Source organism: Streptomyces sp. NRRL S-378 (assembly GCF_000720645.1).
Classification (GTDB): Bacteria; Actinomycetota; Actinomycetes; order Streptomycetales; family Streptomycetaceae; genus Streptomyces.
Genome location: NZ_JOBX01000082.1, coordinates 1 through 42104 on the forward strand (window position 1 = coordinate 1; position 42104 = coordinate 42104).

At 68.4% G+C, this 42104-nt stretch carries 42 protein-coding genes and 5 pseudogenes; 35 read left to right on the plus strand and 12 right to left on the minus strand.

Translation table 11 applies throughout. The features are described 5' to 3' along the window. Positions 1-278 precede the first annotated feature (278 nt). Entirely contained in the window at positions 279-1595 is a 1317-nt protein-coding gene (locus IH80_RS0134360; protein ID WP_158943735.1) for a hypothetical protein, read from the minus strand. A gap of 682 nt (positions 1596-2277) precedes the next feature. On the opposite strand from IH80_RS0134360, the gene IH80_RS0134370 reads away from it, so the two are divergent. The 12 genes from IH80_RS0134370 (at position 2278) to IH80_RS0134425 (ending at position 12744) form a co-directional block, all read left to right on the plus strand. Continuing rightward, positions 2278-3516, plus strand: coding sequence for a TfuA-like protein (locus IH80_RS0134370; RefSeq protein ID WP_158943737.1), 1239 nt, complete (start codon positions 2278-2280; stop codon positions 3514-3516). Next, positions 3509-4645 (plus strand): YcaO-like family protein, encoded by a 1137-nt coding sequence (locus tag IH80_RS0134375; protein ID WP_037881970.1) that lies wholly within the window; start codon positions 3509-3511, stop codon positions 4643-4645. Before IH80_RS0134370 ends, IH80_RS0134375 begins: the two co-directional genes overlap by 8 nt. 114 nt (positions 4646-4759) lie before the next feature. Next, positions 4760-5470, plus strand: a complete 711-nt coding sequence (locus tag IH80_RS0134380; RefSeq protein ID WP_158943741.1) for a hypothetical protein — start codon at positions 4760-4762, stop codon at positions 5468-5470. Continuing rightward, positions 5467-5775 carry a hypothetical protein gene (locus IH80_RS0134385; protein WP_051810246.1) on the plus strand — a complete coding sequence of 103 codons (309 nt, stop codon included), beginning with the start codon at positions 5467-5469 and terminating at the stop codon, positions 5773-5775. Before IH80_RS0134380 ends, IH80_RS0134385 begins: the two co-directional genes overlap by 4 nt. Positions 5776-5809: 34 nt before the next feature. Further along, complete coding sequence (locus IH80_RS0134390; protein ID WP_158943743.1) at positions 5810-6217, plus strand: hypothetical protein; 408 nt, start codon at positions 5810-5812, stop codon at positions 6215-6217. 50 nt (positions 6218-6267) lie between these two features. Next, positions 6268-7335, plus strand: coding sequence for an acyl-CoA dehydrogenase family protein (locus IH80_RS0134395; RefSeq protein WP_267883538.1), 1068 nt, complete (start codon positions 6268-6270; stop codon positions 7333-7335). 26 nt (positions 7336-7361) lie between these two features. Continuing rightward, positions 7362-7580 carry a phosphopantetheine-binding protein gene (locus tag IH80_RS0134400; protein ID WP_158943748.1) on the plus strand — a complete coding sequence of 73 codons (219 nt, stop codon included), beginning with the start codon at positions 7362-7364 and terminating at the stop codon, positions 7578-7580. Further along, on the plus strand, positions 7577-9136 hold the full coding sequence (locus tag IH80_RS0134405; protein WP_051810248.1) for an amino acid adenylation domain-containing protein: 1560 nt from the start codon (positions 7577-7579) through the stop codon (positions 9134-9136). The genes IH80_RS0134400 and IH80_RS0134405 overlap by 4 nt, the downstream gene beginning before the upstream one ends. A 13-nt stretch (positions 9137-9149) precedes the next feature. Next, positions 9150-10433, plus strand: coding sequence for an MFS transporter (locus IH80_RS0134410; protein ID WP_030965694.1), 1284 nt, complete (start codon positions 9150-9152; stop codon positions 10431-10433). 70 nt (positions 10434-10503) lie between these two features. Continuing rightward, positions 10504-11259 carry a class I SAM-dependent methyltransferase gene (locus IH80_RS0134415; protein WP_030965695.1) on the plus strand — a complete coding sequence of 252 codons (756 nt, stop codon included), beginning with the start codon at positions 10504-10506 and terminating at the stop codon, positions 11257-11259. Between the two features lie 2 nt (positions 11260-11261). After that, entirely contained in the window at positions 11262-12170 is a 909-nt protein-coding gene (locus IH80_RS0134420; protein ID WP_030965696.1) for a phytanoyl-CoA dioxygenase family protein, read from the plus strand. A 55-nt stretch (positions 12171-12225) separates the two neighbouring features. Further along, positions 12226-12744 (plus strand): hypothetical protein, encoded by a 519-nt coding sequence (locus IH80_RS0134425; RefSeq protein ID WP_158943750.1) that lies wholly within the window; start codon positions 12226-12228, stop codon positions 12742-12744. 296 nt (positions 12745-13040) lie between these two features. On the opposite strand, the gene IH80_RS0134435 is transcribed toward IH80_RS0134425, so the two are convergent. Both IH80_RS0134435 and IH80_RS45500 read right to left on the minus strand, forming a co-directional pair. Beyond that, positions 13041-13790 (minus strand): IS5/IS1182 family transposase, encoded by a 750-nt coding sequence (locus tag IH80_RS0134435; RefSeq protein WP_030965698.1) that lies wholly within the window; start codon positions 13788-13790, stop codon positions 13041-13043. Between the two features lie 42 nt (positions 13791-13832). Further along, complete coding sequence (locus IH80_RS45500) at positions 13833-14063, minus strand: hypothetical protein (RefSeq protein WP_199819349.1); 231 nt, start codon at positions 14061-14063, stop codon at positions 13833-13835. A gap of 544 nt (positions 14064-14607) precedes the next feature. Here IH80_RS45500 and IH80_RS43060 point away from each other — a divergent pair. From IH80_RS43060 to IH80_RS0134460, 4 genes are all read left to right on the plus strand, one after another. Beyond that, a complete protein-coding gene (locus IH80_RS43060) occupies positions 14608-15216 on the plus strand; it encodes an RNA polymerase sigma factor (RefSeq protein ID WP_051810249.1) in 609 nt (202 codons plus the stop codon). Between the two features lie 5 nt (positions 15217-15221). Then, complete coding sequence (locus IH80_RS41220) at positions 15222-16895, plus strand: IclR family transcriptional regulator domain-containing protein (protein WP_158943752.1); 1674 nt, start codon at positions 15222-15224, stop codon at positions 16893-16895. A 394-nt stretch (positions 16896-17289) separates the two neighbouring features. Beyond that, positions 17290-17460, plus strand: a complete 171-nt coding sequence (locus IH80_RS45080) for a hypothetical protein (RefSeq protein WP_158943754.1) — start codon at positions 17290-17292, stop codon at positions 17458-17460. A gap of 386 nt (positions 17461-17846) precedes the next feature. Continuing rightward, positions 17847-18230: a hypothetical protein gene (locus tag IH80_RS0134460; protein ID WP_158943756.1), complete on the plus strand. Its 384-nt coding sequence runs from the start codon at positions 17847-17849 to the stop codon at positions 18228-18230. Positions 18231-18598: 368 nt separating this feature from the next. On the opposite strand, the gene IH80_RS0134475 is transcribed toward IH80_RS0134460, so the two are convergent. Continuing rightward, entirely contained in the window at positions 18599-19636 is a 1038-nt protein-coding gene (locus tag IH80_RS0134475; RefSeq protein ID WP_030965705.1) for a hypothetical protein, read from the minus strand. A gap of 201 nt (positions 19637-19837) precedes the next feature. Here IH80_RS0134475 and IH80_RS0134480 point away from each other — a divergent pair, with 201 nt between their 5' ends. From IH80_RS0134480 to hemC, 4 genes are all read left to right on the plus strand, one after another. After that, on the plus strand, positions 19838-20068 hold the full coding sequence (locus tag IH80_RS0134480) for a hypothetical protein (protein WP_030965706.1): 231 nt from the start codon (positions 19838-19840) through the stop codon (positions 20066-20068). 564 nt (positions 20069-20632) lie between these two features. After that, complete coding sequence (locus IH80_RS0134490; RefSeq protein ID WP_051810251.1) at positions 20633-21604, plus strand: hypothetical protein; 972 nt, start codon at positions 20633-20635, stop codon at positions 21602-21604. Further along, positions 21597-22169, plus strand: a complete 573-nt coding sequence (locus tag IH80_RS0134495) for a class I SAM-dependent methyltransferase (protein ID WP_030965709.1) — start codon at positions 21597-21599, stop codon at positions 22167-22169. The genes IH80_RS0134490 and IH80_RS0134495 overlap by 8 nt, the downstream gene beginning before the upstream one ends. Positions 22170-22186: 17 nt before the next feature. Then, positions 22187-23119, plus strand: a complete 933-nt coding sequence (hemC, locus tag IH80_RS0134500; protein WP_030965710.1) for a hydroxymethylbilane synthase — start codon at positions 22187-22189, stop codon at positions 23117-23119. A 243-nt stretch (positions 23120-23362) separates the two neighbouring features. Here hemC and IH80_RS40100 read toward each other — a convergent pair. Then, positions 23363-23554: pseudogene (locus IH80_RS40100) on the minus strand (HNH endonuclease); the annotation flags it as partial. Between the two features lie 126 nt (positions 23555-23680). On the opposite strand from IH80_RS40100, the gene IH80_RS0134510 reads away from it, so the two are divergent. The 3 genes and pseudogenes from IH80_RS0134510 to IH80_RS0134515 all read left to right on the plus strand — a co-directional run. Then, entirely contained in the window at positions 23681-25876 is a 2196-nt protein-coding gene (locus tag IH80_RS0134510; RefSeq protein ID WP_037881974.1) for a HEAT repeat domain-containing protein, read from the plus strand. Positions 25877-25990: 114 nt separating this feature from the next. Next, positions 25991-26149: pseudogene (locus IH80_RS46520) on the plus strand (IS5/IS1182 family transposase); the annotation flags it as partial. A gap of 1 nt (position 26150) precedes the next feature. Next, positions 26151-26375 (plus strand): annotated as a pseudogene (locus IH80_RS0134515) (restriction endonuclease); the annotation flags it as partial. Positions 26376-26472: 97 nt separating this feature from the next. Here the strand turns inward: IH80_RS0134515 and IH80_RS0134520 are convergent. After that, on the minus strand, positions 26473-28143 hold the full coding sequence (locus tag IH80_RS0134520; RefSeq protein ID WP_037881989.1) for a trypsin-like serine peptidase: 1671 nt from the start codon (positions 28141-28143) through the stop codon (positions 26473-26475). 600 nt (positions 28144-28743) lie between these two features. On the opposite strand from IH80_RS0134520, the gene IH80_RS0134525 reads away from it, so the two are divergent. The 6 genes from IH80_RS0134525 (at position 28744) to IH80_RS45090 (ending at position 32898) form a co-directional block, all read left to right on the plus strand. Then, on the plus strand, positions 28744-29451 hold the full coding sequence (locus tag IH80_RS0134525) for a hypothetical protein (protein ID WP_158943758.1): 708 nt from the start codon (positions 28744-28746) through the stop codon (positions 29449-29451). A 405-nt stretch (positions 29452-29856) separates the two neighbouring features. Next, on the plus strand, positions 29857-30531 hold the full coding sequence (locus tag IH80_RS0134530) for a hypothetical protein (protein WP_158943760.1): 675 nt from the start codon (positions 29857-29859) through the stop codon (positions 30529-30531). Positions 30532-30902: 371 nt separating this feature from the next. After that, the gene (locus IH80_RS0134535) at positions 30903-31541 is read left to right on the plus strand and encodes a DUF2975 domain-containing protein (protein WP_051810253.1); all 639 of its coding nucleotides are present in this window, start codon (positions 30903-30905) and stop codon (positions 31539-31541) included. Then, complete coding sequence (locus tag IH80_RS0134540; protein ID WP_030965718.1) at positions 31541-31765, plus strand: helix-turn-helix domain-containing protein; 225 nt, start codon at positions 31541-31543, stop codon at positions 31763-31765. Before IH80_RS0134535 ends, IH80_RS0134540 begins: the two co-directional genes overlap by 1 nt. A 504-nt stretch (positions 31766-32269) precedes the next feature. After that, positions 32270-32569 carry a hypothetical protein gene (locus IH80_RS0134550; protein WP_051810254.1) on the plus strand — a complete coding sequence of 100 codons (300 nt, stop codon included), beginning with the start codon at positions 32270-32272 and terminating at the stop codon, positions 32567-32569. Between the two features lie 77 nt (positions 32570-32646). Beyond that, positions 32647-32898, plus strand: coding sequence for a hypothetical protein (locus tag IH80_RS45090; RefSeq protein ID WP_030965720.1), 252 nt, complete (start codon positions 32647-32649; stop codon positions 32896-32898). A gap of 205 nt (positions 32899-33103) precedes the next feature. On the opposite strand, the gene IH80_RS41225 is transcribed toward IH80_RS45090, so the two are convergent. The 4 genes from IH80_RS41225 to IH80_RS0134575 form a co-directional block, all read right to left on the minus strand. Next, positions 33104-33469 (minus strand): LppU/SCO3897 family protein, encoded by a 366-nt coding sequence (locus tag IH80_RS41225; RefSeq protein WP_051810255.1) that lies wholly within the window; start codon positions 33467-33469, stop codon positions 33104-33106. Positions 33470-33699: 230 nt separating this feature from the next. Next, entirely contained in the window at positions 33700-34005 is a 306-nt protein-coding gene (locus tag IH80_RS0134565; protein WP_030965726.1) for a hypothetical protein, read from the minus strand. Then, positions 34002-34178 (minus strand): hypothetical protein, encoded by a 177-nt coding sequence (locus tag IH80_RS45095; RefSeq protein ID WP_158943764.1) that lies wholly within the window; start codon positions 34176-34178, stop codon positions 34002-34004. The genes IH80_RS0134565 and IH80_RS45095 overlap by 4 nt, the downstream gene beginning before the upstream one ends. 318 nt (positions 34179-34496) lie before the next feature. Then, positions 34497-35408 (minus strand): Ku protein, encoded by a 912-nt coding sequence (locus IH80_RS0134575; RefSeq protein ID WP_030965727.1) that lies wholly within the window; start codon positions 35406-35408, stop codon positions 34497-34499. A 161-nt stretch (positions 35409-35569) separates the two neighbouring features. On the opposite strand from IH80_RS0134575, the gene IH80_RS0134580 reads away from it, so the two are divergent. From IH80_RS0134580 to IH80_RS0134600, 5 genes and pseudogenes are all read left to right on the plus strand, one after another. After that, complete coding sequence (locus IH80_RS0134580; RefSeq protein WP_037881975.1) at positions 35570-35935, plus strand: hypothetical protein; 366 nt, start codon at positions 35570-35572, stop codon at positions 35933-35935. Positions 35936-35939: 4 nt separating this feature from the next. Next, positions 35940-36296 (plus strand): DUF6233 domain-containing protein, encoded by a 357-nt coding sequence (locus IH80_RS0134585; protein WP_030965730.1) that lies wholly within the window; start codon positions 35940-35942, stop codon positions 36294-36296. Between the two features lie 546 nt (positions 36297-36842). Beyond that, positions 36843-37313, plus strand: coding sequence for a lamin tail domain-containing protein (locus IH80_RS0134590; protein WP_030965731.1), 471 nt, complete (start codon positions 36843-36845; stop codon positions 37311-37313). Positions 37314-37579: 266 nt separating this feature from the next. After that, a pseudogene (locus tag IH80_RS45100) lies at positions 37580-38260 on the plus strand (HNH endonuclease family protein); the annotation flags it as partial. Positions 38261-39865: 1605 nt separating this feature from the next. Then, positions 39866-40582, plus strand: a complete 717-nt coding sequence (locus IH80_RS0134600) for an HNH endonuclease family protein (RefSeq protein WP_324609449.1) — start codon at positions 39866-39868, stop codon at positions 40580-40582. Between the two features lie 335 nt (positions 40583-40917). On the opposite strand, the gene IH80_RS0134605 is transcribed toward IH80_RS0134600, so the two are convergent. Together IH80_RS0134605 and IH80_RS0134610 are read right to left on the minus strand one after the other, a co-directional pair. Beyond that, entirely contained in the window at positions 40918-41316 is a 399-nt protein-coding gene (locus IH80_RS0134605; RefSeq protein WP_030965734.1) for a hypothetical protein, read from the minus strand. After that, a complete protein-coding gene (locus tag IH80_RS0134610) occupies positions 41316-41582 on the minus strand; it encodes a hypothetical protein (protein WP_030965736.1) in 267 nt (88 codons plus the stop codon). Before IH80_RS0134610 ends, IH80_RS0134605 begins: the two co-directional genes overlap by 1 nt. Positions 41583-41758: 176 nt before the next feature. On the opposite strand from IH80_RS0134610, the pseudogene IH80_RS0134615 reads away from it, so the two are divergent. Beyond that, a pseudogene (locus tag IH80_RS0134615) lies at positions 41759-42104 on the plus strand (hypothetical protein); the annotation flags it as partial.

Consider the following 42104-nt stretch of genomic DNA (forward strand, 5'->3'; position numbering starts at 1 on the left):
AAGGTGCTGCCGCTGTTTCCCGTGAACATCCAGAGTGCCGATGATCACTAAACGCCGCCGGAACCCACGAACAAACGCTGTCGGTTGACGGTTCTGGCACACATTTCGTGAGGACGATCAGCGGGGGACTGGACGAGTCCTGGTCAGTGCTCTGGGTGCAAGGACGTGATCGTGCAGGGGTGCCGTCGTGGCAGGCGGTGAGGCTGAGGACCCACTCCAGAATGCGCACCTGGCGCCATGGGCCGGTCGGGCGGCAGGAGCGGTGCTACGCCATTTCCTCAGGCGAGGTAACGGCGATCCAGACTCTTTGGAACCACGGCCGGGTAGTCGAGGAAGCGTCGGCGAGGCGCGGGTTGCGACGGTGCGGCCGGAACAAGGGCACGGCCCTCAGAGCCGATGCGCATGACCTGAGGCGCAAACGTGACGTTGTGCCTCCTCGCCACTGCTTCCAGGTGGTATACGACACCTTCGTGCACGACGTTCTCGTCCCGCGTTGCCAGATAGACGAACACGGGATCGACCTCGCCCAGCAGTGACCTCGGTATCCGAGGGGGGAGCGTGAGTGCGTAGTAGCGAGGCCCGTCTCTCATCTGGTGGCGTTCCAGCCAGGAGCGGCCGAAGGGGCGCAGGCTGGTGAACATTGCGAAACTCCACTCGAGCTTCACGCCCGCCACCACCAGCAGGAAGTTCACACAAAACGCCACCCCGATCAGGGCGTGGACAAGAAGTCCCCCACCGACGGCAGCGGCGACTACGTCCGCAGGAGACAGCACCGCCATCGCGCACAGAACTCCGTAGGCCGCCCCTTGGTAGAAGTCCTTGAACAGCCAGCTTGCCGAGCGGTGACCGGCCGCGGTCCGCCCACCGGCCAGAGCGAGGAGGCCGACGAAGATTGCTGCGCCCAGCAGTTCCTTTGGGATACCGGTGACTGCGATCTGCCCGCTGGGCGAGAGCATGGTCACCCACAGAACCAGAGCAACGACCGAGAAGGGGAAGTTGCCCGAAACCCCGAAGGCGAGGTGCATCAGGATCGCCAGCCACAAAGCCCAGCTTTCTGACCCGGACACGCACACCAGGAGACCTGTCACGAGCTCGGCGGCGATCACCACGACGGGTACCGCCTTCTGGATCCTTGGGAAATCCGGCAGGCCGACCAGCCGGAAGTAGTGCGCGGTGACGACACGGCCAGCACTGCGTTCCGAGAACAAGTACTCGTCATTGACCTTGAACAATGCCGCCGTCAGATAGAGGCCGACGAGCAGGTCCTGTGCGACAAGGGGATGGAGGCGAGTGGGGGTGAACGCTATGGCGGCCACCGTCACCGCCCCAAGCCAACAGTGATCCGACAGCCTCATGTGCGTCGCGAGCATCCAAAAGGAGATCAACGCGACCACGATGGTGCGCCCGACGAAAGAAGGCACTGTCAGCGCAATGAGCAGGGCCAGCGGCAAGGCCAGCAACTGGCCGGCGGTCGCCGACCGGCGAGGCAGCCTGACCCCGAATACTGGGGCGTAGTGGTGGCCTACACCTGAAAATCCATACTCCCAGAGCCGATTGAGCTGATGGAAGAAGAGAGCGGCCACCATGAGCGACATGGGAGTGACCTGAAAAACCACGCGCACCCCGTCTGCTGAGACTGATCATTCGCGATTTTTGATCATGCGTTGCCCTTGCGTCGGCAGTCAACGGCCGTTTCCAGACGCCTGACGACTGAATTTGGCCAACTCTTTGGCCTGGCCGAGAGTTGCAGCGTCTGTAGCCACCCCACGTTCTGCGATTCGATGCGCTGCGAGCATCGAGATGTCTCAAGACGAGTTGCGCTGCGGCTGGAATTGACCTCCTTCGTGAAGGTACAAGTCAAAACGTGGCGAGTTTTCGCAGGCGCGCTTTCGGTCTTCCTTGTGCACGTGATATATGGGCCGGGATTCCGGAAAAAGTCCCTGGATGTTGTGATCGAAATCGATGTAGCATCCATTTGGCGCCACAGCAGGCGTTGAAAAGTTCGCTCATTCACGGATAGGGAGACAGGCATGGCTGAGGTCATTGTCGAGACGACCAGCGACGTCGAGGAGCTCACGGGGGAGGACTTCGAGGGCCTGTTCGACGACAGCCCGCTGATCATCACCGACAGCGAAGTGCGTAACTGAAGCGTCGGCATCCGGGCGTCATCGCTGACTGAACCGCCCGTGCCGGCTCGACCGTCGGCACGCTACTGAAGAACGGGGGAGGGGTATGGCGGTTCACGTGTTCGTCGGGCCGTCGTGCCCTGAACCTCTCGTGAACAAGTACCATCCGGATTTCGTCCTGCACGGCCCCGTCCGACACGGAGACCTCTTTCCACAGACGCTTTCCGCCGGAGACGTCGTCGTCATCGTGGACGGGATCTACCACCACCGCTTGGCGCTCCGACACAAAGAGATCCTCGACGCGCTCGCGCGAGGAATCACGGTCATCGGCGCCGCCAGCATCGGAGCCCTGCGAGCGGCGGAGCTCGACGAGTTCGGCATGATAGGTGTCGGTCGCGTCTACCGCTGGTACCGCGACGGGGTTTTCGAGGGGGACGACGCCGTCAGTGTGGCCCACGGCGAAGAAGGCTTGCCCGTGGGTATCAACGTCCCCCTGGTCAACCTTCACGCAGCCGTCGTGGCCGCCGACTCGGCAGGAGTCCTCACCCGCGATGCGGGCCGACGTCTGATGACGCGGCTGGAGCATGAGTACTACCCGATGCGCACCCTGGACCGCGTTCTCGCCCTGGCCCGGGAATGCGGCGAAGCCGCGTTCGCCGACTGGTATGCCGGCCAAGTCTTCGCCGAACCCGGGGTCTTCGACCAGAAGCGGTCTGACGCGCTTGAGGCATGCGCGCTCGCCGAGCGACTCGCCTTCCCTCCACGCACCGCACCGGCCTCCACCCCGACGAGCCGGCGCGACTGGCGCACGGAGTTCTACCGACGATGGCGCAACCGCTACGCCCCGCCCGACCCCTGGGTGCATCACCGGGTCGCCTATCAGCAGATATTCACCCTGGACTTCCCCGACATCTGGTGGGATTTCCTGCACCGTTCCTCGGATCTGGGGTCCTTTGGCGCCCCGGACCGTTTCCGGAACCATGTGCTCCAACACCTGGGCCCAACGGTCGCGCAGTGGCTCGACGAACCGGAGTTGCGCACCAGGATCACCGCATTGCTGTGTCCTCTGCCCGACCTCGCAGAGCCCCGCGAGGCGCAGCTTCTCCTGTGCCGGGAAACGGCGCAGGACCGGACCAAGGTGTCCCACTGGCTACACCGCATGGAACACCACATGGAGAATCATCCGGAGCGCAGCCTCAGCCAGATCACCGACGCTGTGTGCAGACGGCTGCTCAGCCGGATTTGGGATGCCCCCACCACTGAGGAACTGGCCTTGGAATGCGGTCGCCGGGGCTTCGCGTCCCTGAGCCACGCGGCCTCGGCCCTGCGGCCCTTCACCATCGGCTATCTCGCCTCCCTTCAGACAACAGAAGGAGAGCTCGATGCGTAGGGTAAGACTGCCCGGCACGCACCGAGCCGTTCCCCCGGAGACCACCTGGGAGCGGGTCGAACCCAGACTGCGCCACTACGGCATCACTCGGGTGGCCGACATCACCCGTCTGGACAACATTGGCATCCCCGTGTTCCTGGCGGTACGGCCGGCATCACAGACCCTGGCCGTGTCGCAGGGCAAGGGCGCATCCCCCCTCCTCGCCAGGCTTTCCGCGGTCATGGAGTCCATCGAGCTGTGGCATGCAGAACATCCTGCGCTCTCCACCTTCGTCGCCGAGCCCATGTGCCTCGGCCTGCCCTACGCCATGACCGATCTGAACCTCAGGGTGACCGGCAACTGGGTCTCCCAGCTCGATCTGCCGTGGGTCCAGGCCCGGTCGCTACTGGACGACCGTCACATACCGGTACCGCTTGACCTTGTCAGGCTCTCCTACAGCGGAGAACACTTCTGGCGCCCGCGCCTGTTCGAGTCGAGCAGTACGGGGCTCGCCTCCGGCAACACCTTTGCGGAGGCATGCCTGCACGGCTTGTACGAAGCGGTCGAGCGCGACGTTCTGGCGGCACACCCGTCTCGTAGGGACGCACGGCGGTTGCGGATCGCCCCGGGGAGAGTCAGGGATGAGCACCTGCGCTCGCTCATGAACCGGCTCACCGATGCCGGCGTGGAGTTCGACATCTCCTGCATTCCGAACCGCTTCGGGATACCGACGTTCGCCGCCCTGGTGTGGTCCCCCCTGTTTCCCATCGTGTGTGCCGGCTCCGGCACTCACATGGACCCCGTGGTCGCGCTCTCCCGAGCCCTGACCGAAGCCGTGCAGAGCCGACTGACCGAGATCAGCGCCACCCGCGACGACATCCCCTCGACCCAAGACACCTGGCGGGACGCCTGCGCAGATCCGGGATTCCCGGCTACCCCGGGCTTGAGTTTCGATGAAGCGCTGCACGGCCACAGTGCCGACTTTGACGACATGGAGGAAGAGCTTGCATACGTCACACGTTGCATCAGGGACGTCACCGGCCATGGCCCCATGGCGGTTCTACTCTCCGACCCGTCCGAGCCGTTCAGCGTCGTCCGGGTTGTCTGCCCAGGTCTCGCGTACTCAGAGGGCCGCACACTGACCGCCTGACAAAAGACCCAGTGAGTGCAAGCCCAGGATCAGCCATTGCGAGGTTTGGTAGTGAAAGTTCAACGGGGCCGGTTTCACCACTCGGAGGGGTACATCCTTGAGTATGAGGTCACGGTGCCCGACGTCGTCGAAAGCCCCTACCTGCACATCCTCTTCCACGGGTTCAGCCGGATAGAGAAGCACGTGCCTCCGGTCTTCGCGCGCAAGCAGTGGAAGCAGGCGCAGACGTCCGTGTGCCTGTCCTTCTCTGATCCCATCCACCTGCACACCCAGGACTCGTGCTGCGGCTGGTTTCTTCTGGGCGAGGAGGAGTTCGTACCGCACATGTACGGGCTGCGGACGTCGCTGCTCGAGGACCACGCGCTGAAGGGCACCGTATGGCACGGCCTGTCGTCAGGCGGATACGCGGCCCTCAAGCACTGCATGCGCGCCGGCGGCGACGATCTGGCGTTCGTCGTCTCACCGCACAACGACCCGACTGTTCTGCCGCAGTGGGAAAGGGAGGCGGAGCCGTTCAGCCATCTTTCCGCAATGGCCGCACCGGAGACGATGACGGACATCCTCGCCGACTGGGCAGCACCGGGATCCGGCCGGTCTCTGTACGCACTGCTCTCCGAGCAGGACTCCTATTTCGCGCTGGAACACCTGCGCCCCATCATGCGTGGTCTGAGCGGCAGCCAAGGCGTCCGTGCCGTCATGCTCCGTGACGGCAGGGGCCACGGCTTCATCAAGGACGCCGACTACGACTCCCAACTCCACGAGGCCATCCGTGGCTGGGAGGAGTACCGGGCACACATCTCCGAGACGGTGAGGACCGACAAATGACAGCGCAGGATCGAGGGGAGAACCCGGTGTCCGAGGTCGAGGTCCTCCTGTCCACGCCACTCGCCCGCTTCGCCGGAGGTGAGACCAGGTTCCAGGTGCCGGCCGGAACGTTCCGGCACATCATGGCCGGAGTGTACGAGCGTCACCCCGCTCTGCGTCGGCAGGTTGCGGACAAGGGCGGGGCCTTTCTGCCCTTCGTGAGCGTATTCCTCGGGGAGGACAACATCCGAGACCTCGACTCGATGGATGTCGTGGTGGCCCCGCGGACCACGGTGATGATCATGTCGGCGGTCGCCGGTGGCTAGGCCCATACCCCCGCGGACCATCCGCGAAGCCACGGTGCACGATGCCGAGTCCATCCGCGAGGTGTACGGAGCCGATGCCGTGGGGGACCTCGTCTCCCGTCTGGCGGACAGCCGCACCGAGGCCGGCACCACCCACTACGTTGTCGAATCCGACGCCCTGGTTGTCGCGGTCTTCTCCGTCACCGCACTTGCGCGGCTGCGGCCCGGCGGGAAGAGCCGGTTGATACTCCACGAGATCAAGTTTCGACCGAACCTTCGGGGCACGGGCATCGCCGGGGACATTTTCCAGTGGCTGGCGACCAGCCTCGCCGTGGGAACCGAGTACGAGCTGCTCGCCCTCACTGCGCCGGGACAGCATCCCGCCGTATTCGACGATTTCGGCCTGTCGGAGTCTCACCACGTCTTCAAGTGGCCTGTCCGGAGTGGCGGTGAGCGGACATGACACAGCCTTGGTCTGCGCCGGATACGGAGTTCACCGCCTGGCTGACCGGGATGAGATCCTGGGCGTCCAAGTGCCGTGATACCGCAGCCGCATGGGACGGTGCGGCCTCCCAAGGTCTCTTGTCTATGGCCGTTCCCGAGTGTGCGGGCGGTGCAGGTGGCGGATACGAAGCCGCCTGCCGTGCACTGGATGCGTTCGCCGAGGAGAGCGGACTGAGCGGTCTGTCCTTCGCGATGGCCGCACAGATGTGGGCATGCCAAGAACCCATCCTTGAGTTCGGCAGCAACGCGCAGCGCGGGCAGTACCTGGAGCCGCTCATGGCGGGCACGGCGGTCGGGGCCTTCGCGGCCACCGAGTACGACTCGGGCTCCGACCTGCTGTCCCTGCGGACCCGCGCCGAACGGAGCAGTGACGGCCGGTGGCAACTGAGCGGCGCCAAGACCTTCATCACCAATGGCCCGACTGCGGACGTCTTCCTAGTGCTCGCCCGTACCGCCGAAGGCAGTCCACTGTCCGGGCTCACGGCCTTCCTCGTCCCCAGAGGTGCCCGGGGTCTGCACATTGGGAAGGCCATCGACAAAGCCGGACTGGCGGGTGCGCAACTGGGCTCCCTCCATCTGGACGACTGTGTGGTCGGCGAGGCCGACCTGCTCGGCCCTGCCGGCGCCGGATTCGCCGTTCTCATGCATGCCATGCGCCACGAAAGGGCGTTCATCCTTGCGCCGACACTCGGGCTGATGAGCAGGGCGCTGAGCCGAGCGATCGAGCACACCCGTACACGTGACCAGTTCGGGCAACCCATCAGCTCGTACGACACGATCCGGCAGCGCCTCGTACGGATGCACCTGAGCCTGACCAGTGCACGGGAGGTGCTGTATGCCACCGCTCGAAAGGCGGACGGCAACGCCCTCGACCACGGGCTCTCGGCACTGACGAAGCTGCATGTCAGTGCAGAGTTCAACCGCTTCTGCCAGGAACTGCCTGACCTGTACGGCGGCTACGCGCTGCTGCCGGAGACGGGAGCTCTTGCGCTGATGGCCGATGCAGTGGCCAGCCGGTACTACTCGGGGACCTCAGACATGCAGATGAAGATCATCGCGGAAGGACTTGGTTTGTGATGCCGGAAGACTCCATGCTCCGGTCCGTGCTTGCGGCCGTCCAGGAGGTGGCGCCCGCGGCTGCGGTGAACGAGGACACCCAGCTCATCGCCACCCGGACCATTGATTCCCTGTCGCTGCTGAGCCTGGTGTCACTCCTCGAGAGCGAATTCTCCGTCACCATCCGCGACTCGGAGATCCTCCCGGCACACTTCGACACCCCCCTCGCGATCCGGGCGTTCCTGAAATCGAAGGGGTGCCGATGAACTCCGGCCGATCGCTGGCGGACGACTTACGGGCGACCGCTAGGCGCTACCCAGGGCGTACCGCAGTCATCGACGGAACGACCACCCTCAGCTACGCGGAACTGGACAAGATCGCGGAACGCGTCTCCCAGGCCCTGTGTGACGCGGGCGTTCGCCCCGGAGACTGCGTCGCCTGGTACGGGGCGAAGTCCTCGCTGGCCGTGGCGGCCGTCCACGGCATTCTCCGCTCAGGAGCCGGGTACGTGCCCATCGACCCGGACGGACCCATCGCCCGTGCCGAGCTGATAGTCAGCCGCAGCCTTCCCCGCGTACTGGTGTCGGACACCGCAGCCCGTGACCAGTGGCGCACAGTGGCCCCCAACCTCACCTGGCGTCCTCTGCCCACCGCATCCACGGTCGTGGCCCCGCTGTGGTATACCGTCCCGACGTCGCTCCCGCGCGCGCCGCTCCCGGATCTTGCATACGTTTTCCACACTTCCGGGAGCACCGGCCACCCCAAAGGCGTGGTCCACACCCATGCGAGCGCATCGGCATTCGTCGACTGGGCTGTGGAGGAAGTCCAGCTCACCGAGCAGGACGTCATCATCAACTCGGCGCCGCTGCACTTCGACCCCACCACGCTCCACCTCTTCGGCGCCGCGCGCGTAGGTGCCGCTGTCGCCCTGATGCCGGCGTCCGCGGCGCCGTTTCCCGCCGCCTATATCGATTTCTGCCGTCAGGTCGGCGGCACCGTCTGGTACGCGGTGACATCAACCCTCGTCTGGCTCGCTCGCCGGGGCAAGGAACTGCTACCGCATCTCGGATCGCTGCGCGCAGCCGTCACAGGCGGTGAGCCACTGCAGGCGGGAGACGTGAACGTGCTGCTCTCGGCCCTCCCCGGGATACGACTGCTCAACGTGTACGGCCCTACCGAGAGTAACGTCTGCACGTTCCACGAGATTGAAGGCCCCCAGCCCCCTGATGCGATCATCCCGATCGGCAGGGTTCTGCCCGGAGCCGAGATAGCGGTGGTGGACGAGTGGCTGGAGCCGGTGAAGCCCGGCACACCGGGCCGGCTCCTGGTCCGCGGCAGCATGCTGATGGAGGGCTACCTGGATCCTGAACAGACGGCACGCTCCTTCGTACGCACCGCTGACGGCCGGCAGTGGTACGCCAGCGGTGACGTGGTCCAGGAGAACAGGACAGGGGACCTGGAGTTCATCGGGCGCGAAGACGACCAGATCAAGTCGCGCGGCTTCCGGGTGGAACTGGGCGAGATCGAACGGCACCTCCACACCGTCGACGGCATCCACGACTGTGCAGCCGTGGCGACACCCGACCCCCTCTTCTCCAATCTGATCACGGCGTTCGTGAGCACAAGCGGCCTCGACGCAGTTAAACCACTGCCCGATCTGCTGCGGGACCGGCTGCCCCACTACATGGTGCCGCAGCGCTTCGTGCTCGTCGACGGCGAGCTGCCCCGGAACTCCAATGGCAAGGTCGACCGCAAGGCCTTGACGGAACTCGCTGCTCAGCTGGCCCTCGGTGACAACCCCGGGCTGACCAGCTTCCACTGAAATAAGGAAAACCTTGTCGATCTCCCCCAAAGCCGACATAGCCTCAGACGCATCCGTCGAAGTTCTCAAGGTTCCGGATTTCAGACGGCTGTGGGTAGCCAACGGCTTCCGATACGCAGCGGCAGAGGTCGCCTCCTTCGCGCTGCCCGTCACCGCCCTCCTCCTGCTGGACGCATCGCCCCTGGCGATGAGCCTGATCTTCGTGTGCAGCAGAATCGGATTCCTGGTGATGGGGTTGCCTGCAGGCGTGTGGATCGACCGCTGGCGCAAGAAGCCCGTGATGATCTGGGCGGACGTCGTGTACATGCTGGCCTTCGGAAGCGTACCGATCGCGTACTTCCTCGGCGTGCTCTCGATCGCCCAGCTGGTCGCGGTGGCGATCGCCGTGAGCCTGGCTGGGGTGTTTTTCGACGTGGCGCACAACAGCGTGCTGCCGTTCGTGCTGCCCCGGCGGCGAGTGTCGGACGGAAACGCCAGACTGCAGAGCTCGGAGACAGCCATCCAAGCCGTCTCTCCCAGCGTGGCCGGCGTCGTGACTCAGGGCGTGGCCGCCCCGTTCCTCTACTGCTTCGCCGCGCTCAGCCACCTCACCTCACTTCTGGTGCTACGGCGCATCCACTCCCAGGACGACATCGCGCGCGGCGCGGACGGCTCCGAACGCCGGTTCCGTCGTGAGGTCGCGGAGGGGATCCGCGTTCTGTTCAAACAGCCGCTGCTCCGCCTCCTTCTCAACCAGGCCGCACTCAACAACATCGGCGCGGGAATCATCCTGTCGATGCTTCCGGTCTTCCTGCTCAAGGAGATCGGCGTCACCACCTGGCTCTACGGCCTCCTGTCGACGCTCGGCGCTCTGGCCGGCTTCGCAACCTCCCTCCTGGCACCGAAACTGAGGCGCCGGTTCGGTGAGATCCGGATGACACTGGTCTTTTCCGCCCTGACTCCCTTCGCGGTCCTCGCGGCGCCGCTTGCCGGGGTGTTCCGCCAGGCGGCGGTGCCGCTCATCGCGCTGGCGCAGGTCCTCATCGGTGTTGCCATCGTCGGCAGGGCCGTGTCCACGGCCGGGCTGCGTGCCCGTGTGACGCCCGACAAGTACATGGGACGGGTCACGGCGGCATACAGCGTCGTCATTCAGGGCGCCACCCCGCTGGGAGCCCTCATCGGAGGAGCGGTCGCCAGCCACTGGTCCACCGGTGCGGCGCTCTGGGCAGGCGCGCTGGCCATGGCGATCCCTCTTGTTCTCTTGCTTCTGTCCCCGCTCCGCGGCTGTCGGACACTCCCCTCGGAGTGGGAAGTATGAGCCCGCTTCCCTCAGCCGGCAGCCGCCCTCCTGCGCCCCATAAGTTCCCACAGCACTTGGGAGACACACCATGAGCGTTCACGCCCCAGTCCTCGACCTCACCTCCGGCGGGGATCCCTTCGGGACTGCTGTTCTGGAAGCCTGGAAGGCAGGCCCGCGCCTCGGCCTCTTCCACGAAATCATCGAGCGGGACGACGGCCTGATCACCGTCAACGACATCCATCGGTACTTCGCCCCCTTCGAGGAATGGGGACCGCTGGAGCAACAGCTCTGCGAGCGGGCAGCGCAACGGGTGCTGGACGTGGGATGCGGTCCCGGCCGGCACGCCACGCACCTGCTGGCCCAAGGCCACGAGGTACTGGGAATCGAGCCGTCGCCCGGTGCGGCCACGGTGGCCCGTGAACGAGGCGTGGACGTACTGACCGCTTCGGTCGAGAGCCTCGAACCCGCTCTCGGGACGTTCGACACCATCCTGCTCGGAGGACAGAACCTCGGGCTCCTGGGAAGCCGGGAGAAGGCCGGCGGCGTGCTGCGCCGCCTGGCCTCACTCACCAAGCCCGGTGGGGCGCTGCTGGGCGTGAGTATCGACCCCTACACATTGACGAGCGACTGCAACCGCGCGTACCGGGACAAGAACCGTGCCCTGGGCCGTCTGCCCGGCCAACAGCGGCTGCGCATCAGGGACGGCGCTGTTTCGACGTCCTGGTTCGACTACCTCTTCGTCTCCGCGACTGAACTGGAAGAACTGCTGAGCGGTACACCGTGGCAGCTCCATGAACTGGTTCCGCACGGAAAGCAATATCTGGCGCACCTCGTAAGGAGCTGACCATGGCCACACTCGACCCGGGCGTTATGGAGAAGGTCGGCGGGGAATTGACCGATCAAGGGTTCTCCATCATCCGCAACGCAGTGCCAGCGGGCTTGCTGGAGGAAGCAAGAGCCCATGTCGACTGGCTCACCCGCAAATATCCTGATTTGCGTCCCGAGCATTTTCACCATCCTCTGATCCGCAAAGACGCCTTCTGGGTCCGCCTGGTATCGGACCCCCACCTGGTGGACATTGCCGAGTATTTCCTCGGTCCCGATCTTGCGTGCTTCACCGCGCACTACATCTGCAAGCCCCCGTACGATGGACAGCCGGTTCTGTGGCACCAGGACGGCGCCTACTGGAAACTGGCGCCGATGAAAGCGCTGTCCGTCTGGCTGGCCATCGACGAGAGCACTACAGAGAATGGCTGCCTGCGCATGATCCCCGGCAGCCACAAGCTGCCGCTCTACAGGCCGAACCGGCGGACGGACCGCCCCAACATGCTTTTCTCGGAGGCCGATGACGGACTGGTGGCTCAGTGGGCCGAGGAGCGCGGCATCGTTGACATCGAGCTCAACCCCGGCGACGTATCGATCCACCACCCCCATCTGCTGCACTGCTCGGAGCCGAACACCTCGCCCAAGCGGCGGTGTGGACTCGACATGGGGTACATCGCCACCTCCACGCGGATTGAGAGCCGTGGGGTCTACCTGGACCCGGTACTGGTGCGCGGTGAACCCGTCGAGGGTGTGAACCACTATCGGGATCTGCCGCGGTACACCCCGACCGAGACCATCCCGTTCACCGGCCACGAGACCTGGAACGCCCAACCGGGTGTCGCCCGGGAAGGCTCCGATCTTGATGAAGCCCCCATCGCGACGACCGAGCGCATGATCGAGCGACTTCGAGAGGGTAACGTTGCCGACTGAGGCGCACACGAACCAGAGGATCGTCCACCTACGGGACCGGGACGACGGCCAGCGCATGAAGGACGTCGTCTACGTGCATCCGCCGCGCTACAAGGGGGCGGATTTTCAGAACCCCGCAGGGCTGCCACGCCCCATGGTGGGTGGATTCCCCTTCCCGTGGGTCACCCCCATGGGAGACGACGGGCCTCTCTTCCGCGAGATCGAGCGGGTCAAAGCGGAGCTTTGCCGCCGCTTATGGGGCTGCCAAGTTTGCGGGGACGATCTTGGCGCCGCTGCTTGGGTGGCGCTCGAGAGGCCGGAGGAGGGAGCGGCCGTGGTTTCGTCTGCCGCCATCCACCCTGCCTGTCTGCGGATTGCGTTGGACTACTGCCCCGCCCTTGGCGACGCGGCCCGTGGTTACGCCTTCACCGAAGTGCTCGAAGACGACATCGTCCCCGTCGACGGCGGCACGCAGGGCCGTGCGCCAAAGATCCGCTGGCATCTGCGACCGCTTTCCGAGACGGCACGGCCAGAACGCGTCAGGGTATTTCTCTCCGTGGCCGATGTGAGAGAACAAGGCCTCAGAAGGGAGTAGCAATTCGATGGGGGCCCCAATGTCTTTGGTCAAGGGGGTCGGGTGGCAGTGTGACTGTCATGAGTGAGGACATGCCTGTTCGAGAGTCGGTGGTCGAAGGCATGCGGCCGTGCGACTTCTGCCGTCATCCGGTCGTGAGGCCGGCCTCGAAGCCGGCGTCGGCGGTGTCACACACGATCCCGAGTTCCTCCAGCTCGGCCGCGCGTCCGTCGGTCATGTTGAACGAGCGGTACATCGGCAGATGACTGTCCGCACGAGCTGCCACTGACCGGAGGTCGTCCCGTCAATGAGCTTCTTCAGCGTTGCAGCTCCAGGGTGAGGACGGCCTTGGCGATTGACGTCATGCGGTTGGGACTGCATCGGGACCTGCGGAAGATCCGCCAGGACTTCAGGCGGGCGACTCCACGTTCGACGGGTGCCCGTGTGGCGGCCAGGGCACGGTTGCGAGTCTTCTGGGTGGGGGTCAGTTTCTTCAGGGGCCTGCGTTTGATGCCCGTGGTCAGCCACGGACCGGCGCCCTGGGAGGCGAGATCGGCCACGATGGGAACGCCCTGGCGCTCGCAGATGCGGATGATCCGGTGGGTGCGGGCGGCGGTCAGGTCGTGGGTGCGGCCCGGCAGGGCGGGTGAGAGCCACAGCAGCCGGCCGCCGGGATCGGTGACGACCTGCACGTTCACGCCGTGGCGCCGGTGCTTGGGGGAGTAGTCGGCCCGGCCGTCGCCGACCCGGTCGCATTCAGCGAGAGTGCCGTCGAGCAGGACGAAGTCGGGATCATGCTCGCGCAGCGTCCTCAGCAGACCCGGCGCACGCGCGGCGAGCAGGTCGACGACCGCGCTGGTGTAGGCATGGGCGGTGGACTCGCTGATCCCGAACCCGGCAGCGATCTTCGCCAGAGTGATGTGCTCTCGCAGGTACACCAGTGCCACCATCGCTCGCTGGGACGGACGGAGCTTGCAGCGCCGGTCGCCCTCACGGGTGACGATCAGCATGGTGACCCACTCCACGAGTGCGTGCGGCAGGTCGAGTGCGGCAGGATGCGTGACCAACGAGGCCCCCGAGCAACGTGATCGAGACGTCAGACATCTCGATCAACAGCCCGGGGGCCTCGCTCGTTTCGCTTCACGGACCGTCACCCGATCGGTGGCCACATCGAAGAAGCTCATCCACTGCGGGCAGCCCGGGTCTCTCCTACGGCGGTCCAGGCATTCCAGGTCGCCCTTCTTCGTCTTGCCGTACAGCGACTCGCACAGCCTGCGGTCTTCAAGGTCGTCGAGGTTCAGTTCGGAGAGGTTGATCTCGCCGAGTTCCTTGTGGAACACGCGCGCGCCATACAAATGACGCTATGGACTGCCACTGACAATCAACAGAGCGCAATGTTTTGCGGGTTGGCAAATCAGGGGCACGTGCCCAGACCCGGCTACCGCAGCCCGACCGTGCTCCACGCCGAGGAGGCGTTCCGCTTCAGCCCAACTGGACTCCTGCGCCCGGTTGTCACTCTCCCGGGTGAACGCGAGGTGCCTTGGGGGAGAAGTGGGGGGTGTGCGTCGTCTGGGGGGCGAGGACGTGGGTTCGGCGTCCTCGTGTCCCACAGATCTTGGAGATCCACGAGATGACGCTGTCGGAGTCGACCGGGTACGCCCCGGCCGTCGTGAGCGCGGTGTCCGCGCTGGGCAGGGTGGTGCGTCCGTGCCGGCGAGGACCCGGTCGCCGTAAGTCCCCTGGGGCGGATGCCGCAGAGGACATGGGTGGGGAGATCGTCTCCGCCCCCACTCCGGGTGATGGCACGGCCGTGCCGGCGGCCGCAGCCACCACGGTGGTGCCGGGTACGGCTGGCGCCAGCCCGGGCGGGAAGTGAGGACCGCGGTGGGCGAGCAGGCCTCGGAGGAAGCGGCGGTCCTGGCCGCGAACGTGGCGCAGCGGGTGTTCGAGGCGTTCACGCCGTTCATGGAGACGGAGCCGGCCAGGCTGCGCAAGGAGTTCCGGACGCTGTCGTATGCGACCTGCTGCGACGTGGCGAAGGAGGCGTACCTGAGGGTGGGCGAGGCGGCTACCGAGGGGAAGCTGAAGGCGGACACGGACGTGGAGGCGTACCTGCACACGGCCGCGCGCAACCTCGCGATCGACAAGTACCGCCAGCAGAAGCGGATGCGGCGGCACACCGTCCAGATGGGCGGGGACGCCCTGGACATGCTTCCGGCGCAGCGCACGCTCTCGGCGGAGGACCGGGAGGTCCTGGAGCAGTTGGTGATTCCGCAGATCCGAGGGATGCGGGACAGCCAGCGACGGCGGGTGGTGGAGCTGCAGAGCCGCGGGCTGAGCGATGGGGAGATCGCGGTCCTGATGGGCATACCGGTGGGCCGTCTGCACAACCTGCGGAACAAGGCCGTCACGCATCTAAGGGGCAAGCTCGCTGGGCATATTCGGGACGAGCACCGGAAGACGAAGAAGGATGACGGGGAGAAGGACAGGTGACGGATGTGAGCAGGTACGAAGGCCACTCCGGTGGGGCTGCGGGCCCGGATCCGGTGGTCCCGGCCGGGCTCGCGGACCTGCTGGACGAACTCGCCGGGCCGCCGGACTTCTGGAACCGGCCGCGGGGGAACTTCGGGCCGTTGGATGACGCGTACGGGCTGAGCCTGGAGGAGCGGGAGCACGCCAACTCGATGTACCGGTTGGGCTCGAAGACGCTGGTCCGCGGCGAGCTGCTGGTGGCCGCGAAGTGGCTGGGCTCGGCGGCCGAGGCCGGGCACCCGGGCGCGCTGTTCCGCATGGCCGCGCTGACCGCCCGCGCCGGCGGGCCGGTGGAGGATGTGCGGTTCCTGGTCGCGGAGGCCGCCCGGCACGGGCACGCGGATGCCGAGCGGCTGCTGGCCGGGACGGTCGGCCGGAGGATCAGCGGCAGCTGGACGGTTCAGGACCCGGACTTCTTCGACGAGGTCCGTATCGGGATGGGCAAGCCTCTCGTCCTGCAGACCGACAACGATGACGAGGGCGCCGACAGCCCCGGCGACCGCGGGGCGGCAGGGCCGGACGGGCCGCGGCTCGTCCTGCTGCCCCGGACCCGCAGCAAGGAGAACGGGGTACGGCAGCGGCCCGGACGCTCGGCCGGGCTCAGGCCGGTCGCCGCGAGCGGCACCACGGGCCCGACGACGGTGACTGCGCCGGCCGTGCTGCCCGCACCGGCCGATCCGGCGGCTCCGAAGGCCGCCGTCCCGCTCGCGCTCCGGCCGGCAGCAGTAGGGAACGGCGGGGAGACCGGGGCGTGGGTGGTGGGTGCGCTGCGGCCGGCGGTGCTGACCGAGATGGCCAGGAGCCGTCTCGTCCCCGCCGACACCGCCCAGCAGTGGAAGGCCGCCTACCGCGCGCTGGATCTGCTGCTCCACATCGAGGCGTCGCAGGGCATCGCCAGCCGGACGCTGCGGCGCCGCGCGCAGCTGTCGGCCGCGGGACTCGACTTACTGCTGGGCCTGCTGCGCAGCCAGCAGATGGTCACCACCGTCTCCGGCGTCCACTTCCCCGGCCCTGTCCTGGCGATGGCCCGCCGGGGCGACCCGCCGGAGCGGCTCGTCCAGCAGTCCCTGGACCGGCTGCGCGACCAGACCCGGGCGGCGATCTACATCAGCACCTACGCCGGCGGGCAAGTCGTCGTGCCGCACCACTCCGTGGGGCCGCAGGCACCCGGTGTGCAGCAGTGGGTGGACTTCCGCGACACCGCGCACGCCAGCGCCAACGGCAAGGCGCTGCTGTCCCAGCTCACCTTCGAAGAGCGCATGGACCACCTGACCCGCTACCAGCAGATCAAGCTCACCGACCACACAATCACCACCTCCCGCGAGCTGTTCCAGGCCCTCGACGGCGGCGGACCCCACGCCGCGCAGTACGACTACCGCGAGTACTCCCGGCGTAACGTGTGCGTCGCGTACTCCGTCGGGACCCCGGGCAGGGCCACCTGCGTCGCCCTGTCCCTGCCCGCCGGCGAGGAACACCGCCTCCGGCAGGCCGCGCGGGTACTGCGGGCCCACTCCGCCGGGCTCCTGCTATCCCTGCTGCTCGCCGAACAGGCCGGCAGCCACCCTCCCCTGTCCCTGTCCGACCAAGCACCCTTCGAAGGAACCGCCGGCACGCAGATCCGCGTCTCCGCACACCGCTAGCCGACCAGGTCCGGGCACGGCTACCCCTTCAGCGGTGCCCGCCCGGACCAGGCACACAAAGCCACGGAGCACACGGCCGCCCTGCGACTCGGGCCTCACACACCCGCCAACCGTCGACCCGGAGCACGGAGCTGCGCGGCGGCATAGCCGAACAGGCCGCCCCACGCCCCCGCGCACGGCGCCGTCAGCATGCCCTCCGGGCACCCGGCGCTCCCCGAAGCCCGGGCACCCGGGAGCTACCCCTCCCAAACCACGTCCAACGACGACCCCTGCGAGGTACAGCGTGTCTCTGACCACCCCCAACCCGACCGCCACCCCGCCTCCCGCCGCTCCAGCCGGCCCACAGGGAGGTGGCGCTTCCAGCCCGGACGGACCGACGAGGACCGTCAAGGTCATGGCGATCCTCATCGCCGTCCTGTCCGGGGCGCTCGGCGCCCTCCTCGCCTTCGTCCTCACCCGTCACCTCGGCGCGAGCGAGCTCGTCGCGGCGGGCTCGGCCGGCGTCACCTTCCTCGGCGTCGCCGGCACGGTGAAGTACATCGAGGAGAAGCTCAATCTCCTGTAGGGCCCGCCTCACGGCCCCTCCGGCATTCCCGCCGCATCGGCGCCCCGAAGGAGAGGCAGGGCAGGATCCCTCCCGGTCATCCCTTCGGTGGTTCCCGGTACGTGACCGGCCCGGGCGGGGGAGGCTGGACGCCGCGGGCCGGCCGACTGGCGGCCGGCCGGACTGCCGGGAGCGGGTGACCGTTGGTGGACAGGGTCCTCAACACGCTGAGTGCCGCGCACACGGGATCGGGTGGGGGTGTTGCTCGCCGACGGCAGCGAGCCCGGCCCGGTCTACTACGACGTGGGCAGCGGCGCGCACATGCCGTCACCGCGCGAGTAGCACGCCTACGACGGCCGGTCCGGCCGCCCCCGGGCCGCGGCCCTGCGGGGCAGCTGTTCCTGCGGATGGCGGGGGATGGCCGAGTACCGCTCGACTGGACCGTCCTGCCCGTGGACCGGCCGCTGTACGAGGCGGACGTCGACCTCTCCGGGCCCGTCGCGGACTACGACGCGCACCTGTCGGTGATCCGGCACTCCGCCGTGCAACTTCCCGCCGAGCTCGTAGGGCTTCTCAACGAGCTTGTCCGCCGACTTGAGGGCCTTGCCGCTGAGGAGCCGCTGGTGGCGTTGAAGGCACTGGCGGACCTGCGGTACGTCATCGCCGAGGTCGGTCAGGACGCGGCCTGCGAGGCCGCCGCCCAGGAGGTACCGCTCGAGGAGATCGCGACCGGGCTCGGCACCAGCGAGGCCGCAGCTCGTACCTACCTCAACAGCTACCTTCACCCCTGACTCCACGAAGGCGCCCCTCCCTCATGCGGGCAGGGTCAGCCGGGATCCGAGGCGGAAACGCATCTCGCCGGCCGCGTAGCGGATCTCCTCGGAGTGGGTGTCGTCCTCGAGCACACCGAGGAGCACCATCAGGGCCCGGGCTCGTCCCCGCTGAACAGCTTCAGGCGGGGCTCGGTCATCCCGTCGAGGAGCACGTCCAACATCTCGTCCATGCAGGCAACAACGCCCGCCCACGCACCGGAGTCACCCCGGCCTGCAGCCGGGTGGCGGTGCTCGCGGGAGCGCCGCCACCACGCCAGGACGCGCGGGCAATGGCGGGCCGGCTGCGGCAGGCCCCCGCCCATCCGGCGTTTCGGCGGTGAGCTGCGTCAGCCGCTGCGTTCGGTGCAGCGAGCCGATGGGCTCGGCGCGGGGACCGGCGTCGAGGTGGCGGAGGGGCTCGGCGTCGGCGACTCCGCCGGTGTCGGGGAGGTGTCCGGGGTCGGCGGCTCGTCCGGCGTCGGGGAAGTGGACGGCGTCGGGAAGCCGCGGAGCAGTGGGTGCCCGGGGGAAAGGGTGATGAAGGCGGCTGGTTGGGCGGCGAACGCCACGGGCCGGACGTTTCCGTGGCCGTTGGACGAGACGGCGTCGGCGTGCCGGGCGGCGGCCTGGGTGCGTCCGTCCGGGCAGTCGCCAGGTGTGCCGGTGAAGGAGTCGCTCACCAGGATCGTGGCCACCGCCGCGACGGCGACCGCCAGCACCGCGGCTGCAGGGCGTAACCGGGTCACTGTGCCCCTGCCCGGGAGCAAGCCGGCGCGCACGGGCCCGCTTGCGGCAGGTTGGGGTTCGGGGCTGTCCGGCGTCGTGTCGGTCGTCGTCTCGCGGGACCGGTCGAGGAGCTCGTCGGCGTCGCGGCGGGCCCGGGCGCGGATGTCCTCGGCGTCGGTGTGCGCGCTCGTACGGATTCGTTCGGCTTCCGCGTGCGCGGCCGTGCGCAGGGCTTCGGCGTCGCGGACGGCGTCGTCGTGGACCTGGCGAACCGTGGCTCGGACCCGCTTGTTGCCGGCCTGGGCCCGGCGCTGGAGCAGCTTGACGTCCTGCCAGCGCCCCCGCCACTCCTCCACGAGCCCGGCATCGGCCCGGAACTTCGCGGCGGCCAGCTTGTCCAGGCCGCTGGGGGTGGTGACAACCCGCAGATATTCCAGGAGCGTCTCGAGGGAGGGCAGGCGCTTGCCGGAGAGCATCTCGTTCAGGCCGGTCGTGGTCAGGCGCGGCCGCACCGAGGCGCCGGCGACCGTGCTGTACGAGGGTGAGCCGCCGGATATGTGGAACAGGTTCAGCTTCTCGGCGAAGACGTCCAGCGCGGCCTCGTAGGCGTCGATCGCCTCACAGTCCTGCGGCTCGACCCCGGATTCCTCTACTGCCATCAAACCCCCCTGCTTGTGCGGAAAAGCCACGCTAGAGGGCGGTGAGGCCGTACGTATGCGGATTCGGACGAACGCTTCCGGACGCTTCGCCCCGTCCGGAACCGGCCCGCTCCCCGGCGGCCGAAGCGGAAGGTCATCCGGGTCCGAGCGGGCCCGTACGGATCACTGGGAACGGGGGCCGCAGGCCGCTCTCCTGGAGTCATGACCAACACCCGCACCACCCCGCAGACACCCGACCCCGACCCCGATCCTGCCCAGTCCCCGGCGACCCGCGAGCCGGACCCCGGTGCGCGCCGTGTTCCCGACGCTGTGGTCCTGGTCGCGCTCCTCGCCTCCTGCGCCGGTATCTACCTCGCCGTCGGTGAAGCCGGCTTCACCGGCGTCATCAGCGCCGTCGCCGCCCTCTACGGCACCTGGCGCGCACGCCGATGAACCCGAGGCAGGAACAGGCCCCGGGTCAGAAGGCGACGGCAACGCGTTGGCCGAGCGCGACAGCCGCGCGCCGGCACCCCGCCCGGACCGCGGCCAGGTCCGCCGGGACGTCCGTCCTCCGCCGCTCGGTGGCGGCGGACGCCGTGCGGGCTGCCGCGTGCAGTTCGGCCCGTGCGGTCGCACCGTCACCGGGCAGCAGCGTGAGCCCGGCGGGCCGCGACCGTCACGAGCAGCCGCGCCAGCTCCGCCAGCACGGACACCGTCCGGTGGATGGGCACGCCGAGCAGAGGCGCTCACCCTGCGAGGGCGTCCCGGATCTGCTCGCGCAGTCCGTCGATCCCCGCGTGCGCGGCGTCGGGCGCGATACCGGCGCTCATCTGCCGATGGTCACCGCCACCACCGACAACACCCTCGAGCCGGGCCCGACGGTGCGAGCCAGAGCATGCGCGAGACCGCCACCCTCTCGACGGGGCGGCCGCCCGGCGCGCGCCGCGAGGTGAGCGCTGTCGAGTGCCTTCTGTGCGCCCTTGGTTGCCGACATGCTGTCGGTATGTACTCGGCGGCATGACCATCCTCACCGAACACACAACGGCCTCCGAGGGCACCAACCCGGCCCGGGCCCGCCGTGCCGTCCGCACGCTCTACGCCGGCCCCACCCTGGCGGCCGCCGACCTGAGCGCTCCTCTCCTCGCACTTCCCGACGACGGGCAGGTGGAGACCGCGTTACCCGGCGCGGTCCCCCTCTCCGACGTACGGGAGACCGCCACCCGCTGGGCGGGACTCGGCATCCGGGGGGTGAAGGTCTTCGCGTACGGGCATGACCGGGACAGCCGCGCGAGCGGCGCTCTCCTGGCGGGCAACCGCATGGTGCGCGCCATCGCCGCGGTGAAGGCCGCGGCTCCCGGTACGGCGGTCACCAGCGAGGTGTGCGGGTGTTCGTGGACTGATCACGGCAGGTGTCTTCTCCTCACCGGCGAGGGCAGGATCGACCTGGACGCCACGTACGCGCTCATGGCCGCCATGGCGGTCCAGCACGCCGACGCCGGCGTGGACGTCGTCTCGCCGACCGCGATGCTCGATGGGTCGGTCCGTGTGGTGCGCGCGGCGCTGGACGAGGCGGGCCACCGGGACGTCGGGGTGAACCCGAACCTGGCGATCCACACCGGCCTGTACGGGCCGTTCAAGGCGCTCATGGCGACCGACCCGCGCTCCGGTCACCGCCGCGGCCTCCAGCTGGAGCCGGGCCGCGCCGAGCGTGACGCCCTCGTGCAGGCCCGCCGGTGGATCGCCGAGGGCGCCGACTCCCTCACTCTCCAGCCTGTGATGACGGCGGTGGATGTCCTGGTGCGCCTCCGCGACGACCAGAGGGTGCCGGTCGTCGCCTACTCCACCTCGGGCGAGTGGGCCGCCCTGAAGGCACTTGGCGCTGCGGGGATGACCGAATACCTCGGCATGCTCAAGCGGGCCGGAGCAGATCAGATCCTCACCTTCGCCGCGGAGACCGCGGCCCGTCACCTAGGGGCCGACCGTGCGTGACCTCCCTCGGCAGAGGCCGCCCCGGCTCGACGCGATCCTCGCGGACGCCGAGCAAGCCGGGTTCGCCATGTCCTGTGAGGACAGGACAGGCTCCCTCCTGGCGACCCTGGCCGCATCGAAGCCGGGCGGCCGACTTCTCGAGCTCGGCACAGGGGCCGGGGCCGGAGCCGCCTGGCTCACTGCGGGCATGGACGCCGGCGCCCACCTCACGACAGTCGAGACCGACCCGGCCGTACAGGCGATCGCGCGCCGCCACCTCGCAGCGGATCCGCGGATCGAGTTCGTCACGGCGGACGCCGATGCGTGGCTGACCGGCGCGGGCGGACCCTACGACTTCGCGTATGTCGACTGCCGGCCGGGCAAGTACCACCGGCTGGACGATCTCCTCGCACTCCTGGCCCCCGGAGCCCTCTACGTGGTGGACGACATGCTCCCCCAGGCCACCTGGCCCGAGGACCACCAGCCGCGGGTCGACGGCTTTCTCGAACGGCTGCCCGAAGTCGCCAACTTCCTTGCCACGCCGATGCGGTGGGCCTCAGGGCTGGTCGTCGCCGCGAAGGTCTGAGGGCGTATCGTGCCCTCATGCCCGCTGATCTGATCCGCATCGTCTCCCGCGACTCACCCATGGCACTGGCCCAGGTCGAGCGCGTCCGTGCCGAGCTCGCCGCCCTCCACCCCGGGATCGAAACCAGCGTCCTTCCGGTGAAGACCACCGGCGACAAGTGGATGGGCGACCTCAGCGCGGTCGAGGGCAAGGGCGCCTTCACCAAGGAAGTCGACGCGGCGATCCTCGCCGGGGAGGCCGACCTCGCGGTGCACTGCGTCAAGGACGTCCCGGCGGACCGGCCCCTGCCGGCCGGGACCACCTTCGCCGCGTTCCTCCGGCGTGACGACATCCGCGACGCCCTCGTCCACCCCGACGGGCTCACCCTCGACCAGCTGCCGCCCGGCACCCGCATCGGCACCTCCTCCGTACGCCGGATCGCCCAGCTCGCCGCCGCCTACCCGCACCTGACCTGCGTCCCCATCCGCGGCAACGCCAACTCCCGGCTCGCGAAACTCGAAGCCGGCGAGGCCGACGCGCTCCTCCTGGCCGTAGCCGGCCTGCACCGCATCGGCCGCCCCGACGCCATCACCGAGATCATCTCCGCCGACACCCTCATGCCGCCCATCGGCGCCGGCACCCTCGCCCTCCAGTGCCGCCAGGACGACGCCGCTCTCATCGACACCGTCAGCGCCCTCGGCCACCCCGACACCCACCGCGAAACCCTCGCCGAGCGCATGCTGCTGCACGTCCTCCAGGGCCACTGCAACAGCCCCATCGCCGGATACGCCCGAGCCGAACGCGGCGGCGACCTCTCCCTGCGGGCCTCGGTGTTCACCCCCGACGGCAAGGTCGTCCTCAACGCCCACGAGTGGGCCGGCCGCCTCGACCCCGCCACCCTCGGCACCTCCGTCGCCGTCGCTCTCCTGCGCCAGGGCGCCCGCGAAGTCATCGACAGCATCCCCCACTAGCCCCCGGACCACGGCACCTCGGCGGAGCGGGCAACCTTGGTGCGGCAGTCCGCACCGCGCCCGCGAGCTGGGCTCGACAACCCGCGGCGGGACCACGTCAGGGCCGCCACCTTGGACGTGGTGACGGCCCTGACCTCGTGCTCCCGCTCTATGGGGCTGGGTGAACTCCACGTCGGTACCACCGCAGCCAGCCGCGATGCCCAGCAGCCAGCCCCGCTGAATCTCGTCGACCGCGAGGCCTCAGCGGAGTTTGGTCGCGGTCCACTCGGCGCCGTACCGGCACAGCGCGTCCGGGGCCGACGGCAGCCACTCCGCCGGGTCCTGGTCGGCCTTGCTCCTGTTCGAGCGGGCCGTCACCGCGACCAGGAAGGACGGCTGGCCCTGGTCGTTCGCGTAAGCCTCGCCCCTTTGCGCGGTCCACGAACTGGCGCCAGTCGGCAGGGTGCGCATTCCACATGAGAGGTATTGCAGATACCTCAGCGGCAACAGCGCTGGCGGTCGGGATCCGGGGCCCAGCGCTTGCTGTCGAGGGTGTCAGTGCTGCGCGGCATAGTGCCGGGCATGATCAACGACTTGGAAAGCATCGCCTGGGCGTCCCTGGGGCACGCCTACGGGCCGGCCGGTGATGTTCCGCAATGGCTGCGCGACATGGTTTCGTCCGACGACGAGGTCCGGGACAAGGCGTTCAGCAGCTTCTACGGCGCTGCCCACCATCAGGGGGACGTGTATCCGTGCACGGTGGCCAGCCTGCCGTTCCTGTTCGACATGGCCGACAGCCCCTCCACACCTGATCGGGCGTCGGTGGTCGCGCTGATCGTGAGCATCGGCCGCGAAGCCGTCGATCGGGACGAGATCGGCGGTGTATGGATCGGCATCGACGGTGAGGAGACCACTGCCTACCAGGACGCCGCAGCCCTGATACGTGGACGCGGCGAGGTGTTCGTCGGCTACGCCTGTGATCCGGACGCGCGGGTGCGTTCGGCCGCGATCGCGGGACTGGGGCTGTTCCTGGACGACGCCGAGCGTGCGGTAGGGGTCCTTCGGGCTCGGCTCGACGCCGAGGACGGCACCATGGAGCGGCTGCTGGTGATCCGGACGATGGGCGATCTGGCGCTGCGGCTTCCGGCGGCTCGGGAACCAGCGCGGGCATGGTTCGACCTCCTCGCCGACGGCTCGGCGGTGGATGCCGACGTCCGTCTTGCGGCGCTCGTGCAGCGGGCCCGCTGCGCCCCCGAGTCCATCGACGACACCACGGTGCCCACCGCGATCGGACTCCTCCGCCGGATCACGCCGGTACCCCTGCCCGAGGAGAGCACGGGGGCAGACGTGAGCCCGGGGTCGACGGGGCTGTGCACGTGTGCCCTTGAGGCCGAGCCCGATCCTGGTGTTCCTGGGCACGTTGCTGCCGCCTTCGCCGACCTCGACCGCCGCGGCCGGGTCCACGCGCCCACGACGTCCCTGCTGGTGACCTTCCACGAGGTCCTCGACGGGCGTGTCGAGGACCGGGCCGCGCTGCTCTGCGAGCAGTTGCGCAGCCCGGATGCGGCCACCAGGTACGACGCGATCGACATGGCACGCAAACTGATCATCTCCTGGCGGGGAGACCACACTCCTCTGGTGCGGCTCCTCGCCGCGTGCCTGCTGCCGCGCGACTCCTACACGTCGGCGGCTGCGGCCGAGGTACTCGGTGCCTTGGGCCGGCTTGCCGAACCGGCCCGGGAAGCCCTCGCCGCCTACGTCGCCACCCACCGCACCACCCACAGACCCGACGCCTGGGCCAGCCCGCACGCCGAACTCCGCCGCGCCCACCAGCAGGCGGTCCTGGCACTCGCCGAACTCGGCGACGAGCGAGCCCTGCCCGGGCTGCTCACCGCGCTGGACACCGGCATCGACGCCTGGCGCGCCGTGAACGCGGCCGGCCTGCTGCCCAAGGCCGCCGCGGAACTCACACCCCGCCTCATCCGCCTCCTCGCCGACATCGACCACTCCCGCGAATGGCCCGACATCAGCCCCACCTCTCTCGCGTCCGCGCTCGCCGCACTCGGCGACCCTGCAGCCGTGCCCGCACTCACCGACGCCATCGATGCCGCCGTCCAGCGAGGGCAGTGGCGCACGGCCGCGCCCATCCTGAAGGCGCTTGCATCGTTCGGCCCCAGCGCCATCACCGCCCTCGAGACCGTCCGCCCCCTGGCCGAGGTGGAGGACCAGGGGACCCGCACGGCCGCGACCAGTGCCGTCTGGGAGCTTGAACGCCGACCCGAGCATGTCGTTCCGCTGCTGCAACGCCTCCTCGACGACAAGCGGAACTTCGACGCGGTCAACCTCGCCGGCCGGATCGGCCGTCCCGCCGCGGCCGTGCTGCCCCGCCTGCGCCAGATGCTGAACGACCAACTCGAACAGAACGCACGCAACGAGCAGGACGGTTCAACCGTGCTGAACGGCTCCTGGACCCTGGTCCATGTGGCGTCCGCGCTCTGGGACATCGGCGGGGACGATGAAGCCCCCGCCGTCGTACCGGCGCTGCTGGCCGCCTGGAAGGCCAACGACTCCACCGCACGCCATGCCGTCGCCTGCCTCAACCGCATGGGCCCGGCAGCGAACCCCGCTCTCCCCCAGATCCAGTCCGCTCTTGCGCAGCCCCGCCGTGGGGGAAACCCCTGGGGATGGAACATCGCCGTCGACCTGGAAATCCAGCGCACCTGCCGGTCCATCCTGACGCGTACGCAAGCCTCCCGGGCCACCTCCGGACCGCAGTAGCACCGCCACCGCAAGGCCGGGCCCTACGCGATGGCGGCTCCTCCTCCGTCGGCCCCCGGAACTAAAGGGTGTTGCAGAAGGCTCCGTTCCGGGCATTTTGCTTGTACGGGTGGGGTGTTGCGGGCTGAGCCGTTGTGGGTGGAGACGTTCACGGGGTTGCGGGTCGACCGGTTCGCGAAGCTGGTGAAGGTGGTGCGGGAGCGGGGCGGGAACGGGCCCGGTGGTGGCCGCCCGTGGTGTCTGCCGCTGGCGGACCGGGTGCTGCTGGTGGCGGCCCGACCTCCAGGTCCTCAACGGCACCGGCCGACAGATCCACCACGGTGACGTCCTCGTCATGCTCACCAACGGCCGCGTCACCGCCAACGCCACCGACTTCGCGAAGTCCCAGCGCCTACACCTGGTCGACCGCCACCTCCTCGTCGAATGGGCCGCCGGCTCCCGCCCCCTGTGGGACCTCCTACGCGCCCTCCATCCGGCCAGCCGTCGCGGGGCTTTTTGATACGCGTGACCTGAGTCAGGCGCAGATCGCCACGGCGCTGGAGGCTCGCCGCGAGGTCGAGCGGATCTGTACCCGCACCGCTCTCCGCGGCTGGAGATCAGGCTGGTGGAGCGATCATGATTTCAGTGCCGAGGCTGTTCATGCGGGTGTCCTTGTACATGGTGGTCTCGCCATCGCTCCAGCGGATGATCAGGTCGTTGGTGAGGCCGTCTCCGGTGAACTGGCCGGTGGCCATGACGACGCTGTGGGTCCAGGTCTTGTTGGGGCCGTGGATGGGCTGCTCGGTGCCCAGGCCGCCGGTGGTGGTGCCGACGTAGTTGTTGAGCGCGCCGCTGGACCAGCGGACCATGAGGTCCCATTTCTGGTTGCCGGAGAACTGCCCGGAGGTGAGGAGGGTGGCGTCCTTCCACGCGCTGTTGGGGTCCTTGAGCTTGTATTCCTGTCCCAGGGTGCCAGCGCTCACGTTGGTGTAGAGGCTGAGTTCCCCGTCCGACCAGCGCACCATCAGGTCCGTGACGTAGCGGGCTGCGTTGAAGCGGCCCGCCGCTATCTGGGTGGCGTGGCTCCAGATGGATCCGGTGGGTGCCATCTCGATTCCGGAGCCGAGGCCGTTGGATCCGACGTCGCCGTGCAGTGTCAGCCGGCCGTCGTCCCAGCGGACCATAAGGTCGAATTCGCCGGTTCCGGTGAAGTCTCCGGCGGTGATGGTGGCGACTGGCTTCCAGCCCGCGTTGGGTGCCAAAAGCTGACGCTCGCGGCGGAAGCCGCCGTTGCCGTCCCCGGGGTAGAGGGTGGCTTCGCCGTCGGTCCAGATGACGAGCAGGCCGCTGTGGCCGGTGCCGGAGAAGTCGCCTGTGGCGATCTGCTTGGCGTGCTTCCAGGTCTCGCCGCTGCCGGGCAGTACTGGTCCGTCCGTCGGTGGCTGGTAGGGCGGCCGGTGGATCTTCCCAGGGTCTGCGCCGTTGTCGGCGTCGTTGTACAGGTCTTGGGCGTCTTTGCCGAAGAGCGGTGAGTAAGAGATCCAGTGAGCCTCGGCGTCGTTGCCGCCACCGTTGTAGCCGCCGATGTTGCCCACCACCTGTCCGGTGCGGGCGGCCGCGTTGTAGCCCTTGATCCAGGGGCTTCCGGAGACGCCGCCGTAGTAGCCGCCGCATTCCATCTTCAGCTGGCGGAACCCGTAGAGCCGTTCGGTGGGCACATCGCACTTGATGGCCTGGTGCTTGCTGTTGACCTTGTCGCTGGAGGGGTATCCGACCACGGTGACGTTGTGTTCGTACGACGACGTGGTCGTGAAGGTGAGGGCTCCTGTCACGTTCTCGGGCAGACCCTTGTCGTTGGCGGTCACCGTGACGAAGGCGAAGTCCAGGTCGGAAAGGTAACCCTTGGTGGTCTCGTCGGTGGGGTACCGCGGATCCCGGTAGACGGCGGAGACGGGGAAGACGCCGGCCGGCTGTGCAGCAGCCGACTTGCCGTGCCGGTACTGCGGCACGAAGATGCGGTGTCCTGCGGAGGCCAGGCCGTTTGCGCAGTGGCCGGCGGTGAGGACGAGGGCCTTGCCCTTGCTGCGGACCACGCTGCCGGTGCAGTAGGTGTTGCCACCGAGCGGCTTTCCGTCATGGAAGAACGTACCGACCATGGGCAGGCCGTCGAAGTAGACGCCCTTGGGCGTGTTCGCCGGAGCACCGGCCGCGTCCCGGGCGCCGGGGGCGGCGGAGCCGGGGTCGGCCATCGCACCGCGCTCGGCGTCCAGGGGGGTGGCTTGGGCCATGCGCTCAGCGGTCCAGTAGTCCATCTCCGTGGCAAGGGCCGGAGCCGGTGTCTGCTCAGCGGGCGGGGGGCTGGGCGGCTCAGTCGGCCGGGGCGGAGTGGGTGTCGGCTGCGGGGACTGCGACGGCTCCCGGGTGGGCGGTGGAGTGCTGGGGCGGGGCTCCGCAGGAGCGGGAGGCGAGGAGGTGGGGGAGGCCAAGGGCCCGGGCCGGCTCGGTGTCGGGGTCGGTGTGCCCAGGGCCACAGCGGCTGGGGCTGTCAGTAGGACCGCGCTGACGCCGAGCGCGAGCGGGGTTAACCATCGGTTCAAGGGACTGCTTCCTGAGCGGGATGACAGCGCATCGCAAATGTGCGTAATGGTGCGCCAGTTCGATGAGGAGGCAGGGTATGCAGGGGTGTGTAGATCGTCAACGAAGAATAATTAGGGGCGAAAAGTATGAAGTTGAAGAGGTTCGGAGTCATCGCGGCGCTGGCGCTCATGTCGACTGCGGGAGTGAATGGCGCGTTAGCAGCGCCCTCCGAAGTCCCTCCCAAGCCGGTGCCCAGTGGCGGGGAAGTACTGGTCAGCCCTGGTGACCGAGTCGCGGTGACGACCGAGGCCATGAGGTCCGGGGACGCATTCAGCGGCGTCAGGATCACCTCGCCCGGCTTCGCCACGGACGGTGTCTTCCGGAGGGACGACAGCCTGCTCCACGCGGTGGCGACGGTCTCCTGTACGGCCGAGCCCGGCTCCTACCAGGTGCGGTTCGGCCCGTCCCTGACCAAGGACATAGGCGGTGAGATCAACCGTCTGTGGGGCACGGTCGTCGTAGCTCCGGCCGACCCTGCCCAGCGGGCGGAGTGCGCCCGGCAGGTGGCGGCGCGACCGCCGGAGTCGATGGAGGAGCGGTATCCCGCCGACTCTTCGTGGCCGGCATCGGAGTGGGACGTGCGTTCCGTACCTGCTGGCGGGGAGCTCGAGGCCAGGGACGGCTTGGAGATGGGGAGCGACGGCATGGTCGAACTGTCGTCACCCGGATTCACCAAGCCGGTGGTCATGCACGGCGACAAGCTCGTGTCCGCCACGGTCCGAATCCGATGCGACGCACAGCCCGGGATCCATGTCGTGCACTGGAACGAGAAGGGCAAACCCGCCAAGGAGTGGGCCCGCTACCGGGTGACGTCCGCGCCGGCGAACTGCACTGACGCGGCATCCGCCCCGGCGGGAGCACGGAGGCCCTGGGTGTACGGCACGGCCACTGCCCTGGCCGCCGGCGGTTTGGGCGCTGCGCTGTGGCTGCGGAGGCGGCGAGTCCGTTCGGCCCGATGAGCCGAGGTTCGACGTCCTCCTCTCGCCGATTGGGTGGCCGAAAATAGCCGCTTTCCACCTGTCGACGGAATGATGCATTACGGTTTTCATTCACGGCCGAAATGGGCTGCTCTTTGTCTTGAATTTTTTCCGCGCACGAGGGGAGCCCCCTATGTAAACCTCAAGTCAACCTCAAAATAATCGATTTTGGGTTGCGAGGCCTGCGGGGCCTGTGTGACTGTCACTGCGTCAAGCGTTCGACCACTTCAAAATGCGCTTGGCGTGCGGGAGGCAGGGGGGCCTGGGGAGATCCCTTTCCTGCGATGGGCCAGTTTCCAGTTTCATGTCCCTTCCGCACTCGGATTACGCAGGTAAAAGTTGGGGGAAAGAATGAGCAACATGACGCGTCGCGCCTTAGTCGGAGCCATGGCTGCGACCATGGGAGCCCTGACCCTGGCGGGACTGCCCGCACAGGCCAGTGCAGCAGAAACTGCTTTGCCCTCCACGCCGCAGGCCTACGTGGCCTGGTTGGAGGCCAAGCAGGAGGCGGGGGCGAACGAGACCGCGGAACAGTTCAAGGCACTGCCCAAGGAAAAGCAGGAGAAGTTCCTCGGCTACCTGAACAAGCCTGACCACATCAAGGCCTTCATGGACGTCGCGAACGACCCTACCGCAAAGCAGAAGGTGCTCGCGGGTGGCGACATCGTCATCTCCAAGGAGACCTCGAACTCGTCCGGCGCAGCCAACGCACCGGGACTCTCGCCCGCCGGCGCTACGGCCGACAGGAGCGCGTGGCACAGCGTGTCCGACACCCTCTTCGGGGTCAAGGTCACGACCGTGAAACTCGGCGTGAACTACCGCGTATCCGGAAGCCGGGTAACGGAAGTCCTCAACGGATGGGCCAGCCACACGAACTGGGTCCCGGCGACTGAGTTCAAGAACGAACCCATCAAGAACTGGATTTCTGCCGACCCGGGCAACAACGCCCACTCCGAGACCATCTGGACCGCCAAGTTCGCTATGTACGGGACCTGGTCCTGCCGTCACCGGATGTGGGCCGACCAGGACGGCTTCAAGGACGGTTACCTCAAGAGGGTCTAGTCCGCGCCCACCGTTGCCCAGGGGCGCCAACCGAACGGTTGACGCTGTAGCGGAATGACGCGCCATCAGCGGGCCGACGGCTCGTCCCGGCAGGCTGACCACCTGCCGGGACGAGCCTTCACCGGCAGCTCCGCCGCGGCGGTGACGCAGGGGCGGCGTGGCCGTCAGCGTCCACGCACAGTGGAAGCTCCTGCGGGAGCAGGGAGCGCTGGAGGGTGACGGCGGCCTCGCGCTGGCGGCGTTCGCTGGCGACCTCGACAGTTGGCCTGCACCGCAGCTGTCGCCCCTCCGCCGCCTTCGGCTGCTGGGGCTTCCCGGCGGACAGCGCACGGTGTATCGTTTTTCGATAGTATCGATAAACGATAGATGGGGTGGCCGTCGTGACGCAGGACCGAAAGCTTCTCGAACCCCTGATCACCGTCGTCTCGGTCGGGCTGCGCCTGCTGACAGGCCTGCTCCTGGTCAGCGGCGTTCTAGCCGTCGTCAACGGATCCGCCTCCCTGTGGGGCAGCACAGACACCTGCGTGACCGCGGACTGGATTACCAGTAGCTCCGGCGCCACCAACTCCGCTTTCACCGCCAGCGGGGGAGCTCACGTCAATGCCATCCCGCAATACTGCGTCGAGAACCCGGATACAGCGCAACAACTGCTCGCGGCAGTCAGTCACCTTCCGTCCCGCGTTGTACTGATCGGCACACTCACGCTCCTCCACCGCCTTCTCACGGGAGCCGCCCGGGACGGCGTGCACACGACCCAGTCCGCCACCAGGCTCCAGACTCTCGGCTGGTGGCTTCTGGCCAGCTGCCTGATCGCCGAGGCCGTCGAGGCTTCAGCCCAGGCGGCACTCCTCGCAACCATGACCGACCAGCTCACGTTCTCGGCCGAGACCACGATGCAGCTGCTGTCTCCGCCTTACGCGATGGCTCTGACCGCGCTCGGAGTGCTGACCTTCGCACGTATCACCAAAGCCGGAGCAGCGATGCGCGAGGACCTCGAGGGGGTTGTCTGATGCCTGCCGAGGCAAACGACATCCACGTCGACCTCGGCCGCCTTCTCACAGAGCGCGGGATGACCCTGACGGACCTTGCCGCACAAGTCGGAGTGACCCAGGCCAACCTCTCCATCCTGAAGAACGGACGGGCGAAAGCGATCCGCTTCAGCACCCTCTCCAGCATCTGCAAGGTCCTGCAATGCCAGCCCGGTGACCTTCTGACCTACCGCCCGCCGGACTGAGCAAGAGACAACAAGCACCCCAGCCGCCCAAGGAACCACCACCTTCTGCGGCCGCTGTTACCCCCTCCGACAGGAAAAGGAGCAACACATGTTCGGAACGCTGAGTCCCGGCGAGATGATCGCAGTGGCTATCACCTGCGTCGCCATCATCGGACTGGCCGTCTTCGCCATCAGGTGGCTGAAGGGACGGTGAAAGCATGCCCTGCAGAACCGCGTCGAAGACGTGGCCCCCATGCCGGTCCGACCCGCCGCTCCGTACCTGCTGCAGCAAGGCAGCGCAGTGACGATCGTTCGTACCTCTCGGGACAGGCCGGTCTTCTATGGCTACGTTGGCGAACACGGGGATGCCGAGCCTCCCCGGCGCTGAGGCAGACACTGCTTTGGTACCCGGCCCTGAAGCGACGCGTCAGCCGGGCGGTTGACGACGTCCGCACCCTGGCCGAGCAGCTGGGCGGCCCCGAGTCGGCGGACACCTGGTTCGGGTACCCGGACCAGAAGCACGCGGTGCATCTCTCCCAGGCGTACACGCTGCTCGGCGACACCCGCGCCGCCTACCGGGCGCAGGACGACGTCCTGGCCCTGACGACTTCGCCTTCGGTGATGACCCGCGCCCTGATCGCCATGGACACCGCCGCGTGCCTGCGGGTCGACGGAGATCCGGGCGAGGCCGCCACGATGGCGGCCGCCGTCTACGACTGGCTGCCGCCCGCCTATCGGACCGGCCTGGTGCACTCCCGCGCCCAGCTGCTCCACCGGCACCTGGACAGTGCCCCGCGCCGACTGCTTGGCGACGCCCTCGCCTGAGGATCGTGCAGCGAAGGGCCCGGTCACCGTTCCCATTGGAAACGGCGACTGCCGAGGCGGTCCGTCGGGAGTGCTCAGTGAGGCGGCTCGAGCAGGTCCACGGTGGACAGGCCGGTCTCGCCGTCGACGAGTTGGAGGGCGACTTCGGCGCGGGCGGCAAGGTCGAGCGGGTCGAGTCCTTCGGTGTAGGAGGCGTGGACGATCCGGTCGAGGCCGGCTCCCAGGAGAGGCGCGGCTGTACGCAGGGAGGCACCCGCGCCAAACTGAAACGCCTGGTCAAGCTCGACATCCTCACCGAAGTCGATACCGGCAGCTTCGCCAGGAAGTAGTAACCGGCCGAGCACCGTGACCAGCAGCCCTGTCCCAGCCTCACCCGGAAACAGACATCAGCTCACGAACCGCCCTCTGAGACATCCTGAGCGCCGGCGGCAGAACCGGGGCCGCGGGGGACTGCGGGTCGTTGCGGTGGCACGCCTTCTTCACGTGCGCGCCCGCGCGCACGAGCTGGCCGCCCCGGACTTCCGTATGTGGCTGCTACCTCTTGATCCCGTTGAGGCAGAGCACGTACTGCTTGCCGGAGCGGTGCCGGTTCCTGTCGAGTTCCTCGTTGAAGCCGATATCCGTCAGACCCTGGCACCTGGAGGTGTCCTTGGTGTCGGGCAGCACCCGGACCACCTTGAAGGCCGCGTCCTTGCCGTCGCATCCGACCACCCGCAGGTCCGGGAAGATCAGGTTCCCGTCGTTCGTGAGGCAGTCGCCGACCTCGGCCCGGTCGATGTCATCGCGGCTGACGAACCAGTACACCGAGCCGGTGCCGAGGGCGATCACCACAGCGGCGATCACGACGATCTTCGCGATGCCCGCCTTCCGGCTCCGGGACGGCTGCGGCGGCTGGGTCATGGAGCGGTCTCCTGGTGTCGTGCGTGTGCGCGGTGCGTGTTGACGTGCGCACGCTATACCACCGAGTGGCCGCCGCTGCCGGCGGCCGGGCGGCGGTGCGCAGCGCCCGATGTCCCCGAGGCCGGAGGAACACAAGCAAGCGGCTCACTGGACCGACGTCCAGCGGCCCGACGGCGACTCGTCGAGTCGCTGCGGTACCGGTGCGGCGGGCCGTGGCAGGCCGACCCCATTTAGGACGATCTGGGCTTAGCGGTGGCGAGCGCGATCCACTGTCGCAAGGCCTCGGCGCCAGCCTGGTCCCGGGTGGGGTGTGCGGGCAGTGTGGAGGAGCGGATGGAGCCTGCGGCCCAGCCGTTCCATCCGGAGCGGCGTCCGGTCTTGTAGGCGGGCTCGACGTGGCCGAGGATAGTCCCGCTTTGGGTGACGACCTCGTAGTGGCGGGTCTCGCGGTCCCGGAGTACGAGGTGTGCGTCGGCAATGAACTCGCGGGCCTTCTTCTGGGACATCGGCCGCTTCGGCTCGGCGAATTCGGTCATCGGGCGCTCACCTCGGGCGTGCCCCAGCTGGCGGCTTCGCGCAGCGTGGCGACGCTGATCCGGAAGGGGTCGTGCTGGGAGCCGTCCTCGGTGATCTTCAGCAGGGCCGTACGTGTGTGCTCGGGGCGGTCGTACAGGGTCAGGGGGCGCTCGGGGTCGGGGTGGGGGAGCACGGCGAAGGCCAGGGTTTGGGCGAAGACGGTCCCACTCGCACTTGCAGTACCGCAAGGGCTATTCGACGGGGGTTGCATTGCCGCACTTCAGAGGGCCGCCAAGTTGCATGTGTGCAAGACGTCGAAGCGAGGCCGTTCGTGCCGCTCGCCCAGCTAGGCGCGCACCGGCGGGCCCGCCGGTGACAGGTGACATCCGGTGGCCGGAACAAGATTAGATATTCAACGACCTGGTGCTTCGTGAGCAGAGGTCGCTGTTTCATAGGTGGTCTCGTGTGAACCGCACAGGCCAGGGAGGCGACCCGGGCTGTGCGCTGTGGGTCATGCGCTGCGGGGCTTCCTCTTTGAGGCGGTCTTCTTGGCGGCTGGCTTTTTCACGGAGGCCGCCGTGCTGGCGGTCTTCTTGGCCGGCGCCTTCTTCTTGGCGGGCATGGGGTGCACGGTGGCAGGCTCGCCGCGGGTGGTTTTCGCGTCCTGGACGGACTTCTCCAGCATGGCCATGAGGTCGACGACCTCGGCCGAGGCGGGTGGGGCCTCCTCGGCGGGAGCGGGCAGGGTGCCTGTGCCGGTCTTCGCGGCGATGACCTCCTCCAGCGCATCGCGGTACTCGTCGCGTAGTTCGCCGACGTCGGTGCCGGTGAGGGTTTCGGCGAGGCGGACGGCCGCGTCGACCTCGTCGTCGGTGACGGCCGCGTCGGGGACGGGGACCTGGGTGGTGGAGCGGATTTCGTCGGGCCACCGCAGCGCGTGCAGCACGATCACGTCGTCCTTGACGCGCAGGAGGCCGAGACGCTCGCGGTCGCGCATGGCGTACTTGGCCACCGCCACCTTGCTGCTGCGCTCCAGGGCCTGCCGCAGCAGCTCGTACGGTTTCGCAGCCACCGTCTCGGTCGCGGCCAGGTAGTAGGAGGCGCCGATCTGGATCGGGTCGATGCTCGCGGCCGGCACGAAGGAGACGATCTCGATCGCTTTAGCGGTGGGCAGCGGCAGGTTGTCGAGGTCCTCGTCGGTGACGGGGATCAGGGTGCCGGTCGCGGTCTCGTAGCCACGGACGATCTCGTCCTGGCGCAGCTGCTGCCCGTCCAGCTCGCACACCTTGCGGTAGCGGATCCGTCCGCCGTCGGCGGTGTGGATCTGGCGGAAGCTGATGTCATGCGACTCGGTGGCCGGTACCACCTTGATCGGGATGGTGACCAGGCCGAAGGAGATCGCACCGGACCAGATCGGACGCACACGCACCTCCACGTACGGCCCCCTTCGTCCAGCGTCGCACCGCTCAGCACCGGACGCGTGAAGTGCGGGTCGTACGAGGTCGCGCCTGCGGTGGGGCCGTACGGGGGACGGAGCGGAGCGGCGCGTTCCCCACCTAAATCGAACAGGTTTACGATTGACTGGTGACCTCATCCGACGCGCGCTCCTTCCCCGACGACCTCCTCAAGCTCCAGGAGCAGCTGCACCGTGCCAACGCAAAGCACCGGGCTTTCCTGGCCCGGCTGCCGTGGAGCGTGGAACCGATGCCCGGGTGGGTGCGCGGGGAACGCTTCTCCCACCGCGGGGACGTCCCCGACAGTCCCGGCTGGTCCGAGGAGGAGAAGGAGACTGTCGACCGGATGTGGGCCGAGATCCGGGAGCTGGCGATCGCGGTCGTCGACCACCCCCACTGGGCGACCGTGGCGCGGGAAGAGGTCGTCTCCGCGCGCATGGAACTGAAGAAGCAGGCTCGCCCCGCGGAGGATCCCTCCGCGCCCGAGGCGGCATAGGGCCATGCCCGGCCCCGACCCCCTCCTGCCGCTGCCGCCCGCGCTGGAGCAGCTCCTGGTGATACGCCGCTGGCTGGAGCTGACCCTGGCCCGCGTCGACGACAGGATCGCCACTGTCCGCGCGGCCGACGCCGAGAACGCGCGGCGCCGGCCGATGCCGGAGCCGCCGCAGTGGTGGATCGAGTACGGCATCGGCGTCCGCCGCACCCCGGAGCGAGTGCACACCGGCGACTGTCCGATGAGCAGCCGCGGCCGCCCGGCGACCGCGCAGGGCGTCCGGGAGATCCTGCTGACGGTCCCCGACGTGGTGGCATGCCCGCTCTGCCGGCCCGACAGCGAACTGGGCCTGCTGGACACCTGACATCGGCTTGCCGGGCGATGCCGATGTGCCTGCTGGTGGGATCGCCGCAGCGACCCGGGGCGCCGCAGGTTCGCGCCGCCGCCGACTGAGCGCGAGAGGCGGGGCCTCCCGGGTCCGCCTACTGCCCGCTGCTGCCCGAAGTGCTCTTCAGCCCTGCCGTCAACGGTCCGTAACATGTGCGAATCACGGACATAGGTGCGAAGAACTCCGCAGAACGGTTGTTACTTGATCAACTAGCCCGGGCGGGTGAGGCGGCGGAGAAGTGTGCCCGGTGGTGCGCCGGAGTGCGCTGACCCTGATGTCCGGTTTGCGGGTGGGTGGGTGTAGCGGTCAGTGAATGTCAGGGGCACGATCGGGCGGAATGCGTGCATCCGGCAGGCGACTGTGACGGATATGTCCGTGTCTGGTAACCGGCGTTGGCGGGGGCTGCGGTGGGGGTCGTGTCGGGTCGAGAGTGTGGCCCTCGGCTCAATCGGGCCGACACCGTAAGCGCCCTCACCGGCCTGTTTCGGCTGGTGGTGCGCTGTTCTTGAGGGAGCGCCACCTATGTCTTCTGCTTCTTCCTCCGTCCGCCGTATCGCCGCCACCGTCCTGGCCGCCGGCGCGATCGTCTCGGCCGCCGCGCTGCCGGCGGCCGCCCATGACGGGGACCGTCACCAGCAGCGGCACCCGCGGGTGGAGATCAGCCGGGTCCAGGCCGACAGCCCCGGACGCGACGACCGCTCGAACCGCTCCCTGAACGCCGAGTGGGTGGAGATCACCAACACCACCCGCACCCCGATCAACCTTCGCGGCTGGACCCTGCGCGACAGCGACGGCAACCGCTACCGCTTCGACAACGTCCGCATCGCCGGCCGCGCCACCATCCGTATCCACACCGGGAACGGCCGTGACGCCCGTACCGACCTCTTCCAGGACCGCCGCGACTACGTCTGGGACAACCGCTCCGACACCGCCACCCTGCGCGACGACCGCGGCCGCACCGTCGACACCGAGTCCTGGGGCCGCCGCCGCTGACCCCCGCCCGCGGATCCCCGCACCATGCCGGGCTCCGGCGCGAGATGACCAACCCGTAGCTGGACCGGGCGGCCGCCACCGCTGACCGGCACGCGGGCACGGGCCGTCGCCCCATCGGGCGACGGCCCGCACTGCTGCAGTGGGTGGGCCCGCGATCGGGTGTGAAGTGGCGTTTCGCCGGTGAACCGCTGTACGCGGGAGGGTGAACCAGGCCCGCACCGCCTGTCGCTGAGGCGGCTGGCCGGTACAACCGGCGCATGATGATCATGAAGCGGTCCTCTGTCGCGGCCGCCGCCGCCCTCGCCGTGACCCTTTCCTTGCCCGTAACCGCCCAGGCGAGCGGACACCCCGCCGCTCCGGACCCGGCCGTGCCGCAGGTCCTGCCGATCGGGGTCGCGGTCTCCGCGCTCCCGATCGAGGTGGAAAACCGGACCGGCTACCAGCGAATCTTCTTCCGGCACTGGAACGCCGGCGATGTCCCGGCCGACGGCTGCAACACCCGCGCCGAGGTGCTCCTGGCCGAGGCGATCGTGTACCCGGAGATCGGCCCGGCCTGCACCCTGACCGGCGGGGTGTGGTGGTCGTACTACGACGAGCGGGAGGTCACGCCGGCCGGCGCGCTGGACATAGACCACATGGTGCCGCTCGCCGAGGCCGGGGACTCCGGGGCATCGGCGTGGACGCCCGCGCGACGGGAGGCCTACGCGAACGACCAGGGTCAGCCCGCCTCGCTGGTGGCGGTGACGGCCCGCTCGAACCGGTCGAAGGCGGACCAGGACCCGGCAGAGTGGCTCCCGCCGGCGCCGGACGCACTGTGCCGGTACGGCGCCGAGTGGACCGCGACGAAACTCCGCTGGGGCCTCGCGGTCGACGAGATGGAGCGGGACCGGCTGCTGGACATCGCGGCCGGCTGCGGCGGCACCGAGGTGGAGTTCACCCCCGCCCCCGTAGACCGGCAGCGCGCGAGCGGAGCAGCCGCCGCGACCGGCGGGGCGGTCCCGAGCAGCAGGTGGCGGACGGCCAGTCCGGCATGCACGCAAGGGTCCCAACACCGCGCAGGCGGAATGTTCGGCGCCCCGTGCCCCCTCTACCCTGGCTGAAGCAACTTCACCGGGCAGGCTAATCTGGCACAAGCGGAGGCACGAGCGGCAAGGGTCGACCCACGCGAGCACACCGGTTCTCGAAATCGGCCGGCAACCAGCCACGGTGCAGCAATCGAGGATGCGCTGTAAAACCTGCTCTCGCGGCCAGGACAAAGAGCAGAGAGGCCCACGGAGTGTGAAGCCGCAAAGTGCAGAGGCCTCCCTGGTCGGTGCGGAACACGATCTGAAAGTCCTCAGGCCCGACCAGATCGATGCTGTCGGTCACGCCGGTCCAGCTCAGGGAAACAGGGTTGCGCGGATGGCCAAAGTAGGCGCCTTGATCAGTAACCGTGAGTTCCCCACTCCCGTCCAAGACCCAGCGAGGCTGTGCAGCGGCTGCCGCTGCGCGGCGGCGTGAGGCATTTCCGACAGCAGACCCCACCATGCTGCCGATGACAAATGACGGACGCCCGACAGCAACCACGTTCGAGTGCCGGTAGCTGCCGTTCCCAAGAGCGCGCCACGTCAGCCGCTGAGCCGACCCCACCGCCAGGACGCGCTCATTCGGAGCAAGCCGCGCGTAAGTAGCGAGACGTGGGCGCCTCTGCAACCTGCCACTCACTAAATCCGCAAGGATGTCGCATGTATGCCACAGGTGTTCATCCAGGTATGTCCAGGATTGATCCACGCACTTCCCTTCGACTGCACTCCGACGCCAGCGTCTCTCTGGCCAGACGATATCCGGCCCGAGCTGCCTTCTTCGTACCAACCGCATGAGATACACAGCCGACGAACGATCATGCAACGTTGGCCTCGGCACCCAGCTCGGCGCCCGGGTGTTCGCCGAGATCGGCGACACACGTCGGCCTCGCCCATCACCCGGGCCTCCGGCAGGAAGTCCAGCGTCTCCTGCCCCCGCATTTCCTAGTCGCGGTGCCGACGTCGCAGTCCGCCCCCCGGCCTGACTACACCGTCCGTCCATGACATGCCGCTTACCGGGTAATCACCACGCAGGGGATGTTTGAGACGGGCGGCGACTGTTCACGTCGAAGGAAGTCCTTCCAAGCGGATCAGTGAGACCAGGCGTGCCCCTTCCCCCCAGGTACGGCGGCAGCCAGCGGAGCGGCCCCGTGGACCGCCTCCTACGCACAGCCAATCGAATACAACCCCCGATCGTTCAGGCCGATTTCAGAAAGTTTCCGGAGCGAGCGCATCCGTTTCTCCGTGCGCCCCCACGCGCCCGCGCACACCCAGCACAGAAACCCAGTTCAGAGCCCGTACCCCCCCAGACCCCTGTGCCAGACCCAAGAAGTCCGGGACCGAATCCGATCAGCCGGTACTCCCCGCTGGCCCCTTCCTGCCCGCCCACCGGGCGCAGGGCCGTTTCTGCGGTGAATCCCACCCCCCACCCGGGTGAGTTGGTCCCCGGGCGCTGTCAGGAAGGACAGGCATCCCACTACACCGTCACCTGTGATCAAGAACCTGATGCGGCACGGCCTGCCCGCCCTCACGCTCTGCGCCCTGCCACTCCTCGCTTCCACCCCGACAGCGCACTCCGCCCCCGCCGACCCGGTCCGCGGCCCTGCGGCAGGAGGCCCGGCCGGCGTACGGGCTCCGCTGCCGCTCTACGAAGCGATCGACCAGCTGCCGGTCGCCGCCGAGCACCGCGAGGGCTACAAGCGGGACCTCTACAAGCACTGGAACAAGGGCCTGAACTCGGGGGACGGCTGCGACACCCGCAAGGAGGTCATGCTCGCCGAAGCTGTGACGGCTCCCCAGGTCGCGGCCGGCTGCAAGCTGTCAGGCGGATCCTGGCGCAGCGCCTACGACAACATCGTGGTCTCCGACGCAGCCCGCCTCGATGTCGATCACTTCGTCCCGCTCGCCGAGGTCTACGACTCCGAACAGACCCCCTGGACAGCAGCGCGGAGGGAGGCGTACGCGAACGACCAGGCATCTCCGGACACGCTGATCGCGGTCTCCGCCGCCTCCAACAGGTCCAAGAGCGACAAGGACCCCGCCGACTGGCTGCCCTCGGACGATTCCTACCACTGCACATACGCGGCGACCTGGGTCGGGACCAAACTCCGCTGGGACCTGGCCGTCGACGAGAACGAACGCCAAGCCCTCCTCGGCCTGGCCGAGGACTGCCCCACCACCACCGTCGTACACGAAACCGCCCCCTGACCTTGCGGAACCCTTGCTGGCCAGGAGCCGGCCGGACCCGCCTATAGAAGGACAAGGGAAATCCCATGCACTGCCGAGCGTGCCGAGCGGCCATCCTCGGCGACGAGGTCGTCGCCCACATCCGGCTTGTCGACGCAGCCCCGCCGCTTGGCCAGGAACAGATCGCTGCCCTGAGGCCGATCCTTACCAACCCCGCGCGACGAGGAAGGGGTGCCACATGCACCGGTCCGAACGGCCGGGGATGCCTGAACCCGCCGTCAACCGATGCCCCCTAGCCACATTCGAACGGCCACACCGATGCGCGCCCTCCAGGCCCCTGCAGACCAGAGATGGTCTCAGTGGTCCGGATGGACGGCCTGGACGCCAGTGCCGTCGTACAGCTCGGGTTCCAGAGTGAGCAGGTAACGGCCAGCAGGGAAGTCCGCCGAGGGGCGAGCCGCGTGGATGGCATGGACAGTCGCCCAAGGGTGCCCGGCGCGCAGGAGCTCGGTGGCGGACAGAGCGGCGGCCGTGTCGAAGGGCTCGATCTCGATGAACCGCAGCCCGTTGATGTAGGCGAGCAGGCCGGGCCTTCCGGTGTCGCCAGCGGTCAGGGAGAGCACGGGTGCGTAGAGCGTGCCCAGACCACCGGAGGCTTGCACGTAGAAGGCTGCGACGGCCTCGTTGTACGGGTCCTTCGGATCATGGAGGGCGGTAGCGGTCGTGTGGTCCAGGACGACGGCGATCGGCCCCACTACGCGGCCGCCGAGTCCTGCCGGGCGCCCAGGCGCTCCAGGAGGCCGCGGGCCTTCGCCTCGGCCTCCTCACTCGGGACGGTGCCCAGCACGGAGGCGAGCTCGGCGCGGGCCTGCTCGGCGCGCTCCGCGTACTCGGCCTGAGTCGGCCGGCCCTCGGCGAGCTCCTCGACCAGCTGCCGGATCGTCGTGCCCTGCTCGATCGCCAGCGCGGCCAGCCGGTCGCGGGTCGCCGCGCTCACCTTGATGCTCGTCTCGTCTGCCATACATCGACTCTACTGCCAGTAGAGGACAGTCGTGCGGGTAACGCCGACTCTCCCGCGTCGACCCGTTCCACTGGACACGGGCGCCGCCTTGCCCCCTGCAGCGATGGTCTTGCCTGAGCTCCTCGCCGTGCTTCACCATCTGTAACCAGGCAGATACCGCAGAGCCGGGGGTGGGCATGTCGTCTGGTACGGGCGGGAGCTACTGGGCGGACAAGGCGCTGCCCAGCGTGTTCAAGCACGAACTGCTCAAGCGCTACCTGCCGCAGTTCGGCGGCATGACGGGCTCGCGATCGCACGACAAGCGCGTGGTCTACCTGGACGGGTACGCGGGCGAGGGCCGGTACGAGAACGGCGAGCCGGCCTCCGGGGAGCTCGCGCTGAAGATCGCCGCGGACCTGCGCTCCCGGGCCGGGCTGACGCTGGAGCCGGTCCGACGGCCTCGCCTGCAGCGTCCGGTGGATCCGCCGGTTGGCCTTGGTGAGCCAGTCGGCCAGCTGGATGTTGAAGTCCGCCGGACTCGCG

What these genes read in the sequence shown, in the direction of transcription:
- IH80_RS0134405 (WP_051810248.1), top strand. Translation starts at nt 7,577, where the DNA reads ATGAACTCCGGCCGATCGCTGGCGGACGACTTACGGGCGACCGCTAGG.
- IH80_RS0134360 (WP_158943735.1), bottom strand. Translation starts at nt 1,595, where the DNA reads ATGTCGCTCATGGTGGCCGCTCTCTTCTTCCATCAGCTCAATCGGCTC.
- IH80_RS0134460 (WP_158943756.1), top strand. Translation starts at nt 17,847, where the DNA reads ATGGCGGGGGATGGCCGAGTACCGCTCGACTGGACCGTCCTGCCCGTG.
- IH80_RS0134395 (WP_267883538.1), top strand. Translation starts at nt 6,268, where the DNA reads ATGAGATCCTGGGCGTCCAAGTGCCGTGATACCGCAGCCGCATGGGAC.
- IH80_RS0134480 (WP_030965706.1), top strand. Translation starts at nt 19,838, where the DNA reads ATGACCAACACCCGCACCACCCCGCAGACACCCGACCCCGACCCCGAT.
- IH80_RS0134510 (WP_037881974.1), top strand. Translation starts at nt 23,681, where the DNA reads ATGATCAACGACTTGGAAAGCATCGCCTGGGCGTCCCTGGGGCACGCC.
- IH80_RS0134540 (WP_030965718.1), top strand. Translation starts at nt 31,541, where the DNA reads ATGCCTGCCGAGGCAAACGACATCCACGTCGACCTCGGCCGCCTTCTC.
- IH80_RS0134610 (WP_030965736.1), bottom strand. Translation starts at nt 41,582, where the DNA reads ATGGCAGACGAGACGAGCATCAAGGTGAGCGCGGCGACCCGCGACCGG.
- IH80_RS45080 (WP_158943754.1), top strand. Translation starts at nt 17,290, where the DNA reads ATGGCGATCCTCATCGCCGTCCTGTCCGGGGCGCTCGGCGCCCTCCTC.
- IH80_RS0134420 (WP_030965696.1), top strand. Translation starts at nt 11,262, where the DNA reads ATGGCCACACTCGACCCGGGCGTTATGGAGAAGGTCGGCGGGGAATTG.
- IH80_RS0134530 (WP_158943760.1), top strand. Translation starts at nt 29,857, where the DNA reads ATGGCTGCGACCATGGGAGCCCTGACCCTGGCGGGACTGCCCGCACAG.
- IH80_RS0134385 (WP_051810246.1), top strand. Translation starts at nt 5,467, where the DNA reads ATGACAGCGCAGGATCGAGGGGAGAACCCGGTGTCCGAGGTCGAGGTC.
- IH80_RS0134525 (WP_158943758.1), top strand. Translation starts at nt 28,744, where the DNA reads ATGAGGTCCGGGGACGCATTCAGCGGCGTCAGGATCACCTCGCCCGGC.
- IH80_RS0134520 (WP_037881989.1), bottom strand. Translation starts at nt 28,143, where the DNA reads ATGGCCCAAGCCACCCCCCTGGACGCCGAGCGCGGTGCGATGGCCGAC.
- hemC (WP_030965710.1), top strand. Translation starts at nt 22,187, where the DNA reads ATGCCCGCTGATCTGATCCGCATCGTCTCCCGCGACTCACCCATGGCA.
- IH80_RS0134565 (WP_030965726.1), bottom strand. Translation starts at nt 34,005, where the DNA reads ATGACCGAATTCGCCGAGCCGAAGCGGCCGATGTCCCAGAAGAAGGCC.
- IH80_RS0134590 (WP_030965731.1), top strand. Translation starts at nt 36,843, where the DNA reads ATGTCTTCTGCTTCTTCCTCCGTCCGCCGTATCGCCGCCACCGTCCTG.
- IH80_RS0134475 (WP_030965705.1), bottom strand. Translation starts at nt 19,636, where the DNA reads ATGGCAGTAGAGGAATCCGGGGTCGAGCCGCAGGACTGTGAGGCGATC.
- IH80_RS0134425 (WP_158943750.1), top strand. Translation starts at nt 12,226, where the DNA reads ATGAAGGACGTCGTCTACGTGCATCCGCCGCGCTACAAGGGGGCGGAT.
- IH80_RS0134490 (WP_051810251.1), top strand. Translation starts at nt 20,633, where the DNA reads ATGACCATCCTCACCGAACACACAACGGCCTCCGAGGGCACCAACCCG.
- IH80_RS0134585 (WP_030965730.1), top strand. Translation starts at nt 35,940, where the DNA reads ATGCCCGGCCCCGACCCCCTCCTGCCGCTGCCGCCCGCGCTGGAGCAG.
- IH80_RS0134375 (WP_037881970.1), top strand. Translation starts at nt 3,509, where the DNA reads ATGCGTAGGGTAAGACTGCCCGGCACGCACCGAGCCGTTCCCCCGGAG.
- IH80_RS41225 (WP_051810255.1), bottom strand. Translation starts at nt 33,469, where the DNA reads ATGACCCAGCCGCCGCAGCCGTCCCGGAGCCGGAAGGCGGGCATCGCG.
- IH80_RS0134415 (WP_030965695.1), top strand. Translation starts at nt 10,504, where the DNA reads ATGAGCGTTCACGCCCCAGTCCTCGACCTCACCTCCGGCGGGGATCCC.